The organism is Mesorhizobium sp. M7A.F.Ca.MR.176.00.0.0, assembly GCF_004023165.1.
Classification (GTDB): Bacteria; Pseudomonadota; Alphaproteobacteria; order Rhizobiales; family Rhizobiaceae; genus Mesorhizobium.
Map to the genome: position 1 here is coordinate 1 of NZ_RZTC01000006.1, position 47,841 is coordinate 47,841.

Annotated in this window: 51 protein-coding genes and 1 pseudogene; 31 read left to right on the top strand and 21 right to left on the bottom strand. The window is 63.4% G+C overall.

The features are described 5' to 3' along the window. Window positions 1–17: 17 nt before the first annotated feature. From EOB59_RS03635 to EOB59_RS03660, 6 genes are all read left to right on the top strand, one after another. Window positions 18–1,460, top strand: a complete 1,443-nt coding sequence (locus tag EOB59_RS03635; RefSeq protein ID WP_128287690.1) for a hypothetical protein — start codon at window positions 18–20, stop codon at window positions 1,458–1,460. Between the two features lie 128 nt (window positions 1,461–1,588). After that, window positions 1,589–2,893, top strand: coding sequence for an ABC transporter substrate-binding protein (locus tag EOB59_RS03640; protein WP_128287691.1), 1,305 nt, complete (start codon window positions 1,589–1,591; stop codon window positions 2,891–2,893). A gap of 38 nt (window positions 2,894–2,931) precedes the next feature. Beyond that, window positions 2,932–3,813, top strand: coding sequence for a branched-chain amino acid ABC transporter permease (locus tag EOB59_RS03645; RefSeq protein ID WP_128287692.1), 882 nt, complete (start codon window positions 2,932–2,934; stop codon window positions 3,811–3,813). Beyond that, the gene (locus tag EOB59_RS03650) at window positions 3,810–4,772 is read left to right on the top strand and encodes a branched-chain amino acid ABC transporter permease (protein ID WP_128287693.1); all 963 of its coding nucleotides are present in this window, start codon (window positions 3,810–3,812) and stop codon (window positions 4,770–4,772) included. The genes EOB59_RS03645 and EOB59_RS03650 overlap by 4 nt, the downstream gene beginning before the upstream one ends. Continuing rightward, window positions 4,769–5,497, top strand: a complete 729-nt coding sequence (locus tag EOB59_RS03655; protein ID WP_127321451.1) for an ABC transporter ATP-binding protein — start codon at window positions 4,769–4,771, stop codon at window positions 5,495–5,497. Before EOB59_RS03650 ends, EOB59_RS03655 begins: the two co-directional genes overlap by 4 nt. Then, window positions 5,494–6,213 carry an ABC transporter ATP-binding protein gene (locus EOB59_RS03660; RefSeq protein ID WP_128287694.1) on the top strand — a complete coding sequence of 240 codons (720 nt, stop codon included), beginning with the start codon at window positions 5,494–5,496 and terminating at the stop codon, window positions 6,211–6,213. Before EOB59_RS03655 ends, EOB59_RS03660 begins: the two co-directional genes overlap by 4 nt. Here the strand turns inward: EOB59_RS03660 and EOB59_RS03665 are convergent, their stop codons facing one another. Both EOB59_RS03665 and pncA read right to left on the bottom strand, forming a co-directional pair. Continuing rightward, window positions 6,214–7,608, bottom strand: a complete 1,395-nt coding sequence (locus EOB59_RS03665; protein ID WP_245482578.1) for a sodium:proton antiporter — start codon at window positions 7,606–7,608, stop codon at window positions 6,214–6,216. 244 nt (window positions 7,609–7,852) lie between these two features. Then, window positions 7,853–8,467: a bifunctional nicotinamidase/pyrazinamidase gene (gene pncA, locus EOB59_RS03670; protein WP_127395498.1), complete on the bottom strand. Its 615-nt coding sequence runs from the start codon at window positions 8,465–8,467 to the stop codon at window positions 7,853–7,855. Between the two features lie 245 nt (window positions 8,468–8,712). Between pncA and EOB59_RS03675 the strand changes: the two genes are divergently transcribed. From EOB59_RS03675 to EOB59_RS03705, 7 genes are all read left to right on the top strand, one after another. Then, window positions 8,713–9,573 carry a xanthine dehydrogenase family protein subunit M gene (locus EOB59_RS03675; RefSeq protein ID WP_128287695.1) on the top strand — a complete coding sequence of 287 codons (861 nt, stop codon included), beginning with the start codon at window positions 8,713–8,715 and terminating at the stop codon, window positions 9,571–9,573. Further along, a complete protein-coding gene (locus EOB59_RS03680; protein ID WP_128287696.1) occupies window positions 9,570–12,404 on the top strand; it encodes a molybdopterin-dependent oxidoreductase in 2,835 nt (944 codons plus the stop codon). The genes EOB59_RS03675 and EOB59_RS03680 overlap by 4 nt, the downstream gene beginning before the upstream one ends. Next, complete coding sequence (locus tag EOB59_RS03685) at window positions 12,401–13,942, top strand: 6-hydroxynicotinate reductase (RefSeq protein ID WP_127395501.1); 1,542 nt, start codon at window positions 12,401–12,403, stop codon at window positions 13,940–13,942. Before EOB59_RS03680 ends, EOB59_RS03685 begins: the two co-directional genes overlap by 4 nt. Then, complete coding sequence (locus tag EOB59_RS03690; protein ID WP_128287697.1) at window positions 13,942–14,826, top strand: UPF0280 family protein; 885 nt, start codon at window positions 13,942–13,944, stop codon at window positions 14,824–14,826. Before EOB59_RS03685 ends, EOB59_RS03690 begins: the two co-directional genes overlap by 1 nt. Continuing rightward, complete coding sequence (locus EOB59_RS03695; RefSeq protein WP_127395503.1) at window positions 14,819–15,403, top strand: amino acid synthesis family protein; 585 nt, start codon at window positions 14,819–14,821, stop codon at window positions 15,401–15,403. Before EOB59_RS03690 ends, EOB59_RS03695 begins: the two co-directional genes overlap by 8 nt. After that, entirely contained in the window at window positions 15,400–15,861 is a 462-nt protein-coding gene (locus EOB59_RS03700; RefSeq protein ID WP_127395504.1) for a MarR family transcriptional regulator, read from the top strand. Before EOB59_RS03695 ends, EOB59_RS03700 begins: the two co-directional genes overlap by 4 nt. A gap of 116 nt (window positions 15,862–15,977) precedes the next feature. After that, entirely contained in the window at window positions 15,978–16,829 is an 852-nt protein-coding gene (locus EOB59_RS03705; protein ID WP_127395505.1) for a three-Cys-motif partner protein TcmP, read from the top strand. Here the strand turns inward: EOB59_RS03705 and EOB59_RS03710 are convergent. The 4 genes from EOB59_RS03710 to EOB59_RS03725 all read right to left on the bottom strand — a co-directional run bounded on the left by EOB59_RS03710 (window position 16,826) and on the right by EOB59_RS03725 (window position 21,596). Next, on the bottom strand, window positions 16,826–17,578 hold the full coding sequence (locus EOB59_RS03710; protein ID WP_023810743.1) for a DUF5131 family protein: 753 nt from the start codon (window positions 17,576–17,578) through the stop codon (window positions 16,826–16,828). The genes EOB59_RS03705 and EOB59_RS03710 overlap by 4 nt on opposite strands. A gap of 156 nt (window positions 17,579–17,734) precedes the next feature. Then, window positions 17,735–18,703 (bottom strand): substrate-binding domain-containing protein, encoded by a 969-nt coding sequence (locus EOB59_RS03715; protein ID WP_128287698.1) that lies wholly within the window; start codon window positions 18,701–18,703, stop codon window positions 17,735–17,737. Further along, window positions 18,700–20,016 (bottom strand): ABC transporter permease, encoded by a 1,317-nt coding sequence (locus EOB59_RS03720; protein ID WP_127322601.1) that lies wholly within the window; start codon window positions 20,014–20,016, stop codon window positions 18,700–18,702. Before EOB59_RS03720 ends, EOB59_RS03715 begins: the two co-directional genes overlap by 4 nt. Then, window positions 20,013–21,596 (bottom strand): sugar ABC transporter ATP-binding protein, encoded by a 1,584-nt coding sequence (locus EOB59_RS03725; RefSeq protein WP_128287699.1) that lies wholly within the window; start codon window positions 21,594–21,596, stop codon window positions 20,013–20,015. Before EOB59_RS03725 ends, EOB59_RS03720 begins: the two co-directional genes overlap by 4 nt. A gap of 220 nt (window positions 21,597–21,816) precedes the next feature. On the opposite strand from EOB59_RS03725, the gene EOB59_RS03730 reads away from it, so the two are divergent. Continuing rightward, window positions 21,817–22,836, top strand: coding sequence for a LacI family DNA-binding transcriptional regulator (locus EOB59_RS03730; RefSeq protein ID WP_127267670.1), 1,020 nt, complete (start codon window positions 21,817–21,819; stop codon window positions 22,834–22,836). A 32-nt stretch (window positions 22,837–22,868) separates the two neighbouring features. Here the strand turns inward: EOB59_RS03730 and EOB59_RS03735 are convergent, their stop codons facing one another. From EOB59_RS03735 to EOB59_RS03745, 3 genes are all read right to left on the bottom strand, one after another. Continuing rightward, a complete protein-coding gene (locus tag EOB59_RS03735; protein WP_128287700.1) occupies window positions 22,869–23,870 on the bottom strand; it encodes an LLM class flavin-dependent oxidoreductase in 1,002 nt (333 codons plus the stop codon). Between the two features lie 68 nt (window positions 23,871–23,938). Further along, complete coding sequence (locus EOB59_RS03740) at window positions 23,939–25,108, bottom strand: AI-2E family transporter (RefSeq protein ID WP_127267668.1); 1,170 nt, start codon at window positions 25,106–25,108, stop codon at window positions 23,939–23,941. A 252-nt stretch (window positions 25,109–25,360) separates the two neighbouring features. Then, window positions 25,361–26,422: an LLM class flavin-dependent oxidoreductase gene (locus EOB59_RS03745; RefSeq protein ID WP_128287701.1), complete on the bottom strand. Its 1,062-nt coding sequence runs from the start codon at window positions 26,420–26,422 to the stop codon at window positions 25,361–25,363. 300 nt (window positions 26,423–26,722) lie between these two features. Between EOB59_RS03745 and EOB59_RS03750 the strand changes: the two genes are divergently transcribed. Beyond that, window positions 26,723–27,151 carry a DUF6481 family protein gene (locus EOB59_RS03750; RefSeq protein WP_023761392.1) on the top strand — a complete coding sequence of 143 codons (429 nt, stop codon included), beginning with the start codon at window positions 26,723–26,725 and terminating at the stop codon, window positions 27,149–27,151. 131 nt (window positions 27,152–27,282) lie between these two features. Here EOB59_RS03750 and sugE read toward each other — a convergent pair whose 3' ends face one another. Next, window positions 27,283–27,597 (bottom strand): quaternary ammonium compound efflux SMR transporter SugE, encoded by a 315-nt coding sequence (gene sugE, locus EOB59_RS03755; RefSeq protein ID WP_013528463.1) that lies wholly within the window; start codon window positions 27,595–27,597, stop codon window positions 27,283–27,285. 206 nt (window positions 27,598–27,803) lie between these two features. After that, on the bottom strand, window positions 27,804–27,929 hold the full coding sequence (locus EOB59_RS37140) for a hypothetical protein (protein WP_013528464.1): 126 nt from the start codon (window positions 27,927–27,929) through the stop codon (window positions 27,804–27,806). A gap of 210 nt (window positions 27,930–28,139) precedes the next feature. Between EOB59_RS37140 and EOB59_RS03765 the strand changes: the two genes are divergently transcribed. The 3 genes from EOB59_RS03765 (at window position 28,140) to EOB59_RS03775 (ending at window position 30,508) form a co-directional block, all read left to right on the top strand. Then, complete coding sequence (locus EOB59_RS03765) at window positions 28,140–28,949, top strand: transglutaminase family protein (RefSeq protein ID WP_027040094.1); 810 nt, start codon at window positions 28,140–28,142, stop codon at window positions 28,947–28,949. 127 nt (window positions 28,950–29,076) lie between these two features. Next, the gene (locus EOB59_RS03770; RefSeq protein WP_128287702.1) at window positions 29,077–30,042 is read left to right on the top strand and encodes a cation diffusion facilitator family transporter; all 966 of its coding nucleotides are present in this window, start codon (window positions 29,077–29,079) and stop codon (window positions 30,040–30,042) included. A gap of 61 nt (window positions 30,043–30,103) precedes the next feature. After that, a complete protein-coding gene (locus EOB59_RS03775; protein ID WP_128287703.1) occupies window positions 30,104–30,508 on the top strand; it encodes a GFA family protein in 405 nt (134 codons plus the stop codon). A gap of 20 nt (window positions 30,509–30,528) precedes the next feature. Here EOB59_RS03775 and EOB59_RS03780 read toward each other — a convergent pair whose 3' ends face one another. After that, on the bottom strand, window positions 30,529–31,800 hold the full coding sequence (locus EOB59_RS03780) for a DNA recombination protein RmuC (RefSeq protein ID WP_128287704.1): 1,272 nt from the start codon (window positions 31,798–31,800) through the stop codon (window positions 30,529–30,531). A gap of 103 nt (window positions 31,801–31,903) precedes the next feature. Here EOB59_RS03780 and def point away from each other — a divergent pair, with 103 nt between their 5' ends. Next, complete coding sequence (def, locus tag EOB59_RS03785; RefSeq protein WP_128287705.1) at window positions 31,904–32,434, top strand: peptide deformylase; 531 nt, start codon at window positions 31,904–31,906, stop codon at window positions 32,432–32,434. Between the two features lie 3 nt (window positions 32,435–32,437). On the opposite strand, the gene EOB59_RS03790 is transcribed toward def, so the two are convergent. Continuing rightward, window positions 32,438–32,704 (bottom strand): hypothetical protein, encoded by a 267-nt coding sequence (locus EOB59_RS03790; protein ID WP_128287706.1) that lies wholly within the window; start codon window positions 32,702–32,704, stop codon window positions 32,438–32,440. A 152-nt stretch (window positions 32,705–32,856) separates the two neighbouring features. Between EOB59_RS03790 and EOB59_RS03795 the strand changes: the two genes are divergently transcribed. Genes EOB59_RS03795 through truA form a run of 5 tightly spaced genes read left to right on the top strand, consistent with a single transcriptional unit; the run spans window position 32,857 to window position 35,861 of the window. Beyond that, window positions 32,857–33,144, top strand: a complete 288-nt coding sequence (locus EOB59_RS03795) for a plasmid stabilization protein (RefSeq protein WP_127328141.1) — start codon at window positions 32,857–32,859, stop codon at window positions 33,142–33,144. Then, window positions 33,141–33,566 (top strand): type II toxin-antitoxin system VapC family toxin, encoded by a 426-nt coding sequence (locus EOB59_RS03800; protein WP_127328140.1) that lies wholly within the window; start codon window positions 33,141–33,143, stop codon window positions 33,564–33,566. Before EOB59_RS03795 ends, EOB59_RS03800 begins: the two co-directional genes overlap by 4 nt. Before the next feature lie 44 nt (window positions 33,567–33,610). Next, a complete protein-coding gene (gene fmt / locus EOB59_RS03805; protein WP_128287707.1) occupies window positions 33,611–34,564 on the top strand; it encodes a methionyl-tRNA formyltransferase in 954 nt (317 codons plus the stop codon). Then, window positions 34,561–35,067 (top strand): N-acetyltransferase, encoded by a 507-nt coding sequence (locus EOB59_RS03810; protein WP_127398815.1) that lies wholly within the window; start codon window positions 34,561–34,563, stop codon window positions 35,065–35,067. The genes fmt and EOB59_RS03810 overlap by 4 nt, the downstream gene beginning before the upstream one ends. Window positions 35,068–35,090: 23 nt before the next feature. Next, window positions 35,091–35,861, top strand: a complete 771-nt coding sequence (gene truA, locus EOB59_RS03815) for a tRNA pseudouridine(38-40) synthase TruA (RefSeq protein WP_127318314.1) — start codon at window positions 35,091–35,093, stop codon at window positions 35,859–35,861. Here truA and EOB59_RS03820 read toward each other — a convergent pair. Both EOB59_RS03820 and dapE read right to left on the bottom strand, forming a co-directional pair. Then, entirely contained in the window at window positions 35,828–36,463 is a 636-nt protein-coding gene (locus EOB59_RS03820) for a transporter (protein ID WP_127808364.1), read from the bottom strand. The two genes, truA and EOB59_RS03820, sit on opposite strands and share 34 nt — an antisense overlap. Before the next feature lie 5 nt (window positions 36,464–36,468). Continuing rightward, entirely contained in the window at window positions 36,469–37,662 is a 1,194-nt protein-coding gene (gene dapE / locus EOB59_RS03825) for a succinyl-diaminopimelate desuccinylase (RefSeq protein ID WP_127273255.1), read from the bottom strand. 125 nt (window positions 37,663–37,787) lie between these two features. On the opposite strand from dapE, the gene EOB59_RS03830 reads away from it, so the two are divergent. Continuing rightward, on the top strand, window positions 37,788–38,828 hold the full coding sequence (locus tag EOB59_RS03830; protein WP_128287746.1) for a 2-dehydropantoate 2-reductase: 1,041 nt from the start codon (window positions 37,788–37,790) through the stop codon (window positions 38,826–38,828). Here EOB59_RS03830 and EOB59_RS03835 read toward each other — a convergent pair. From EOB59_RS03835 to dapD, 4 genes are all read right to left on the bottom strand, one after another. Then, a complete protein-coding gene (locus EOB59_RS03835) occupies window positions 38,731–39,504 on the bottom strand; it encodes a hypothetical protein (protein WP_127318320.1) in 774 nt (257 codons plus the stop codon). The two genes, EOB59_RS03830 and EOB59_RS03835, sit on opposite strands and share 98 nt — an antisense overlap. Before the next feature lie 13 nt (window positions 39,505–39,517). After that, complete coding sequence (locus EOB59_RS03840) at window positions 39,518–39,895, bottom strand: DUF805 domain-containing protein (protein ID WP_023810766.1); 378 nt, start codon at window positions 39,893–39,895, stop codon at window positions 39,518–39,520. After that, a complete protein-coding gene (locus EOB59_RS03845; RefSeq protein ID WP_127318322.1) occupies window positions 39,888–40,250 on the bottom strand; it encodes a DUF805 domain-containing protein in 363 nt (120 codons plus the stop codon). Before EOB59_RS03845 ends, EOB59_RS03840 begins: the two co-directional genes overlap by 8 nt. Window positions 40,251–40,322: 72 nt before the next feature. Beyond that, complete coding sequence (dapD, locus tag EOB59_RS03850; protein WP_127269742.1) at window positions 40,323–41,177, bottom strand: 2,3,4,5-tetrahydropyridine-2,6-dicarboxylate N-succinyltransferase; 855 nt, start codon at window positions 41,175–41,177, stop codon at window positions 40,323–40,325. 227 nt (window positions 41,178–41,404) lie between these two features. Here dapD and EOB59_RS03855 point away from each other — a divergent pair, with 227 nt between their 5' ends. Beyond that, a complete protein-coding gene (locus tag EOB59_RS03855; protein ID WP_023810769.1) occupies window positions 41,405–42,250 on the top strand; it encodes an LOG family protein in 846 nt (281 codons plus the stop codon). 105 nt (window positions 42,251–42,355) lie between these two features. Here the strand turns inward: EOB59_RS03855 and EOB59_RS03860 are convergent, their stop codons facing one another. Continuing rightward, window positions 42,356–43,072 carry a pyrimidine 5'-nucleotidase gene (locus EOB59_RS03860; RefSeq protein WP_127808367.1) on the bottom strand — a complete coding sequence of 239 codons (717 nt, stop codon included), beginning with the start codon at window positions 43,070–43,072 and terminating at the stop codon, window positions 42,356–42,358. 160 nt (window positions 43,073–43,232) lie between these two features. Between EOB59_RS03860 and EOB59_RS03865 the strand changes: the two genes are divergently transcribed. From EOB59_RS03865 to EOB59_RS03875, 3 genes are all read left to right on the top strand, one after another. Further along, window positions 43,233–43,994: a GGDEF domain-containing protein gene (locus EOB59_RS03865; protein ID WP_127269432.1), complete on the top strand. Its 762-nt coding sequence runs from the start codon at window positions 43,233–43,235 to the stop codon at window positions 43,992–43,994. Window positions 43,995–44,188: 194 nt separating this feature from the next. After that, entirely contained in the window at window positions 44,189–44,365 is a 177-nt protein-coding gene (locus tag EOB59_RS03870) for a hypothetical protein (RefSeq protein WP_127382831.1), read from the top strand. Beyond that, complete coding sequence (locus tag EOB59_RS03875; protein WP_128287708.1) at window positions 44,362–45,801, top strand: GMC family oxidoreductase; 1,440 nt, start codon at window positions 44,362–44,364, stop codon at window positions 45,799–45,801. Before EOB59_RS03870 ends, EOB59_RS03875 begins: the two co-directional genes overlap by 4 nt. A gap of 21 nt (window positions 45,802–45,822) precedes the next feature. Here EOB59_RS03875 and phhA read toward each other — a convergent pair whose 3' ends face one another. Continuing rightward, on the bottom strand, window positions 45,823–46,659 hold the full coding sequence (phhA, locus tag EOB59_RS03880) for a phenylalanine 4-monooxygenase (protein WP_128287709.1): 837 nt from the start codon (window positions 46,657–46,659) through the stop codon (window positions 45,823–45,825). 140 nt (window positions 46,660–46,799) lie between these two features. Between phhA and EOB59_RS03885 the strand changes: the two genes are divergently transcribed. Both EOB59_RS03885 and EOB59_RS35915 read left to right on the top strand, forming a co-directional pair. Next, entirely contained in the window at window positions 46,800–47,276 is a 477-nt protein-coding gene (locus tag EOB59_RS03885) for an Lrp/AsnC family transcriptional regulator (protein WP_027040109.1), read from the top strand. Between the two features lie 116 nt (window positions 47,277–47,392). Beyond that, window positions 47,393–47,841, top strand: a pseudogene (locus EOB59_RS35915) (cobalamin-dependent protein); the annotation flags it as partial.

Sequence of the window (47,841 nt, forward strand, 5' to 3'; positions counted from 1 at the left end):
CCCCACTTGAGGGGGAGATGTCCGGCAGGACAGAGGGGGGCGCCGTAGAGTGCTTCCTTTCGCAAATTCTGCCCATTTGGCTCGCCACTTCCTTGATCTCCCTCCCTACCCCCGCCTTCGCCCACGCCTCCGATCGCGGCCATGTCCTGCTCCTGCCGACCGGCTACTATCTGATCGGCGGCGCCTTCGCCGTTGCCGTAAGCTTCCTCGTCCTGGCGCTGCTGCCTGCGGATTTGCTGGACCGTTTCTGGCGCCGGCGCCTGCCGTTGTTTGCCCTCAGCAACGCCGCCCGCACCGTCATCAGCCTGCTCTCCTTTGCCGGCTTTGTAATCCTCATAGCCGCCGGCCTTTTCGGCAGCCGCGACCCGCTTTCCAATCCTCTGCCACTGGTGATCTGGACACTGTTGTGGGCCGGCGTCACGCTGCTGCAGGGTGTCTTCGGCGACCTCTGGTCATGGCTGAACCCCTGGTATGGAGCATGGCGTCTCGCCTCGCGCCTGTTCGGGACCCGGGATCACGGAGCATGGCGCCTGCCCGGATGGGTCGGCTGCTGGCCCGCTGTCATCCTGTTCTTCGCTTTCGCCTGGTTCGAACTCATCGATCCGGCGCCCGACGATCCGGCGCGGCTGGCCTTGGCCGCCGGCCTCTACTGGCTGTTGTCTTTCCTCGCCATGCTGGCGTTCGGCTATCGCGGCTGGAGCCGCAGCGGTGAATTCCTGACGGTTTTCTTCTCGATGGTGGCGCGCTTCGCCGTGGCCGAACGAAACCAAGACGGCCGGCTTGGCTTGTGCTGGCCCGGCGCCAAGCTGCTGACGGCGCAGCCCCTGCCGGCAAGCGGCATCGCCTTCCTGCTGCTGGCCCTGTCGTCGGTGTCCTTCGACGGCCTGTCGAAGACCTTCTTCTGGCTCGGCCTGTTCGGCATCAACCCGCTCGAATTTCCTGGCCGCACCGCGCTGATCGGCAGCGGCACTTGCGGGCTGATCCTGACATTCGCGCTGCTGGCGGCGGTGTTCCTGCTTGCCGTCCGGCTCGGCCAGCGTCTTGCCGGCAGCGATCACACGCTCGGCCAGGCCGCAGGCCTGCTGGTGTGGTCGATCGTGCCGATTGCGCTTGCCTATCACGTTGCGCATTATCTGACGGCGCTGCTCGTGGACGGCCAGTATGCGCTTGCGGCACTGTCCGATCCGTTGGCGCTGGGCTGGAACCTGTTCGGCACCGCCGACATGCAGATCGAGGCCGGCATCGTTGCGGGGGCGGACTCTGCGTGGTGGCTGTGGAATATCCAGGCCGGCGCCATCATCCTGGGCCATGTGCTCGCCGTCCTCGTCGCTCACGGCTTCGCCTGGCGCCTGCACCCACAGCCCTCCCGCGCGGCACTCAGCCAGTTCCCGCTTACACTGCTGATGATCGCCTACACCGTCTTCGGCCTCTGGTTGCTTGCCACGCCGACTGTCGGATGAGAAAAGGCGACCAGCATGCCTTCGGGGAAAGCCCGCTTGCCACGTCGGGGCTTTGGTGATTTAGTTTGTACACATGCGATTTTTTGCCTCGTTACAGCCAGTCAAAACTCAAAAACAGGGGAACTGCCGTGACTGACAAGAATGGGTTTTTCGATCTCTCCAGATCCACGCTCACCCGCCGCACGGCGCTGAAGGGTCTGGTCGCCGGCGCCGGCCTGGGCCTGGCCCCCGGCTACGTCCGCTATTCCCAGGCGCAGAGTTCGGCGCCGATCAAGATCGGCTTCCAGTCGCACCGCACCGGCATCGGCGCCGCCTATGGCCGCTGGTACGAGAAGACCACGGCTGCCGCGGTCAATGCGATCAACGCCGCCGGCGGCATCAACGGCCGTCAGGTCGAGGTGATCATCGAGGATGACGGCACCGATCCCGGCCGTGGCGCCGAGGTGGTCGGCAAGTTCGCCACCCAGCACAAGACCGACATCGTCTTCGGCACGCTGTTCTCGCATGTCGTCATTGGCTCTGCGCCCGCCGCCGGCGAAAACAAGATGCCCTATTTCGTCGTCAGCGAAGGCCATCACGTCGCCTCGACAAAGCTGAACCGCTATGTCTTCCAGCCCGGCATCACCGACGTGAAGAGCCAGATCCAGTCGATGGCGCCGTGGATCGCGGCCAATGCCGGCAAGAAGGTGACGCAGATCTTCCCCGATTTCGCTTTCGGTTACGACCATCGCGACTACCTGCCGCCGGCACTGAAGGCGCAAGGCGGCGAGGTCATCGCGCAGATCGCCATCCCGCCGACGGAATCGTCCTTCACCAAATACTTCCCGCAGATCCCGGCCGAGACCGAGGTGATCTACCACGTCATGGTCGGCCCGGCCGTGCTGACCTTCGTCAAGGAGCTCGGCGAGTTCTATGGCTCCAACCGGCCGCAACTGTTCGGCTTCATCGATTCGCTCGAAGCCACCGACATCAACAGTCCCGGCCTCGAATTCCTCGACGGCAGCCATTTCTGGGAAGGCTCGCCGCGTTATGCGCAGGCCAACGATTCCGAAGCGCAGAAGGCCTACCGCACCGCTGTCGGCATCGATGACAATGGCGCTGCCGTCGGCGATCCCAAGGATGTCTCCACCGCAGCCCACATGTTCGGCTGCTGGGAGACGCTCTATGTCGTCAAGAAGGCAATGGAAGACGCCGGCTACAAGGGTCCGGAAGACCGCGCCAAGCTGGTCGAGGCGACCGAGGCACTGACCGAGTTCGCCGAAGGCCCGCAGCATCCGCAGGGGCCAAAAACCTTCAACGGCAAGATCCACCAGTGCTTTGGTATCCAGAACATCTCCAAGGTCGAGGGCGGCAAGCTCAAGGTCGTGCACAAGACCAAGATCGAGGACGGGCTTTACGAGGCCGAGGGAGATTATACGACGCAGGCGCTGTGAGTTTGGCATTCCAGCAAGCGCCTGCCAGCGTGTAACCGATGCACTTTGGTCCCCACCTCCTCCTCGCTGCCCTCGAAGGCCTCGTCACATCAGCGGTGCTGGCGCTGACGGCGCTTGGGCTGTCCCTGGTGTTCGGTGTCATGCGCGTGGTCAATGTCGCGCATGGCGAGTTCTTCATGCTGGGCGCGGTGCTCGCCTGGGCGATCACCACGGCCATCGGCGGTCACCCTGCGCTCGGCTTCCTGGCGGCGCTGGTGATTGCCCCGCTGATCGTCGGCGCCATTGCGCTGGTCGCCGAACGGCTGGTGCTGCGCCGGCTCAATTACAATCCGGAATCCACCATCGTCGCCACCATCGGCATGCTCTACATCATCCAGCAGCTGGCGCTGACCTTCTATGGCCCGGAGGCTCGGCCGGTCGAGCCGCCGTTCAGCTACCGCATCCTTTTGCCGTGGTTCGGCTATTCCGGCTACAAACTGTCTGTTATCGCCGCTTCCGCGCTGCTGCTCACCGCGACATGGCTGGTGCTGACGCGCACCAGGATCGGCCTCGTCATGCGCGCCACGCAGTATGACAGCGAAACCGCACAGGCCTTCGGCATCCCTGTCGGCCGTGTCTATGGCGGTGTCTTCGCCCTCGGTGCCATGCTGGCGGCCATTGCCGCGGTGCTGATCGTGCCGATCAGCCAGGCGCACTATCTGATGGGACAGGATCCGCTGCTGCTCTCCTTCATCGTTGTCATCATCGGCGGCCTCGGCTCACTGCGCGGAACGGTCGTCGCCGCCGTGCTGATCGGCCTCTCCGACGGCATCATATCGATGTTCTTCTCGCCGACGCTGGCCAAGATCATTGCCACGCTGCTCGTCGCCATGGTGCTGGTGTTCCGCCCGCAAGGCCTGTTCGGGACGGCATCGCGATGACCGAAGCTTCGCCGGCAAAAGCCTATGCCCTGCATCTCGGCGTCATCGCCCTGCTCTTCGTGCTGAGCTTCCTGCTGCCGGACTACTATCACGGCCTGCTTGCCCGCATCATGGTGCTGGCGGTCTTTGCCATGGGCTACAACATGCTGTTCGGCTATGTCGGCCTGCTCAGCCTCGGCCATGCGATGTTCTTCGCCGCCGGGCTCTATGGCGCCGGCCTTGCCGTCATCCAGCTCGGCTGGAGCGTACCAGCGGCATTCGCCTCGGGCCTCGGCTGTGGTGTTGTTGTTTCACTCGTGATCGGCCTGCTGGCGTTGCGCACCACGGGCGTCGCCTTCATGATCGTCACCATGATGTTCGCTCAAGTGTTCTACCTCCTCATCCTCTACTTCGCGACTTGGACCGGCGGCGACCAAGGCATGGTCGTGCCGCAGCCGGCGCGGGTGCTCAGCTTTGGCGCTACATCGCTCGAACTCACCAATCCGACGGTGCGCTACATGACAGCGCTGGCGCTGTTTTCCATCGTGCTGCTCGTCACATTGGCCATCGTCCGCTCCCGCTATGGCCGCGTGCTGGTCGCCATCCGCGAGAATGAGGAGCGCACGAAGATGCTCGGCTACGATACGTTTTCGAACAAGCTCGCCGCCGTCGTCATCTCCGGCATCATCTGCGCGGCCTCGGGGGCCGCCTATGCGCTGCTGTTCGGCTATGTCGGATCGAGCTTCGCGTCGGTGCAGTATTCGATCCTGCCGCTGCTGTGGGTGCTGCTGGGGGGTGCCGCGACGACGCTCGGACCGCTGATCGGCACGCTGTTCATGTACTATGTCATTGATATCACCAGCGGCTACACCTCCGCCTATCTGCTGATCGTCGGCATCGCGCTGATCCTGCTGGTGCTGTTTTTCCCGAAAGGCATTCTGGGCAGCATCCGCCAGCGCTGGCTCGGGTGGCTGCCATGATGCCGCTTTTGACCACCAAGGGCCTGTCGCGCAATTTCGGTGGTCTGCGCGCCGTCGACAATGTCGATTTCGCGCTGATGCCGGGCGAGATCCGCGCCGTGATCGGCCCCAACGGGGCGGGGAAGACCACCTTCGTCAGCCTGGTCAGCGGCCGCATCCAGCCGTCTGCCGGCATGATCGTGTTCGACGGCGCCGACATCACCAATCTGCCTGCCTATGTCAGGGTGCGCAGGGGCATCGCCTACACCTTCCAGCTCACCAGCGTCTATGCCAACCTGTCCGTTTACGCCAACGTCGCGCTGCCCGCGCAACTGACGCAGCGGCATGGCAGTCATTCCAAGAGCGCGATACAGGCCGCTGTCATGACCGCACTGGAACGCACCGGCCTGGCCGATCGTGCCCACATGCCGGCCGGCCAATTGTCCTACGGCCATCAGCGCCTGCTGGAAGTGGCGATGGGCCTGGCGCTGAAGCCGCGCCTGCTGATCCTCGACGAGCCGACGCAAGGACTGGCCGACAGCGAGATCGACAATTTCATCACCCTGGTGCGCGAGATCGCCAAGAACGCCACCGTGCTTCTGATCGAGCACAACATGCCTGTCGTCATGCAACTCGCCGACCGCATCACCGTCTTCAATGCCGGCAAGATCCTCGCCGAAGGCACCCCCGAAGCGATCCGCGAGAACGCGGCGGTGCAGGAAGCCTATCTGGGGACCGCCCCATGACCGAGGCAAAGTCCGAGGCGCTGACCATCTCTGGACTGGACTGCTACTATGGCGAGGTCCAGGTGCTCTATGGCCTCGACCTGGTGCTGAACAAGGGCGAGGTGCTGTGCCTGTTCGGCCGCAATGGCGCCGGCAAGACGATGACGCTGAAAGCCATCATGGGACTGGTTCCCTCAAGCGCCGGCTCGATCAAACTGGCTGGCCAAGAGTTGACTGGTCTGCCGGCGCATGAAGTGCCCAAGGCCGGCGTCGCCTATGTGCCGCAGGGAAGGCGGCTGTTCGCCGAAATGACGGTGGCCGAGAACATCGAGATCGGCCTGATGGCGCGCGGCAAGGGCAAGGCGACGCGTGAAAACGTGCTCGACCTCTTTCCATTGCTGCGCCAGCGGCTGCGGCAGCGTTCCGGCACATTGTCCGGCGGCGAACAGCAGATGCTGGCCATGGCGCGCGCGCTCTGTCTCGAACCGCAAGTGCTGCTGCTCGACGAGCCAACCGAAGGGCTGATGCCGTCGATGATCGCCAAGATCCGCGAGACGGTGTCGAAGCTGCGCGACATGGGCGTCTCGACCATCCTGGTCGAGCAGCGTGTCGATGCCGTGCTTTCGGTCGCCGACCACGTTGCCTTCATCGAAAACGGCCGCAACCGCGAGACGGTCGACGTCGAGGAGTTGCGCGCCGACCCGTCGGCGGTGCGCCGCTATGTCGGCGTCGGGTGATCAGCCGAAGAACAGAAAGCCCGCGACCAAAAATGTCGGGATCAGCACCAGCCCAGACCACAGCATGTAGCCGAAGAAGCCCGGCATCTTCACGCCGCGATGGCGGGCGATGGCGTAGACCATGAAGTTCGGTGCATTGCCGATATAGGTGTTGGCGCCCATGAACACGGCTCCGGCCGAGATCGCGGCAAGCGTCGAAGCGAACTCCGTCATCAGGTGCCTTGGGTCGCCACCGGCAAGCTCGAAAAACACCAGATAGGTCGGCGCATTGTCGAGGAAGGACGACAATGCCCCTGTCAGCCAGAAATAGGCGAGATCGTTGGGCGCACCCGAGGGTGAACTGACAAGCGACACCAGCGGCGCCAGTGCCCCCTCATGGCTCGCCCTGAGGATGGCGATGACCGGCACGATGCAGACGAAGATGCCGGCAAACAATTTGGCCACCTCCGCTATCGGACCCCAGTTGAAGCCGTTCGCCTCGCGGTGGCTCTTGTAGGAGAGCGGAAGCGACAGCAGGGCGAGCGCCAGGATGATGGCATCGCGCACCAGGTTCTGCAGTTCCAGGCTGACCCCGAACACGGAGAAGCTGACGCCCGGCTTCCAGGCCGCCGACAGCAGGATGGCGCCGATCACACCTGCCAGCAGCGGAAGGTTGGCCAGGCCGCGCAGACGCACCGTCGTGTCCGGCGTCGGATCCTTGATCTTCGGCGCGCCAGCCTCGCGCCGATGCAGGATGATGTCGATGCCCAGGAAGACGGCCAGCACGGCACCGCCGACGAACAGGGTCTCGCGCCAGAGATTGGCGGTCGTCCAGAAGAAGTCGACACCTCTGAGGAAGCCGACGAACAGCGGCGGATCGCCAAGCGGCGTCAGCGAGCCGCCGATGTTGGACACCAGGAAGATGAAGAAGATGACGACATGGGCGTTGAACGGCCTGTTATCGTTGGCGCGGATGATCGGCCGGATCAGGATCATCGAGGCACCGGTCGTGCCTATCACCGAGGCCAGCAGCGCGCCGACCAGCAGCAGGCTTGCATTCACCAGCGGCGTGCCGTGAATGTTGCCGGCAAGGAGAATGCCGCCCGAAATGGTGAACAGCGCAAACAGCAGGATGATGAACGACATGTATTCCGTGAGCAACGCATGCAGCACCGCTTCGGTCGCTGTGGGACCACCGAAGGCAGCCGCCAGCGGCACGATCACCAGTGCGGCCCAAAGGGCCGATATCTTGCCGTAGTGATGTTCCCAGACATGAGGAAACAGCAGCGGACCGGTGGCGATCGACAATAGCAGCCCGGCAAAGGGCAGCGCCCACCACAGCGACATCGAAGCACCGGGCAGGCCGTGGTCTTCGGCGGCGAATGCCTGTGCCGGAAACAGCATCGCGGCAATCATTGCAGCGCATGCTGCCAACAAGGGGATCAAATATAAAAAAGGCCCCCTCATCCGGCCGCTACGCGGCCACCTATGCCGGGGCGAGTCACGGGCCTCGCCCGTCCTTCGGACCCCCGCTGGGGAGAAGAGACGAGCTTCGGCGCCGGCAGCCTCCTCTCCCCTCGGGGAGAGGTCGGATTGCCCCGAATTGCCCTTCGCAATTCGGCTGGCAATCCGGGTGAGGGGGTGCTTGCCCAACGGCCGTTCAATCCGACAAAGGGTCTTCGAGCGTCACGCCGGCGTCGCGCATGCGCTGCAGCATTGTATCGAGCGAAGCGTTGAGATCGATGCCGCGGCAGGCATCGAGCCGCACTGTGGTTTTGAAGCCCTGGCTGACGGCGTCCAGCGCCGAAAAGCCGACGCAGAAATCGGTCGCCAGCCCGACCAGGGTCAGCGTGTCGATGCCGCGCTCCCGGAGGTAGCCGGCAAGGCCGGTCTGGGTCGTGCGGTCGTTCTCGAAGAAAGCCGAATAGCTGTCGATATCAGGCCGAAATCCCTTGCGAATGACGAGCTCGGCCTTGGTCCAGGCGAGGCCGGAATGGAAATCCGAGCCCAGGCTGCCCTGGATGCAGTGGTCCGGCCACAGCGTCTGCTGACCATAGGGCATTTCGATCATCGTGAAAGGCTGCGCGCCCGGATGGCTGGAGGCAAAGCTGGAATGACCGGCGGGATGCCAGTCCTGCGTCAGCACGACGTGGTCGGTTCGCCGGATCAGGTCGTTGACCAGCGGCACGATCTCATCGCCGCCGGCAACCGCCAGCGCGCCGCCGGGACAAAAATCGTTCTGCAGGTCGATGACAACAAGCGCTTCGTCGGCCATGGGCTTTCCTCTTCCGTATGCAGGCTCCAGTGGAAAATGCCGCTGACGCGACCGGACGCAGAAACTTGACCAGATGGCCGGCGGCGTCAACCTCTCGTGACATAACAAATGCGTGCCGGCCGGGCCGCCGCAAACTCGGGCTTTGACAAATCCTGCGGGCTTGATATCATTTGCATACGAATGAGTTTCTCGGCTCGAACGCCGGAAATACCGGATTCGGAAAGTTCCTTTCTGGAAGGCAAAGCGTGATCCGTTACGCGAAACCCACCTCGGTCGACGAAGCGCTCGCTTTGCTTGGCGAGGGCGCCTGGCGCATCCTTGCCGGCGGCACCGATTTTTATCCGGCACAGGGCAGCAAACCCTTCCGCGACAATGTTCTCGACGTTAACGGCCTGGCTTCGCTGCGCGGCATTGCCGAGACGAGCGATCATTTCGTCATCGGCGCGCGCACGACCTGGACCGACATCGTCCGCCATCCCTTGCCGCCGGCCTTCGATGCGCTGAAACAGGCGGCGCGTGAGGTTGGCTCGGTGCAGATCCAGAACGTCGCCTCGGTCGCCGGCAATCTCTGCAACGCATCGCCTGCCGCAGACGGCGTGCCGGCCCTGCTCGTCCTCGACGCGGAGGTCGAGCTGCGCTCAGTTGCCGCGACGCGGCACCTGCCGCTGCAGGACTTCATTCTCGGCAATCGCCACACGGCTCTGCTGCCCGGTGAGATGGTTACGGCGATCCGCGTGCCGAGAACCGCCGCTGCGGGCATGTCGGCTTTCGTCAAGCTCGGCGCGCGCCGTTATCTCGTCATTTCCATCGCCATGGTGGCGGCGCGTCTGGTCGTCCAGGATGGCCTTGTCCGGCAAGCGGCGGTCGCCGCCGGCTCCTGTTCGGTGGTGGCCAAGCGGCTGGCCGGCGTCGAAGCCGCGCTGCACGGTCTGCCGGTGGACGGCGGACTCGCCGACGCGGTCCTGGCCGCGCCGATGGCAGAACTGTCGCCGATCGCCGATGTGCGCGGCAGCGCCGAATACCGGCTCGATGCGGTGCGCGAGATTGTTGCCCGCACGGTGCTCGCGGCTATGGGGCTTACGACTGGCGAAGAGGTGGCGGCATGAGCCAAATTCAGCCTGACGCGCGTGAAGCCCTGCCCGATCCGGGCAGGGCCCAGCCAGGCTTCGGCGCTTTGCGCGCCGATATCGCCTTCGAGGTCAACGGCGCCGCCATCTCGGTCAATGTGCCGCCCCTGCGCCGCCTGTCCCTGGTGCTGCGCGATGAATTGCTGTTGACCGGCACGAAGGTCGGCTGCGACGCCGGCGACTGCGGCGCCTGTACGGTGCTGGTCGACGGCGATCCCGTCTGCGCCTGCCTGATGTCGGCGGCTTCCGCCGCCGGGACGGCGGTAACATCCGTCGAAGGCCTCGCCAATGGCCGGCTGTCGGCGCTGCAGGCCTCGTTCCTTGCCCATGGCGCGGCGCAGTGCGGCATCTGCACGCCGGCGCTGCTGGTCGCGGCAACGGCGTTGCTGGACAAACAGCCAAGCCCGACCGAGGCCGAGGTGCAGGATGCGCTGGGCGGTATTCTCTGCCGCTGCACCGGCTACCGGAAGATCATCGCGGCGGTGATGGATGCGTCCCTGCAGGGCGCAAGCCTCGATTTCCGCTTGCCTCGATCAGGCCATGCGATCGGCTCCTCGCCCGTCCGGCTCGACGGCCTGCCGAAGGTCACCGGGGCTGAGAAATTCGGCGGCGATTCCTTCCCCGCCGATGCGCTGGCCGTGCTGGTGGTCCGCTCGCCGCATTATCACGCCAGCTTCGCCTTCGGCGATCTGGACGGCTGGGAGAAGGCACATCCCGGCGTTGCCGGTGTCTTCACCGCCGCTGACATTCCGGGAAAAAACTGTTTCGGCGTCATCGGCCCGTTCGCCGACCAGCCGGCGCTGGCAGAAAGGTTTGCCCGCCTTCGCGGTGAGGCTGTGGCGCTGGTCGCCGGCGAGCGCGAGGCGATGCTCGATCTCGACCTCTCGGACTTTCCGATCCGCTGGACCGAATTACCGCATGTTCTCCAATCCTGCGAAGCGCGCGCCGAGGGTGCCAAGCTCATTCATGAGAACAGGCCGGCAAACTTGCTGACCTCCGGCTTCGTCGAACGCGGCGATCCGGAAGCAGCGCTTGCCGGCGCGGCTTTCACCGTCTCTGGCGCCATCGACACCTCCTATGTCGAGCACGCCTATATCGAACCGGAAGCCGGCTATGCCTATCTGGACGGCGACACGCTGGTCGTCGTCGCCTGCACCCAGGCGCCCTATATGGACCGCGACGAGACGGCGAAGGTGCTCGGCCTAGCCGTCGACAAGGTGCGCATCGTGCCGACCGCGACCGGCGGCGGTTTCGGCTCCAAACTCGACGTTTCGCTGCAGCCGCTGATTGGCCTTGTGGCGATAAAGACGGGGCGGCCGGCGGCACTTGCCTACACCCGCAACGAATCGATGGTGTCGACCACCAAGCGCCATCCGGCCGAGATGAAGGCGACCATCGGCGCCGATGCCGACGGCATTGTCACCAGCATGATCTTCGAAGGTGACTTCAACACCGGCGCGTATGCAAGCTGGGGCCCTACCGTGGCCAACCGCGTGCCGGTGCACGCCTCCGGACCCTATGCGACGCCGAATTACCGCGCCGAAGGCCGCGCCATCCACACGCATGGGCCGATCTCCGGCGCCTTCCGCGGCTTCGGCGTGCCGCAAGCGACGATCATGCAGGAGACGCTGTATGACGAGCTAGCCGGCAAGCTCGGCATGGACCGGCTCGATTTTCGCTTGAAGAACTGCCTTCGTAACGGATCCGAAACGGTTACCGGGCAGCTTCTGGAGTCCGGCGTCGGCATTGCCGAATGCCTCGAATCGCTGCAGCCGCACTGGGTGCGCGCAACGGCCGATGCGGATGCGTTCAACCGTGCCAGCAGGGATAGAAAGCGCGGCGTTGGCGTCGCGTCCTGCTGGTATGGCTGCGGCAACACCTCGCTGCCCAATCCGTCGACCATCCGGGTCGGCATCGCGGCTGACGGCACGGTCATCCTGCACCAGGGCGCCGTCGATATCGGCCAGGGATCGAACACGGTCATCGCCCAGATATGCGCCGACGCGCTCGGCCTGCCGCTTGAGAAATTCCAGTTGAAGAGCGCCGATACAGCCATCACCCCCGACGCCGGCAAGACCTCGGCCTCGCGCCAGACCTTCGTCACCGGCAAGGCGGCCGAAAAGGCTGGCCGCGCCTTGCGCGAAAAGATCCTGCGCTTCGCCAATGTTTCGGAAAAAGCCGCTCTGCAACTGGACGGTTCGGTGATCGTCATCCGCGAGGGAGAAGCCACCCGCCGCATCGATCTCGCTACATTGGACGTGGATGCCGAAGGCTTCGTCTTTCGCGCCGAGGAGACCTACGACCCGCCGACGCTGCCCCTCGACGCCAAGGGCCAGGGCAAACCCTACGCCGTCTACGGCTATGGCGCGCAGATCGCCGAATTGGAGGTCGACCTCAAGCTCGGCACGGTGAAGCTGCTGAAAATCACCGCCGCGCATGATGTCGGCAAGGCGATCAACCCGCTGCTGGCCGAGGGCCAGATCGAAGGCGGCATTGCGCAAGGCATCGGCATGGCGCTGATGGAAGAGTATATCCCCGGCCGCACCGAGAATCTGCACGATTATCTCATCCCGACCATTGGCGACGTGCCGCCGATCGAGACCATCCTGATAGAAGTTCCGGATCCGGAAGGACCCTTTGGTGCCAAGGGTTTGGGCGAGCACGTGCTGATCCCGACGGCGCCGGCGATCCTCAACGCCATCCGCCACGCCACCGGTGTGCTGGTCACCAAGATTCCGGCGACGCCGACGCGTATCCGCGCTGGCATCCGCGAAAAAGATGGCATCCGCGAAAAGGAGGCACGCCGATGAGCGAGCTTGCCGAGCGCTTCGAAACCCATGATCCCGGCGAGAAGCTGGTGGCGGAGAAGATCCGCTGCGATGCCTGTCCGGTGATGTGCTACATCGCTGACGGGCGCACCGGAGCATGCGACCGCTACGGCAATGTCGGCGGCAGGATCGTGCGGACGGACCCGCTGACCATCCTCGACCATGCGGCCGAGACCGGCGCGGCAATCGTACCGTTCGTCGCCGAGGGCGAGGCATGGGACGGCGAACTGGTCAACACCGGCCGCCGCTTCGTCACCGCAATAGGCGCCGGCACCACCTATCCCGACTACAAGCCGGCCCCGTTCATCGTCAGCCAGGAAGTCGAGGGCGTCGATCTCGTCACCGTCGTCACCGAAGGCATTTTTTCGTACTGCGGCGTCAAGGTGAAGATCGATACCGACCGGCATATCGGACCCGAGACGGCAATAGTCCGCGCAGCCGGCGAAGCGATCGGCCATGTCACCACAGGCGAATATGGCTCGCAGATGCTGTCGCTGGGCGGTGTCCATCACCTCACCGGCGGCTCCAAGGCCGAGGGTCGCGCCACCTGTGACGCGCTGCTCAATCTGTGCAACCGCAAGCCGGTGGAACTGGCCATCGATGGCGGCGCCACCATCATAGTCGAAGCCGGCAAAGCACCAGTCATCGACGGCAAGCAGGAACACCGCATGCGTGTCGGCTGCGGCTCGGCCACCATCGGCATGTTCGCCACGCAATGGCGCGGCCTTGTCGACGAGGTGGTGGTGGTCGACGACCACATCACCGGCGTCGTTTCCGAGCATCAGGCCGGCAAGGTGCTGGGCTGGCAGGATACAGGTATAAAAATAGTCGGCCGCCGTTCGACGCCGGGCCGCTATTTCAAGGTCTCCGAACCCGGGCTGGGCTGGGGCGGCACCAGCATTTCAGACCCGCTGTCGATCCTCGGCGAATGGAATGCCAAGAAAGGCGCGCGGCCGGGCCTTTCGCTGCTGATGGTGTCGACCACCGGGGAACAGTTCGCCTATTACGAACTCGACGACGAACTGAAACCGGTGCAAAAACCTTTCCCCGAACGGCTGCAGAAGTCGGTCGGGCTGATCGAGGACAATTGCGAGCCAGCTTTGTGCACAGTGCTGTTCATCGGCGGCGCCGGCGGCTCGCTGCGGGCCGGCGTCACCGAAAACCCGGTCAATCTCACCCGCTCGGTTCAGGGCCTGACCACCTATGTCACGGTCGGCGGCGCGCCGGTCTATGTCTGGCCGGGCGGCGGCATCACGCTGATGGTCGATGTCACCAGAGTGCCTGAGGGTGCCTTCGGCTATGTGCCGACGCCGGCGCTGGTGGCGCCTATCGAATTCACGCTGCGCCGCGACGACTATGTCAGGCTCGGCGGGTACGAGGCCGAGATCCGCAGCGTCGAGGATATTGTCGCAAAAGGCGGTGAGTACCTGAATCCGCGCCGCGGCACAGGCGCCGAAGCCACCAATCCATGGCCGCCACTCGCGCAGCTGCGCCGTGCCGGCTCGAACGGGGCCGGGTGATGCAAGGCCCGCAAGCCAACTGGCTGCAGGACGGCAAGCGGCTCCATCTCAACCACGGGCCGATCGACCTGATCGTCGAGGTTTTTGGTGAGGCGGATGAATGCCGCCGAGCCTATGAACAGGCGGTAGCGCGGTTCCAGACGATCCTGATGGAGCTGGTCGAGGAGCTCCCCGAATTGCGACTACCGGCGTTTTTCCTGGCGCCGCGCACCTTCGCCGGCCCGACGGCGCGCCGCATGGAAGCAGCCGTCATGCCCCTGGCGGAATGCTTCATAACACCGATGGCCGCCGTCGCGGGATCGGTAGCCGACGAAATGCTCGCCGCATTGCTTGCCGGCCGCAAGCTCGATCGCGCCTATGTCAACAATGGTGGCGACTGCGCAATCCATATCGGCAGGGGACAGTCGATGGGATTGGCGGTCGCCGGCACCGGTAACGGCATGGCGGACCGGATCACGATCCGCGCGGAAGATCGCGTTCGCGGCGTTGCCACCAGCGGCTGGCGCGGCCGCTCCTTCTCGCTTGGCATTGCCGACGCCGTCACCGTGCTCGCGCGGACCGGCGCCGAGGCCGATGCGGCGGCGACCCTCATTGCCAACGCGGTGGACCTGCCCGGCAATCCAGCCATCAAGCGCATTCCCGCGCACGAACTGTCGCCCGACAGCGATCTCGGCGCGCGGCTGGTGACACATGGTGTCGGCACGCTTGGCCTTGGCGAAGTGGCGCGGGCGCTGGACAATGGCCTTGCCGTCGCCGAAGATTTTCGCCGGCGCGGCCTGATTGCCGGATCGGCGCTGTTTCTTGGCGGTGAGATCCGCATCAGTGGCTCGGTCGCGCTTGCAGCGCCCAACAAAAGTTCGAGGGAGGAAGTTGCCCATGCCTGAGTTTTCGATCCGCAAAATCGCGGTGCTGACCGAAGAGATTTTTCACGAGGGCGGGCCGGTGGCCCAGGTGCCGCGCCGCCGCGCCGCCGCCATGGCCCTGGTGAAAAACCCGTTCGCCGGGCGCTATGTCGAAGACTTGCAGAGCGCCATGGACGATCTGAAGCCGCTCGGCCTGTTGCTCGCCGATCGGCTGATCGCGGCGCTCGGCGGCGACGTCAAGCAGATCGACGGCTACGGCAAGGGCGCCATTGTCGGCACGGCGGGCGAGTTGGAGCACGGTGCGCTGTGGCATGTGCCCGGCGGCTACGCCATGCGCGAACGGCTCGGCGACGCCAAGGCGATCGTGCCGTCGGCCAAGAAGGTCGGCGCGTTCGGTTCAAAGCTCGATGTACCGCTCGGCCACATCAACGCCGCCTATGTGCGCAGCCATTTCGACGCCATGGAAGTCGGCATCAGCGATGGTCCGCGCCCGGACGAAATCCTGTTCTGCCTCGCCATGACCTGTGGCCCGCGCATCCACGATCGCATGGGTGGTCTCGCGGCCGATGACATCAAAGCCTGGGATGGCTTGCGGTGAGCGCCGAGGACAATCTGCTCAAGCTGGTCGAGGTCGAGGCGCCGGACGACCAGGATTACCTCCTGCAGGAGCAGGTCGGCTTCATCCTGCGCAAGGCGCATCAGCGCCATGTGGCGATCTTTGCCGCGCATATCGGCGATCTGACGCCGCCGCAATTCGCGGCGTTGGCCAAGCTGCGTGACGTCGGCGAGACCTCGCAGAACCAGCTCGGCACGCTGATCGCGATGGATGCGGCGACGGTGAAGGGCGTCATCGACCGGCTGAAGGCGCGCGGCCTGGTTGAGCTTTCCAGGCACGAGGTCGACAAGAGACGGCTGCTGGTCAATCTGACCGCGGCAGGCCGCGATGCCATCGACCGCCTGATCCCGCTGGCGCGCGAGATCACCCAGGAAACGCTGGCGCCGCTCTCCGCCAAGGAGATCGCCACCTTCATGAAGCTGCTGGTGAAGCTGGCTTAGAGCGGCGCTGCCGCGAGAATGGGCCGACTAGCAAGGCCTTATGTAATATAGCTGTCGGAGAAGAGTTCGCCTCAGGCGAATGCGGTTAGCTCGTTGCTTGTCGATTGACACCAAAGATGATTGGATCGATCAAAACGGGGGCGTTTGTGGGGCAGCTTGTTCAAGGCGACGACGGATCGCCCGTAGAGGAGGTCGGCGCCTGGGCCAAAACTAAGCACGAGTATCTATGTCGTTATGTCGACATCAGCCGTGGCGTCCGATCAAAATGGCTCGATCACGGAAAGGCTGGAGCAACTCTGATTGATCCGTTCTGTGGACCGGGCAGATGCAGGATTCGCGGCACCAATGAGTTCATTGATGGCGGTGTGGTTGCTGCCTGGAAGAAGAGTGCGGACAGCAGAACGCCATTCTCTGCGGTATATATCGGAGATATCGAACCCGGGCGGGTTGAGGCTTGCAAGAAACGGCTACAAGCGCTGAACGCTCCGGTCGTGGCTTTCACGGGTAATGCTGTTGCCACCATCAAGACGGTCGTCGGCGTTGTGAACCCTCATAGCTTGAATTTCGCATACCTGGATCCTTACAACCTGGAGACGCTCAACTTCGAGATGATCAGGACGCTGTCAGACCTTCGGTACGTCGACATGCTTGTACATGTCAGCCAAATGGACCTGCAGCGGAACCTCGACAAATACTCGTCGGGCGACTCGACGGTGTTCGATGCCTTCATTCCTGGCTGGCGTGACGCCATCAAAGCGGGAAACGCCAAGGCAACACGCCAGGCAATTTTGCGTTATTGGTCGGAACTTGTTGGACGACTCGGCGTATGGCCCTCCCCCGAACCCAAGCTAGTAACCGGACCCGGCAACCAGCCGCTATATTGGCTTCTGCTAGCCGCCAAGCATGAACTCGCTCTGGCGTTTTGGAAGGTCGCTGCCAACAACCAAAGACAGGGCAACCTTTTCTAGGCGGTAGCTGACGGCATCTCATCGTAGATACGACCATTGAGCATACGACCGGCGGCTTTCTTATTATTGCCTCCCCACTGCTTGAAGAAGAATGCCGTGCCCGCGCGTCGGCACATCGTTTCGATCTCGTCGACCCAGTGAGGATTCATATCCCGTGCCCCTGGCCCGCTTTCACCGCCAACGATTGCCCATTGAATACCGGTGAGATTGGCACCGGCCACAGATCCAATCAACGGCTCTAGAGAAACGAACCGGATTGCTGCTGGCACTCGGCGAAGGTCATCGAGTCTGCCCAGCACTCGATGGTCTTCAACGCTGGTCCCGAGCCAGACATTCGGCAGAACGGGAAAGTCGCCACGCGTCAGAACCTTGGCCATGACTTCCGGGCGCTTCGTTAGAATCTGATAAGTATGCCGTGGCGTCTCTTCCATCACAGCCCATACCTGCCGAATGAAATCGGCTGGCACATCGACATGAAAGAGATCGGACATCGAGTTCACGAAGACGCGGCGTGGTTTTGACCAAGTTGCGGGGATCGACAGCGATTTCGGATCGGTGATGACTTTGCCGGTCCACTTCGCCCGGCCACCCGTCTTCCGTGTTAAGCCCTGGTACTTGTTCATGCCCATGGCATCTAGTCGTGCCGCCATGCGCATCGCGTAGCAGTTCGTACAACCGGCGGTCAGGATCGTGCAGCCGGCCACCGGGTTCCACGTCGCGTCGGTCCATTCGATCGAAGTCTCAGCCATAGGAAGATTCTCCTTCACGTTGATGGTTAATTCAAGGTGATGAAGCTTCCGTTATCGAGTTCGACGGGTGAAGAGGTTCCGGCCATAGCCCACCAAAGAGCGGGAGAGCTATGGCCGAATTCTAAACACCGGAGCTACCTTCTCCGGCAATAGCATTCAGAGGCCGTTGTCCTTCAGCACCTGGGCGGCGTTTTCCTTGGTGATCTTCTCGGTCGGCAGAGTGATGGTCTTTTCGACCTTCTCGCCGTTGAGGAACTTGATCGCCTGGCGCAGGCCTTCGGCACCGGGAGTGACATAGGTGAAGGTCGCCGTCAGCTCGCCCTTGTTGACCATCTGCACGCCTTCGTTGGGCAGGCCGTCAATGCCGATGAACTTGATGTCCTTTTCGCGGCCGACATCCTTGGCGGCGAGATAGGCACCATAGGCCATCGGGTCGTTGTGGCCGTAAACGAGATCGATCTTCTCGTTGCTCTTCAGCGCGTTGGCCATCAGATTGTAGGCCTGATCCTGCTTCCAGTCGCCCGACTGCTGGTCGAGCAGATATTTGATGCCCGGCTCCTTGTCGGTGAATTCGTGGAAGCCGTCGTGGCGGTCATGCGCCGGCTGGGTGCCCATGCCGCCCCAGATCTCGACGACGTTGCCTGCAGCCTTGCCCTTGCCGCCAAGCAGTTCGACGGCATATTCGCCGGCCGCGCGGCCGATCAGCGCGTTGTCGCCACCGACGAACTGCGTATAGTCCTTGGTCTCGACATTGCGGTCGAGCACGAAGACCGGGATCTTGGCATCGATCGCCTGCTGCACGACGCCGGTCAGGCCGGCCGATTCCTTCGGTGACACCAGCATCGCATCGACTTCCTGGCGGATCAGGTTCTCGACATCGGCGACCTGCTTTTCGGTCTTGTCCTCGCCGTCGGTGATGATCAGTTCGACCTCGGGATGCTTGGCGGCTTCGGCCAGAATGTCCTTGTTGAACTGCGCGCGCCAGGGCTCGATGGTCGTCACCTGCGAGAAGCCGATCTTCCACTTCTTGTCCTGGGCGAAGGCATTGCCGGTGGTCAGCAGCGCGGTGGTGGTCAGCAGTGCCGCGGTCACGGCGGCAAGCTTCAACATGTCACGTCGTTTCATTTTTTGTTTCCTCCGAGATTGAGAGACGGTGTCTCTTGCGACGGCCGCTTTGCCGCGGCCGTTTCCTTGTGCGCCGATTGCCCGCCGGGCAGGCGCAGATAGGCCAGGAGATCACCGGCATTGCGCTCCTGCACGAGCACGGTGCCGATGATGATCATCCCCTTCAGCACCAGCTGAAGGTTCGAATTGATGTTGTGGAGCTGCAGGATGTTGGAGAGCAGACCGAAGATCAGCACGCCGCAGAACGTGCCGGTGAGGCTGCCGCGCCCGCCCATCAGGCTGGTGCCGCCGATGACCACGGCGGCGATGGCGTCGAGCTCCAGCCCGGCGCCGGCATCCGGCTTGCCTTGCCGGTACTGTGCGACATAGAGCACGGCGGCGATCCCGGCGAGCAGCCCCGAGACGGCATAGGTTGCGATCTTGACGCGGCCGGCGGCGATGCCGGAGAGGCGCGCCGCCTCCTCGTTGCCGCCGATGGCGTAGACGTAACGGCCGAACGGCGTGAAGCGCAGCACCGCGCCATAGATCAGGATGGCGCCGAGGAAGAACAGGCCCGGCATCGGGATGATGCCGAACACCAGCGAGCGCAGTATCTCGAAATCGGCGGTCGCGTTGGAGCCGGTATAGACCGGCAGCACCGCATTGTTCTGGCCGGCGGTCAACCGTGCGATGCCGAGCGCCGTCACCATCATCGCCAGGGTGACGATGAAGGGCTGCAGGCGCCCGGCAACGATGATGAAGCCGTTGAGCGCGCCGAACAGCAAACCAACGCACGGCGCCACCAGCAGCACGCCGAGCACACCGAATTTCGGCTCGATCTGCGGCAGCAGAAACCACAGCGACAGGCAGCACAGGACCACGCCGACGACGGCGGGCGTGACCAGGCCGCGAATCCCGTCCAGCTTGATCTCACGGAGGAGGTCGGCGCCGGCACGGGATTTTGCCAGGTTCTGGAAAATGAAACGGGTGACGACGAAACCGAGGCAAAGCGCCACCAGGGCGACGGTTGGCACGCCCAGCACGACGCCCGGCGTCACGCCTGGAACCGTCAGCAGCATGGCGCAGACCACCGAGCAGATGGCCATCAGCGAGCCGACGGAGAGATCGATGCCGCCGGTGATAATGACAGCCGTCATGCCAGTGGCGATCAGGCCGGTGGTCGACACCTGGCGCAGCACATCGAGCAGATTGCCGTAGGAGAGGAAGATGTTGTTGCCCTTCGAGCTCATCGGCGAGCCCAGGACACCGATCAGGAAGATGGCGATCAGGCCCCAATAGAGCTTGGTCCGGGACAGGAGTTTCAAAACGGTCATGCGGCTGGTCTCGATATGGTCCGGCGCGGGGCGGCGAGGCGCATGATGGCCTCCTCACTGGCCGCGTCGCGGGAAAGAATGCCTGTCTGGCGGCCATCGGCCATCACCAGGATGCGGTCGGAGAGGTGCAGCAGCTCCGGCAGTTCGGAGCTGATGACGGCGATGGCGAGACCGTCGCGCGCCAGCTTGAAGATCAGGTCGTAGATCTCGCGTTTGGCGCCGACATCGATGCCGCGCGTCGGCTCGTCGAGCAACAGCACCCTCGGCTTCGTCGCCAGCCATTTGCCGATGACAACCTTCTGCTGGTTGCCGCCCGACAGCGTACCGGCGGGCTGGTCGATGTCCCGGCAGCGGATGCCGAGGGCCTTGACCGCCTGCCGCGCCAGCCCCTGCTCGCCGGCCAGCGAGCGGATGCCGAAGCGGGCCAGCGAGCCGACCAGCGGCAGCGCGACATTGTCCGCGATCGAAGCCTGCAGATGCAGCCCTTGCGTCTTGCGGTCCTCGGTCACCAGCGCAATGCCCAGCCGCCTCGCATCGCGCGGCGAACGGATGTCCACGGGATGGCCGTCAATACGGATTTCGCCGCCGGTGCGGCCATCGCTCGAGCCGAAGATCGCTTCCAGGATCTCGGTGCGACCCGAACCCAGTAGCCCGCCAATGCCGAGGATTTCTCCGGCGGCAAGATCGAAGCGGACGCCGTCGATCACCGTGCGCCAGCCATGGGCATCGGGCTTCGACAGCGACAGGTTTTCGACCGAAAGCACGATATTGCCACCGGAATGGCGCTCTTCCTGGGAGGAAGCGAGCAGGTTGCGGCCGACCATCGCCGAAATGATCGCATCTTCGTCGAGCCTGGCCATCGGCTCGGTCAGCATATGGCGTCCGTCGCGAAACACGGTGACGCGGCCGGCCAGGTGCATGACCTCGTCGATGCGGTGCGAGATGTAGACGATGGCGACGCCGCTGTCGGCAAGCTGGCGGATGATGCGGAACAGCCGCTGGCATTCGGCCGGCGAAAGCGCCGAGGTCGGCTCGTCCATGATCAGGATGCGTGCCGACATCGACAGAGCCTTGGCGATCTCGACCAGTTGCTGCTCGCCGACGCGCAGGGCGCCGACGCGGGCTTGCGGATCGAGTTCGATGCCGAGCCGCTGCAACAAAGCACCTGCCGCGCGGCTGCTCGCCTTGCGGTCGACGATCAGCCCGGCGATCAGCTTCTCGCGGCCGAGGAAGATGTTGTCGGCGACGCTGAGTTCGGGCACCAGGTTGAGCTCCTGATGAATGATGGCGATGCCGGCATCCTCGGCGTCGCGCACGCCGGCGAAGCTGACGGGGCGGCCATCGACGCTGACCGTGCCTTCATAGCCGGTATAGACGCCGGAGAGGATTTTCATCAGCGTCGACTTGCCGGCGCCGTTCTCGCCCATCAAGGCATGAACCTCGCCGCGACGCAGCTCAAAGCCGACATCGACAAGCGCGGCGATGCCGCCGAAGCTCTTGGAAATGCGCTCGGCACTCAGAACGATGTGCGACCGATCGGCCGCACCGTGCTCCGGTGAAAGGGAATTGCTCTCTTGCATGACAATGGCGGCCTCCCTTCCGTCGTCGTCAACTTCCCGCAAACGCTAATCTAAACGTTTCGATCATGTCAAGCCGATATAAGGTGCCGGGCGTTTGATGCAATTCGATTCTTGCTTAAAAGGACAGGATTCCGTACGTATTGGCCAGCAAGGGTGGCGAAACGTTTCGAAAATGACAGCGTCAGGGCAAAAAAGACACCGCAAATCCACCGCGCCCACCATGCTTCATGTGGCTGAAGCGGCGCGTGTTTCTGTCGCCACCGTTTCGGCGCTGATCAATGGCACGGCGACGGTCAGCCCGGAGCTTAGCCAGCGCATCGAGCAGGCAATCCGCGATATCGGCTACAAGCGCAACGCGATCGCCCGCAGCCTGAAGATGGGCACGACCCGCACCATCGGACTGACCGTGCCGCACATCACCAACCCGTTCTTCACCGATGTCGTCTCGGTCATCCAGCAGGCCTTCGACCGGGCCGGCTATGCCGTCATGCTGTGCTGCACGGACGAGGATTTGAACACCCAGGACGACCAGATCAGGCTGCTGCTCGACCGCATGGTCGACGGGCTGATCGTGGCGCGCGTCGGCGACGGCGCGATCCTCAAGCGAATCGTCGACGACGCCAACGTGCCGGTCGTGCTGCTCGATCGTATCTGCAAAGGCATCGACACCGATGCCGTGGTGCTGGACAACCAGCGCGCGGTGTTCGACGCCATCACCTATCTGATCAATCTCGGCCACCGGCGCATCGGTTACATCACCGGCACCTCGGACATCTCGCCGATGCATGACCGCATGGCGGGATATCGCGAGGCGCTTCACGCCGCCGGCCTGCCGATCGCCGAGGAGTTGATCCGCTTCGGCAATTTCCACGAGATCGACGGCTATAACGAAACCATGCAGATGCTTTCCTCGCATGATCGGCCAAGCGCGATCTTCTCGGCGAACAATCCGATGGTGATCGGCACCATGAAGGCGATCCGCGACATCGGCCTGTCCTGCCCGGAAGATATTTCGGTCGCCTGCTTCGACGACTTTCCATGGTCCGACGTGTTCCAGCCGCAGTTGACCACGGTGGCCCAGCCCGTGCAGGCGATCGGCGAACAGGCGGCCAATCTGCTTCTCGATCGTCTCGCCGGCAACAGGGACGCGCCGCCGCGCAAGCTTTTGCTCAAGGGCAGGCTGATGATCCGCAATTCATGCCGTCCGCTCGGCGCGATTGCGCAGAGCGTGAGCGCGTAGCCTTCCCCCGGCGTAAGTCGTACCAGGATTTGTCAGGCCGCCTGCGACAGGGATTTGTGCGCGTCGGCCAGGATCTCGAACGATCGCACCCGTGCCGCATGATCAAAAATCTGCGCGGTGACCATCAGCTCGTCGGCACCGGTGCGGCGCACGAAGGCATCGAGGCCTTGCCGCACGGTTTCCGGAGAGCCGACGACGGCGCAGGACAATGCCTGGCCGAGCATTGTCTTTGCCATCGGATCGAGATCGCGGTCATAGTTCTCGACAGGTGGCGGCAGCCGGCCGGCCCGACCGGTGCGCAGATTGACGAAAGCCTGCTGCAGCGAGGTGAACAACAAACGGGCCTCCGCATCGGTGGGCGCGGCGAAGACATTGAGGCCAAGCATGACATGCGGCTTGTCGAGCTGCTCGGACGGCTGAAAGCGCGAGCGGTAGACATCCAGCGCGTGATCCAGCTCCGCCGGCGCGAAATGCGAAGCGAAGGCGTAGGGCAGGCCGAGCATGGCGGCGAGCTGCGCGCCGTAGAGGCTGGAGCCGAGGATCCAGACCGGCACGTTCTGGCCTTCGCCGGGCACGGCGCGAATTCGCTGGCCTTCCTCGCCCGGCTGGAAATAGCCCATCAGCTCGACGACATCCTGAGGGAAATTGTCGACCCCGGCCTCGAGATTGCGGCGCAAGGCACGGGCGGTGCCCATGTCGGTGCCGGGCGCCCGGCCGATGCCGAGATCGATGCGGCCCGGATGCAAGGCGGCCAGCGTGCCGAACTGCTCGGCAATCACCAGCGGCGAATGGTTGGGCAGCATGATGCCGCCGGCGCCGACGCGAATGGTCTTGGTACCGCCGGCGACATGGGCAATGACGACGGCTGTGGCCGCGCTGGCGATACCCGGCATGTTGTGATGCTCGGCCAGCCAGAAACGCTTGTAGCCCAGGCGCTCGGCATGGCGGGCAAGATCGAGCGAGTTGGCCAGCGACTGCGAGGCATCGCTGCCTTCGACGATCGGCGACAGGTCGAGAACGGAAAGAGCGGTCATGGATGGGATCCTGTGTCAGGACCGCATGTAGGAAGCATCCGGCGGCGCCGCAAATTCAAAAATATTGATCAGCCTTTGATAGCTTCGGGGTCGGCGATGTCGTCCTCCTCGACGACAACCGCGTGCTGCGCGGCGAGAAAATTGCCGACATGGCTGAGCCCGTCGAAATGATCGCAGAATACCTTGATGACGACCAGCAGCGGCACCGCCATCAGGGCGCCGACGAAGCCCCACAACCATGACCAGAAGGCGATGGCGATCAAGATTGCCACGGCGTTGATCTCCAGGCGCCGGCCGACCACCATCGGCGTCACGAACTGGCCTTCGACGATGTCGCACAAGATCACGAAGGCCGGCGCCAGAAGCGCGTAGAAGATGGTATCGAAGCTGATCAACGCCATGACCGTGACAAGCACGATGGTGATCAGCGCTCCGACATAGGGCAAGAAGTTGAGCAACGCCGCGGCGGCTCCCCAGACCAGCGGATTGGGCATGCCGAGCGCCCACAGACCAAGAGCGATGACCGTGCCGAGGCCGGCATTGATGATGGTGACGGTGAGCAGATAGTGCGAGATTTCGCGCTCGACGTCATAGACGACGCGCAGCGCCCGTTTCTTTTCGCTGAGGCTGGCGAAGGACTGGATGATCTTTTCATAAAACATCGTGCCGGAGGCGAGCAGGAACAGCGACAGCACGAAGATGATGGTCAGGCCTGTCCCGGCCGACAGGATGTTGCTGGCGGCCGCCGACAGGATGCCGGACTGCGCCATCGCCACCCTCTGGATGCCCGGCTCCTGCGACGTCTGGGTCAGCTGTTCGATCTGATGCGAAATCTGCATGATCTTCTCGAGTGGGCGGCGCAATTGCGCCAGCCGTTCGGCAAGTTGCTGGCCTATCGAAGAGGTGTTGTTGATGAGGTCGATGATCGGTCCGCTGAGCAGGTAGCCTACGCTGGCAAAGATGCAGATCGACAACAGCACCAGAAGGGTCGCCGAAACCACTTCGGAGATGCCGTGCCTGCGCAGGAGCCTAACGATCGGCGTCAGCGTCAGCGCCAGCAGGAAAGCCAGAATGACCGGCATGAAGAAAGCGCGAGCGAAGTAGAGCGCATAGATGGCCATGAACAGGAAAATGCCGACGAGCAGCGAGCGCATCAGATGCGTGTCGGCGCGGGCCGCAACGCGCGAATCCGACTCGTCGGCGATGGCGCGGCCCAAGGCAGCGGGTTCGGTTTTCATGCTCACCCTCGAGCCGGCGCCCTCGGCGATCGGCTATTGCTTGCATGAACGCAGAGTTATGGGCGCAGGTTCCATGAGCCGGCTTCCGGAATGAGGCCCGTTTGCACGGGTCCGGAAATCAGAGCGCGCCGCAGCATCCAGGCCTGCACTCACGGCATTGGAAGAGAGATTTGGCTTTCTTCCGAATGTCGTGGCGACGCGGACGAAAAATCCGGCCTTCTCAATTGCAGCAGCCAGCAGCCGACATTTCCGTCAGGCTGCCGGCGCGGTGACGGCTGTGCCAGCCCTGGCTGTTTCCTTGCGCACGATCGGCGCCACCCTGGTGCCGTAGAGTTCGATCGCCTTCATGATCTTGGCATGCGGCATGGTGCCGATCGCCATTTGCAGCAGGAAGCGGTCATTGCCGAAGATCTTGTGCTGGGCGACGATTTTTTCGGCCACTTGCTCGGGACCGCCGACGAACAACGCGCCGTTCGGGCCGCGCGACTGGTCGAAATGCGCTTGGGATGTCGGACCCCAGCCGCGCTCGCGGCCGATGCGGTTCATCACCTCCGCCTGCGGGCCGTAAAAATCGTCGGCCGCCTGCTCGGTCGTCTCGGCGATGAAGCCGTGCACGTTGATGCTGGTGGCAAGGCCCGCCGGGTCACCGCCGGCGCGCTTGGCGGCCTCACGGTAGAGATCGAACAGCGGCGCGAAGCGCGCCGGCTCGCCGCCGATGATGGCGAGCGCCAGCGGCAGGCCGAGCGCACCCGCGCGGGCGGCAGACTGCGGCGTGCCGCCAATGGCGATCCAGACCGGTAGCCTGTCCTGGAACGGCCGGGGATAAACGCCGCGATCGTTGATCGGCGCGCGCAGATTGCCGGACCAGGTAACCTTCACGCTGTCGCGGATGGCAAGCAGCAGATCGAGCTTTTCGGCGAACAGTTCGTCATAGTCCTCGAGGTTGTAACCGAACAGCGGGAAGGATTCGATGAACGAGCCGCGCCCGGCCATGATCTCGGCGCGGCCGCCCGACAGAAGGTCGAGCGTGGCGAACTGCTGAAAAACGCGCACCGGGTCATCGGAAGACAGAACGGTGACGGCACTGGTCAGCTTGATGCGCTTCGAGCGCTCGGCGGCCGCGGCCAGGGCCACGACCGGTGCGGAGGCGGCATAGTCGGGCCGGTGATGCTCGCCGAGGCCGAAGACGTCGAGGCCGACCTGATCGGCCAACTCGACCTCCTCGATCAGGTTGCGCAGCCGCTCATGCGGGCCGATGGCGCCGGGGCCCGGCTGCGGGCTGACGTCGGCGAAGGTGTAGAGACCGAGTTCCATCTAATGTGATCCTGGTGTTGGAATTTGCCGCTAGACGTAGCCATCCGCCAACCTCGCCGCCAGAGGCGCGACGGTGAACAGTGCATGTCGTGTTCGGTTCAATCTCTTCGTCGCAATTCCCAAGGGAAAGCGCTGCGCGCTTTTCCCGGAAAACCATTTCACACTTTCCCTGAAATTGCTCCAAAGGCGTCTCCCGAGTGCAACAGCCGACAATTTCATGGCTGCCATGCCGTTTTGGCGCTTGAACTCTCGGTTTTCGCGCGTATGTAAGCGTCGCGAATTGACTTCAGGGAAGTGGACTTGGCTATCTACAGGGAAAAAGACGTTTTCGAGCGGCGCAATGCCGCAAACGAGGCAAAGAAGGCGCTCCTCGAGCGCTTCAAGGCAAAGCCGGCGGCGGATGATCCCGCTGTGCTGGCGCGGCAGGCTGAACGCAAGGCGATTCTTGCGGCCCGCGAAATCCGCGAGGCTGAAAAGGCTCGGCTGAAGCAGGAGAAGCTGGCACGCGAAGCGGTCGAGAAGGCCGAGCGCGAGGCAGCAGCCGAAGCGGCACGTATCGCCGCCGAGGAAGCTGCACAGGCTGAGGCCAAGATTCGGGAATCCGAAGAGAACGAGCGCATCGCCCGTTTTCTGGCCGACGAAGCCGAACGCAAGGCCAAGCGTGACGCGCGTTATGCGGCACGCAAGCAGCGCACCGGCAGGACGCCGCCGGGCTTCTCCGCCCGCTAGCCTCAGGATTACCGAAGCAGCCAGCTTCGACAATCAGGGTCGCCTCACAGCGGCCCTGAAGGTGTTTGTCCCATGTCGCCCAAATATTGGTCCCGGTTCTGGGAGAACGACATGCGCAAACCAAAAGACCGTCAGGCGGCGAACTTCAGCCCCATGATGCCGCAGACGATGAGCGCGATGCAGGCCAGCCTGATCGCGGTGGCTGGTTCGCCGAGCAGCCAGATGCCGAGCAGTGCCGTACCGACGGTGCCGATGCCGGTCCACACCGCATAGGCGGTGCCGACGGGCAGCGCCTTCAGCGCCAGGCCGAGCAGAGTGAGGCTGACGACCATAGAGGCAACGGTCAGCACGGTCGGCACCAGCTTCGAGAAGCCATCTGTGTATTTGAGGCCGATTGCCCAGCCGATCTCGAACAGGCCGGCGAAAAAGAGAAGAATCCACGACATCGACAACGCTCCATCAGAGCATCGGACCGAAAAGCGATTTTCGGCGTCCGACGATAGTCAAACAATGGCGGGTCGTCCCGTCCGGATTTTGGGGAAGCGCGAGGTCGTCCCCGCCATGCCAATATAGGAATTTCGAGCGCTCGATCAACAGCGGCCGGCAACAGTGTCGCCGGCCGTAACCCTTATTGCGAAGTGGATCGCCGGACCTACTTGTCCTTGAGCTTCATCGCCTTGACCGGCGGCGCCTTCAGCGCGGGAGCCGGAGCGGGCTTCTTGGCGTCCTTCTTCGGCTTGCGGGCTTCCTTGCCTGCCTTCATCGCACCTTTAGCCATGATTCGTTCCTCCTGATGTGGGACGCCAAGTGAAACAAGAGAACCGCCCGACCGCAAGGGGTTAGCGACCGTTGCCGGCGTCGCCGGATCGCTTTCAACCGGTTTCTAATTTGCTCGTAAACCATGACGGTCCGTGCGATGGTCATTTTCGCACTGCAGCATCGACCCGAGCTTCGCCGGGTGATCGTCAGGCAGGCCGTCAGGACGACAATGCGAATCCACATCGGCTGCGAGATGAGCTTCGACTTTCCGCAGGAAACGCCGCTCATCGCGATGCTGAATGTGCATTATTCGCGTGCCTCCGATCTCGAGCGGCCGGATTTCCTGATTTCCAACCCGCCGGTGCCGATCGAAAGCTATCGCGACAGTTTCGGCAATTGGTGCAACCGGTTCGTCGCGCCGCCCGGGCGTTTCACCTTCGGCACCGACGCGGTGATCCGCGATCCCGGCACTTTCGAGATGGGCGATCTGATGGCCTGGCAGCACGAGGTTCGCGACCTGCCGGCGGACACGCTGCTGTTCCTGCTGCCCAGCCGTTTTTGCGAAAGCGACCTTCTGGCTGATGAAGCGTGGCGGCTGTTCGGCAACACGCCGCTGGGCATTCCGCGCGTGCAGGCGGTCTGCGACTTCGTCCACAACCACATCGTCTTCAACTACGGCAATGCTCGGCCGACACGCACCGCTGCGGAAGCGTATCGCGAACAGAGCGGCGTGTGCCGAGACTACGCGCATCTCGCCGTCACCTTCTGCCGGGCGCTCAACATCCCAACGCGCTACTGCACCGGCTACATCAGCGACATCGGTATGCCGAAACCATGGGCGAGCATGGATTTCTGCGCCTGGATGGAAGTCTATCTCGGCGGCCGCTGGCATGTCTTCGACCCGCGCAACAATGCACCGCGCATCGGCCGCATCCTGATCGCCTCCGGCCGCGACGCCGCCGACGTGCCGCTGACCCATATATTCGGCCCGGGAACGCTTGCCGGCTTCAAGGTGTGGACCAGCGAGATCGTCGAGTAGTCGCCGTTTTCCATAGGCCGATCTCTCATGACCGCTGGCTTGGACGACCCGACATTCGCGCGGTGTGATGCCTGTGGAGCTTTAGCGGCCTGGCCGCTAGACTGCGCCTTGAATGGGAACAAATGCCATGGCCGGGCACGGCGGCTCAAAAAAGGTGATCTACGCGGCGCTCGCCGGCAATTTCGCCATCGCGCTGACCAAGTTCGCCGCCGCCGCCTTCACCGGCAGTTCGGCGATGCTGTCGGAGGGCGTGCATTCGCTGGTCGATACCGGCAATGGCGGCCTGCTGCTCTACGGCATGCACCGCGCCGCCCGCCCGGCCGATCGCACGCATCCGCTCGGTCATGGCCGCGAACTCTACTTCTGGAGCTTCATCGTCGCGCTCCTCGTCTTCGCGCTGGGCGCCGGCGTGTCGTTCTACGAAGGCGTGATCCATATGATGGCGCCGGAGCCGGTCGCCAACGCCGAGGTGACCTACGTCGTGCTCGGCCTTTCCTTCCTGTTCGAAGGCAGTTCGTGGTGGGTGGCGCTGAAGGAGTTCCGCCAGCAGAAGGGCAAGCAGGGCTGGCTGCGGGCGGTGCAGTCGAGCAAGGATCCGAGCGTCTACACCGTGCTGTTCGAGGACAGTGCAGCACTTCTCGGCCTGATCGTCGCGTTCGCCGGCATCCTGGCGGCGGAAGTTCTGGAGATGCCGGAACTCGACGGCGCCGCCTCGATCGGCATTGGGCTGATCCTGGGTGCGACGGCAATCTTCCTGGCCCGCGAAAGCAAGGGACTGCTGATCGGCGAGCCGGCATCGCCCGAGGTGCAGATGAAGGTGCTGGCGATCGCCCAGCAGGATCAGGCGGTGCAGCGGGCGAACGGCGTCCTGACCGTCCATATGGGGCCGGCAGAGATCGTCGCCGGCCTGAGCATCGAGTTCGAGGACCATTTGACGGCGCCCGAGATCGAAGCTTGCGTCGAGCGCCTGGAGGCGCAGCTGAAGAAGGAAATGCCGGAGATCACGCGGCTGTTCGTCAAGCCACAGACGGCAGGCACCTGGGAGAAGCGGCGCAAGCTGATCGACACCGCATCCGATCCGGCTCTGGACTAGCGCCGCGCCATTGCCTGGCTGCCTTGACCCGCTAGATTGAAGGGACTTTGGAGGAACGAAGATGAGAATAGACGGCGGCTGTCATTGTGGCGCCATCACTTACGAGGCCGAGGTCGATCCGGAAAAGACCACGATCTGCCACTGCACGGATTGCCAGCAACTGACCGGCACGGCTTTTCGCCTGACCGTTCCGGCGCCGGAAAGCAACTACCGTATCACCAAGGGCACGCCGAAGATCTACATCAAGATCGTGGCGAGCGGCGCCAAGCGTGTCCAGGCCTTTTGCGCCGACTGCGGTTCGCACCTTTACGCCACGTCTGTCGGAGATGGTCCGAAGGTCTATGGAATTCGCGTGGGGACCGCGCGGCAGCGCCAGGATTTGATCCCGACACAGCAGAAATGGCACCGCTCGGCGCTGCACTGGCTGCCTGAATTTCAGGGCATGACCACGTTGGAGGAGCAGTAGCGCCGGTCCGGCACCGCGCCTCAATCGTCGCCTTCGACGACCCTCAGCCTGAGCTGCCCGGTTTTCGAATCGGCAACGCGCGCGCCAGTATCGACCTTCGCGGCGGGAGCCCGTGACGCTGCGTCCGCGGCGGCATCGCCGTCGGGCTGCGCGCCGAATTCCAGTGCCTCGATCTTCTGGCCGCGCTTGGTGACCTTCGACGTCGAAACCAGGATGTCGTCGATGTCCTTGGCTGACTGACCGAAATGCACCTGCAGCTTGCGCACCCGCTCGTCGACGCGCGCGACATCCTCCATCAGCCGGATGACTTCGCCCTGGATAAGGTGCGCCTGTTCGCGCATGCGGGCATCCTTGAGGATCGCCTGGATGACCTGGATCGACAGCATCAGCAATGACGGCGAGACGATGACGATTCGGGCGCGGTGCGCCTTGTGGATGATCGCCTCGAAATTCTCGTGAATCTCGGCGAACACCGATTCCGAGGGCACGAACATGAAGGCGGTGTCCTGCGTCTCGCCCTGGATCAGGTATTTTTCCGAGATATCGCGGACATGGATCTCGATGTCGCGGCGGAAGGCCTGCGAGGCGGCCTTCTGCAGGTCGGCGCCGTCGGCGGCGCGGATGGCGTTCCAGGCTTCGAGCGGAAACTTGGCGTCGATGGCCAGCGACGGTGCGCCGTTCGGCATCTTCACCAGGCAGTCAGGACGGCTGCCGTTCGACAGCGTCGCCTGGAATTCATAGGCGCCGTGCGGCAGGCCGTCGGCAACGATCGCCTCCATGCGAGACTGACCGAAGGCGCCGCGCGTCTGCTTATTGGAGAGGATCGCCTGCAGCTGCACCACTTGGCCGGCGAGCGACTGGATGTTGCCCTGCGCGACATCGATGATGGCCAGCCGCTCCTGCAATCTGGCCAGGCTCTCATGCGTGGATTTGGTCTGCTCGGTCATGGTCTGCCCAAGCCGGCCGGTCATGGCGTCGAGGCGCTGACCGATCGATTGCGTCAGCTCCGCCTGCCGTGCGCCGAACACTTCGGCGATGGCGCCCATACGACCCTGCATTTCGGCCTGGCTTTGCAGAATGCCGGCCATCCGCACTTCCGCATCGCGGGCATGATCGGCGGCTTCCGCAGCCGCGACGGCGCGCGCCTTCGCCGACCGCCACAGCGCAATGACCAGCGCCACGAACAGGGCCAGAAACAGCAAAGCGCCGAAGGCCAGCGCATGGCCGAGCGTGACGGTTGTGGCGCCAAGCCGGGCGACAGGTTCGGAAAGGATGGTGCTCAAATCATTCATGTGGACAGCATAAACGATTCGCGCTGCCGGCACAGATCAAAACGTGAACGAGCCTCCAGCCTACCGGTTGACGCTTTTCTCTGGAGGTCTTAGGTGGAACGCCATGCCGATCAAGCCGCTCATCATTCTTCCCGACCCCATCCTGCGCCAGGTTTCCAAGCCCGTGGCGCGTGTCGACGCGCCTTTGCGCAGATTAGCCGACGACATGCTGGCGACCATGTATGACGCACCGGGTATCGGGCTGGCGGCAATCCAGATCGGCGAGCCGCTGCGATTGCTGGTCATCGATCTGGCCAAGGAAGACGAGACGCCGGGGCCGCATGTCTTCATCAATCCGGAAATCCTGGAGAGCGCAGATGCGCGCTCCGTCTACGAGGAAGGCTGCCTGTCGATCCCGGATTATTACGCCGAGGTCGAACGCCCGGCCGCCGTGCGGGTCAAGTATCTCGACCGCGACGGCAAATTGCAGGAGATGGAGGCCGAAGGCCTGATGGCGACCTGCCTGCAACACGAGATCGACCACCTCAATGGCGTCCTGTTCATCGACCACATCTCGAAGCTGAAGCGCGACATGGTGGTGAAGAAATTCAAGAAGCTCGCCAGGGACAAGGCGCCGGGCAAGCTGGCGGGATAGGAATCATTCGAGCACGCCACGCAAAACCCAATCCCTGCCAAGCTCGAACGCTTTTGCACCGATCTCTAATGCAAGCGCGCGAGATTCTGGCGAGATGATCAGCACCAGAGAGACAACCACGGCTAACACCATCAGTAGCAGGGTGTTATAAATGGCGAAATCGCTCTCTCTTCGCCTCGACAATTCGCCTTTCTCGTAACGTTCTTCGACCGATTTGTATTCAGCTATTGGCTTCCTGCGTTTCCCAAAGGGATTTTGAGCGCGCTGCATATGAAGCTCCCAGGACAGATCCGCGAAGCATAGGCCTGAACAGTTGGTGTAGACTTAACGGACCGTTTTGAGTGGCTGGGTGAAGGGGCGGAACTCTTGTTGATCAATGACTCCGGGGATGATATCAATGATATCAAATCTTGGAGGCATCCATGGGCGATATGTTGATTAGAGATATTCCCGAACCCTTGAAGCGCGAAATCGAACACGCGGCGCGCAAGGGCGGCCAAAGTCTGTCGGGCAAGGCGATCGATCTCTTGCGTAAAGGCATGGTCGCGGAGAAAGAAGCCAAACCGGAGCCGGGACTTTCCGCGTGGGATGCCATTCGTTCGGCGTTCGCTGCTGAAAATGCAATAGGCGATGAATTTTCCGAGATAATGGACCAAATCGAAGCGGACGGAAAACGCGACTTCGGCCATCCAGTCGAGGATTTCGAGTGATTATCCTCGATACCAATGTTGTTTCCGAAGCCAGCAAGCCGGCGCCCGACTTGAATGTCTCCGCCTGGTTCCGCAAACAGGATCTTCTCGCACTCTACATGTGTGGGCCAGTCATCATGGAGCAGTCTTTCGGGGCCGAACGGTTTTTGAACAAGACGGGATCAGACCGTTATATTCGCGTGCTCGATCAGCTGATTTCGCAGCAGTTCGCCGGCCGTATCGTGGACTTTTCCGGTTCGATCCCCCGACTTGCCGGCAAGCTGCGGGCGACGCGGGAAAGAATTGGCCGTCCGATCAGTCTTTCCGACGCCATGATTGCCGCGATCTGCCTCGCCCATGATGCGACGCTTGCCACGCGCAACGTTCGCGACTTCGACGGGCTTGACCTGAAGCGCGTAAACCCGTTTGAAGCGGATGCTTGAGCCGGCACACGGCGCGAGCAAGAAGACAGGATACCGGAAGAAAAATGCCCCTTCGCGTCATCTTCATGGGCACGCCGGAGTTTTCGGTGCCGACTTTGCGCGCGATCGCCGAGGCTGGCCATGAGATATCGGCCGTCTATACCCAGCCGCCACGCGCCGCAGGGCGGCGCGGGCTGGAGTTGACGCCATCGCCGGTGCAGCGCGAGGCAGTGCGGCTGGGCATCGAGACCCGTACACCTGTCTCGCTCAAAGGCGAGGCCGAGCAGGCCGCTTTCCGTGCCTTGCAGGCCGACGTCGCCGTGGTCGTCGCCTATGGCTTGCTGCTGCCGAAGGCGGTTCTGGAGGCGACCCGGCTCGGCTGCATCAACGGCCATGCCTCGCTTCTGCCGCGCTGGCGCGGTGCCGCGCCGATCCAGCGCGCCATCATGGCCGGCGACCTGGAAAGCGGCATGATGGTGATGCGCATGGAAGAGGGGCTGGACACCGGCCCGGTCGGGCTGGTTGAAAAATGCGCCATCGAACCCGATATGACAGCCGGCGATCTGCATGATCGGTTGATGAGTGTCGGTGCTGCCTTGATGGTGGAAGCGCTGGCGCGACTGGAAAGGAATACCCTGACATTCACCACACAAGCTGTGGATGGGGTGACCTACGCCAAGAAAATCGATAAATCCGAGACTCGCGTGGACTGGACTCGCTCAGCAAGTGAGGTCCACAATCATATTCGCGGCCTGTCGCCCTTTCCCGGCGCGTGGTCGGAGATAGGAATTGGCGGCCGTCAGGAGCGGCTGAAACTGCTTCGCTCGACGCTGTCGCAAGGCCTGTCGCTTTGGGAAGAGTTGGGCGAGTCGGGAGGAATTCTCGATGACCGGCTGACGGTCGCCTGTGGGGCAGGCGCGATCAGGCTGGTCGAAGTTCAACGCGCGGGCGGAAAGCCCGCTGCCGCGTCGGAGTTCCTGCGCGGGGCCAAGATCGAAAAAGGACTGAAATTCTCATGAGCATGATGTCGATACGCGCGGCAACGCCGCGGGATCGCGAGGCCATCCGCCTCGTCGAGGAACACGCTTTCGGCCAGCAGGCGGAGGCCGGTCTGGTCGACGCGCTGGTGACCGGCGGCGACGCTGTTGCCGAACTGGTGGCGGAAGAGGACGGCCAGGTGGTCGGCCACATCCTGTTTTCGCGGCTGTTCGTCCAGAATGGCGGCAAGACTTTCGCGGCCGTGGCGCTGGCACCGCTGGCGGTGGAGCCCTCGTTCCATGGCAGCGGCATCGGCGGCGCGCTGATCCGCGAGGCGCATATCCGCCTCAGGGATGCCGGCGAAACGCTGGCCGTGGTGCTCGGCGACCCCATCTATTACGGGCGTTTCGGATATAGCCACACGCGTGCCGAGAACTTCGAGAGCGAGTACCAGGGCGAAGCGCTGCAGGCGCTGGCCTGGGGTGACGCACCAGAAGCAGGCAGGCTAGTCTACGCCTCTGCCTTCACCGCTCTCGCCGCCTAGGCGAGAGCGTATAGCCGCCCGGCATGCCGCGTTTTCGCCTCGACATCGAATATGATGGCAGTCTGTTTGCCGGCTGGCAGCACCAGGCGGATCAGCCTTCGGTGCAACAGGCGATCGAGCGGGCGATCGAAAAATTCTGCGGCGAAGCGATCCGGCTGCGCGCCGCCGGCCGCACCGATGCCGGCGTCCATGCGACCGCGCAGGTGGCGCATGCCGACCTCGCCAAGGCGTGGCCGGGCGACAAGGTGCGCGATGCCGTCAACGCCCATCTGCAGGCGGGCGGGGCGCGCATCGCCATCCTGAAAGCGACAGTCGTCTCCGACAGCTTCGACGCCCGCTTCTCGGCCATCGGCCGCCACTATCTCTACCGCATCCTGAACCGCCGTGCCCCGGCCGCGCTCGACAAGGGCAAGGTATGGTGGGTGCCGAAGCGGCTCGACGCCGGCGCCATGCACGAAGCGGCGAAAGTCCTGCTCGGACGGCATGATTTCACCACCTTCCGCTCGACCCAGTGCCAGGCCAACAGCCCGATCAGGACGCTGGAACGGCTCGATGTGAGCCGACAGGGCGACATGATCGAGGTCAGGGCTTCGGCGCGCTCATTCCTGCACAATCAGGTACGTTCGATGGTCGGCTCGCTCAAGCGCGTCGGCGACGGCGGCTGGACCGCGGCCGACCTGAAAACGGCGCTCGAGGCGCACGACCGCGCCGCCTGTGGCCAGGTGGCGCCGCCCGACGGGCTGTTTCTCACCGGTGTCGATTATCCAGTCGAGACGAGCCCGGACAGGCTCTGAACTCCGACATCCTCCGGCACGGTGATGCCGAGCAGCGCCTGCAGGCCGAACAGCACCAGCAGCGAGGCGATGAACATGCCGACGAAAACGGCGGTGCCGACCGATGCGCCCCTGCCGATCGTGGCGTTGGTCATGCGCCAGATCAGCACCATCGACAGGGCAAACAGGAACAGCGACACAAGGCTCGCAGCCTGGCTTGCGGACGACAGGAAAAGCCGGATCAGCGCCGAGGGCAGCATCAGCCATGCGGTGATGGCCGAAGCCCAGTTGCTGGCGACGACGTAGTGGACGAAGCGGCCGCCGATGCCGGCGCGCGGTGCGATCAGGGCGAGCGCAACCAGCGGCAGCACCCAGGAGCCGATGTCGACCGTCGCCAGGCGGACCAGCATGCTGAAGCGGCCCGCGAAGGCGTCGGGATCGCCGATTTCGTTGGCGATGCCGACCCAGCCGACGATCAGCGCCGGTGCTGCAACGACAATGGCGAAGAAGGAATTCCAGAAGCCGTCGGCCGACAGGTCGAGCAGGCGCAGACCGTCGGCCTTGCCGAGCATCAATCGCCAGGCGCCCGTCAGCGAAGCTTGGGTTTCGTCCGCTGAAAGCATGCTGTTCAGCCCTGTCCGAACCAGTCTTCTATGAAGCGCTGGTAGATTTGCGTCAGCGTTTCCAAATCGGCAATGGCGACACGCTCGTCCACCATATGCATTGTCTTGCCGACCAGCCCGAACTCGACCACCGGACAATAGTCCTTGATGAAACGCGCGTCGGACGTTCCCCCGGAGGTGGACAGCGTCGGCTCCTTGCCGACCGCCGACTTGATCGAGCCGCGCAGCGTTTCGATAAGCCTGTCGTCGCGGGTCAGGAAGACATGGCTCGGCCGGTCGCGCCAGACGAGCTCGTAGTCGACCGGCGTCTTCTTGCCCTGCCGGTACTTCCTGCGCCTGGCCGCCTGGTCGAGCCGGTTGTGGATCTCGGCCTGCAGGGTCTCGTCCGTCCAGGTGTCGTTGAAGCGGATGTTGAAGGTCGCGGTCGCTTTGGCCGCAATGACATTGGTGGCGGGGTTGCCGACATCGATGGAGGTGATCTCCAGATTGGTCGGCTGGAAATCCCTGGTCCCCTTGTCGAAAACCGGATGCAGCAAGGCGTCGACCAGGCTCATCAGCCCGCGCACCGGATTGTCGGCAAGCAGGGGATAGGCGACATGGCCCTGGCGGCCATTGACGGTGACCGCGCCGGACATCGAGCCGCGGCGGCCGATCTTGATCATGTCGCCGAGAGCGTCCGGATTGGTCGGCTCGCCGACGACAGAGGCATCCCATTTCTCGCCCCGCGAAGCCGCCCATTCGAGCAGCTTCACCGTGCCGTTGATGGCCGGGCCTTCCTCGTCGCCGGTGATCAGCAGCGAGACCGACCCTTTCGGACCGCCATTGGCCTCGACATGGCGCGCCACGGCGGCGATGAAACAGGCAATGCCGCCCTTCATGTCGACGGCGCCGCGGCCATACATCTCGCCATTGGCGATCTCGGCGGCGAAAGGCGGATGCGTCCAGGCGGCTTCGTCGCCGACAGGCACCACGTCGGTGTGTCCGGCGAACATCAGATGCGGGCCATTGCCGGAGCGCCTTGCATAGAGGTTTTCGATATCGGGCGTGCCGTCTTCGGAAAACACCGGCCGATCGACCAGGAAGCCGAGCGGTTTGAGCATCGTCTCCAGCGCGGTCAGCGCGCCGCCCTCAGCGGGCGTCACCGAAGCGCAACGGATAAGGGCGGCGAGGTTTTCGGCGGGATCGGTCGGCAGCGTCATGGCAAAAGCGATAGTCGAAAGCGCAGGGCCTGTCACGGCCAGACATAGGGGCCAGCGTCATGGCTGGCGATGCCGCCGATATTATGGTTTTCATGTCGTATAGCTCCGACCCGGCGCGGGACAGGATGGCAGACAAGGACAGAAGGATCGTCATAGCCGGTGCCGGCAGCATCGGCTGCTATGCCGGCGGCTGCCTGGCGCTGGCCAACCGAGAGGTCATTCTGCTGGCTCGGCCGCGCATCGAGGCAGCGTTGCGGCAGGATGGATTGCGGGTCAGCGACCTCCAGGGCCGCGATCGCTCGATCAAGCCCGAGGCGCTTGTCGTCACAGCCGATCCCGCCGTCGCCTTGCCGCAGGCGGACGTGATCCTGGTCACGGTCAAGAGCGGCGCCACCCAGGACATGGCAGATCTTATCAAAGCCCATGCCCGGCCCGACGCCGTGGTGATCAGCCTGCAGAACGGTGTCGACAATGCCGACAAGCTGCGCGCTGAACTTGCCGGACGTACGGTACTGGCCGGCATGGTGCCGTTCAATGTGGTGCAGTCGCCGGATGGCGAGCTGCCGCTGCGCGTGCACCGCGCCAGCGACGGCACGGTAATGGTCGAGGATGGCGCCGCCGGCCTGGTCGGCCTGCTTGGCGTCGAAGGGTTTGCGGTCGAAGCCCATGGCGACATGAAAGCCGTGCTGTGGGGCAAGCTGCTGATGAATTTGAACAACGCGCTGGTGGCGCTTTCCGGCCTGCCGCTGGCGACCGAACTGGCCGATCGGCGCTGGCGGCTGATCCTGGCCAGCCAGATCGACGAGGCCCTGAGAGCGATGAGAGCGTCCGGCATCGAGCCGGCGCGGATCGCCGGCCTGCCGCCGGCCTTGCTGCCGAAGGTGCTCAGGCTGCCGGACTGGCTGTTCAAGCTGCTGGCGCGGCGCTTGCTGGCGATCGACCTGCAGGCGCGCTCGTCGATGTGGGACGATCTTCAGCGCGGCCGGCCGACAGAGATCGACGACCTGCAAGGCGCCATCTTGCAGCTGGCGGGGAAGGCCGGCACGCCCGTGCCGACGGTTCAGCGGGTCACCGCTTTGGTGCGCGCGGCGGAAGCGGAGCGGCTTGGCTCGCCGGGCCTGGCGCCGGAGCGGGTTGTTGCACCGGCCGGCCGTCGATCAACGTGATCTTCTGCCAGATTTTCCGCGACAGGTTGGATGCCAGGTTCTCGATGTCGTTGACGCCGTCGATGACCACGTCGTCATTGACCGACTGTGCGAACAATGCGGCGATCTTGCCCGTGATCGACAGCATTTCGGAGCAATAGTCGAGGTAACGCGCCAGGTCGGCGGCATTGGTGATGCGGGCCGGCGAGTGCGCCGTCGGCTTGAAATCGGCCGAAAGGGCTGCCGGATCCTTGGTCAGCTGGTGCATGTCGATGACATGGATCAGCGAACGCAGGCCGTGCAGCTGGCGAAACACCCTTTTGCGCTTGATGCGCTCCTCGGTGCGGATCAGAGCAAGCAAGCCCAACACAGCGAGTATGACGGTGTTGATCGAAGCCTCTATGCCTTGCACCGACTGCAGGGCATCGTGGGTTCCCGAAATGCGGTCGATCGGCAAGATGGTACCGACGAACAGGAACACCAGCACACCCGTGACGAAGGCGGCGACGATGAGCCCGCGCAGCCACCAGATCGGTGCTTCGAGCACCTTGGCCGCCTTGGCCAGATCGCGCGACAGCGAGACCAGTTCGGCGGCGACGCCACGCAGTCCCGCTTCGGGGAAACGGTCGGCGATCCGCTCTTCCAGCCGCTCGGCGGTTTCGACGATCAGTTTCGGATCAAGCGTGCGGTAGCGCATGTCCGATCGGCCCTCAGGATTGTTCCGGCTCGTTGGTGCGCCGGCCATAGCGGTTGGGTCCAGGCTGCCCCGGAAACAGGCACAACACAAGGAAGGCGACGATCGAGACCACCGGCACGAACAGGATCAGCGCGGCAATGCCCGGCTTGTCCAAATCGTGCAGCCGCTTCACCGCCAGCGCGATGTTCGACCACAGCGAGGCGATGAAGGCGACGAAGAAGATGAACGACCACATGTTGCTCTCGGCCGAACCTTCCGGCACCAGCGTGAAGCGGTAGAGCGGGAAGGCCTGGATGATGGCGACGAGCAACCCGCCAAGAAAATAGGCCGCGCGACTGACGCGGCCCGAGGTTTTGAAGAAAAGCCAGGTGAGATCTGATCTGTCAGGCAAGCGGGTCCGGTCCATATTGATTGGCGCCTCTGGCGCCTTCGAGAATGCCGCACTCCACCAGAAACCAGATCGGGCCGATGAGCGGCACCAGCATGATCAGGCTCCACCAGCCCGACTTGCCGCGATCATGCCAGCGCTTGGCGTAGACTGCGAGCGCGAAATAGATCGAGGCCAGAGCGATGAGAATGCCGATGATGCCGATCTGGGCGCCACTGGCGGTGGTGAGACGTGTACCGAGGATCGCATCGAGAATGAAGGCAACGATACCAATGACGATGAAAACGCCAATCGCGGCCCAGAACTTGCCACGGTTGATGCGACCATCAAAACTTGTGAGCAGATACTTCCAGTCCATGTCACCCCTCCATCTTGAACCAGCGCGACCGATTGTCGCGCCGGCGGAGGGTGCGCTCGCTTTGCGCAAAGATCAATCGCGCAGCAATTCGTTGATCGAGGTTTTGGAGCGGGTCTTGGCGTCGACACGCTTGACGATGACGGCGCAGTAGAGGTTGGGACCCGGCTCGCCGTTCGGAAAGGGCTTGCCCGGCATCGTTCCGGCGACGACGACGGAATTGGGCGGCACTTCGCCATAGAAGATCTCGCCGGTGGCGCGGTCGACGATCTTGGTCGACTGGCCGATGAAGACGCCCATGCCGAGCACCGAGCCTTCGCGCACGATGCAGCCCTCGACCACCTCCGAACGCGCGCCGATAAAACAATTGTCCTCGATGATGGTCGGGCCGGCCTGCATCGGCTCCAGCACGCCGCCGATGCCGACGCCGCCGGACAGATGCACGTTTTTACCGATCTGGGCGCAGGAGCCGACCGAGGCCCAGGTGTCGACCATGGTGCCGCTGTCGACATACGCGCCGACATTGACGAAGGACGGCATCAGCACGGCGCCCGGTGCGACATAGGCCGAACGGCGCACGACCGACGACGGCACGGCTCGGAAGCCCGCCTTTTCGAAATCGACGGCACTCCAGCCGTCGAACTTCGACGGCACCTTGTCCCACCACACCGCCTCGCCGGGCCCCCCCTTGATGATCTCCATCGGGTTGAGCCGGAACGACAACAGCACGGCCTTCTTCAGCCACTGGTTGACATGCCACTTGCCGTCGGCCTGCCGCTCGGCGACGCGGACGGCGCCGCGGTCGAGCAGATCGAGCGCCGACTGGATGGCGTCGCGCGTTTCGCCGCGCGTTGCCGTCGAAATCGCGTCGCGTTCCTCGAAGGCCTTCTCGATGGTCTTTTCGAGGCTCGCCAGATCGGGCTTCGACATGAATTCGCTCCATTACCAAGCTGTTAAGGGGCAACGCCTTAACCTGTTTTGAAAGTCGCGCGGACCCCTTGGCAGGCTTTGCCTGTCTGGATCTTTGCATGTAGCAGGTTCTTGTCACAAAACCGCGGGACACTTTTGCGGAACCTGCTTATGTGAAGCCTTGGTGAGGGTCAATCGCGGCTGCGTCATGGGGCGGCGCAAGTGAAGAATTTGGACGGGTAGAGCATATGACACCTATGGAAAAGGCGGGCTGGACGCCACTGCCGCATTCGGACGAGGATCTGGAGCGGTCGAAGAGTGTGCCGGATACGCCGCAGACGCGTGCCGAAACCTACCGACTCGCCTGGAACGATCCCGACTTCATGACGCGGCGCGAGTTGCGCGCGGTCCGGCTGCAGCTTGAACTCCTGAAACCGGAAATGATCCTGGCCGAACGCGGCATCCGTTCGACGGTGATCCTGTTCGGCGGCGCGCGCCTGCCGGAACCCGGCGGCGAGGCCTGGGCGGCCAAGAACGAGACGCAGAAGAAGAACCTCGAGGAGAACAGCAAATACTACGAGGAAGCGCGCAAATTCGCCCGCCTCTGCTCGCAGCAGTCGGCTACCTCCTATTACCGCGAATATGTCGTGGTGACCGGTGGCGGGCCCGGCGTGATGGAAGCGGGAAACCGCGGCGCCGACGATGTCGGCGCGCCGTCGATCGGCCTCAACATCGTCCTGCCGCACGAGCAGGCGCCGAACATCTATGTGACGCCGGAGCTCTGCTTCAACTTCCATTATTTTGCTATCCGCAAGATGCATTTCGTCATGCGCGCCAAGGCGGTCGCGGTGTTTCCGGGCGGCTTCGGCACGATGGACGAATTCTTCGAGACGCTGACCCTGATCCAGACAGGGCGCATGGAGCGCGTGCCGGTGATCCTGTTCGGCAAATCCTTCTGGAAGCGGGCGATCAATCTCGATTTTCTCGCCGAGCAGGGCACGATCAGCCCCGGCGATCAGGACATCATCGACTTCGTCGACACCGCCGACGAAGCCTGGGGGATCATCAGCCGGTTCTACAAGTTAGGGGAGTAGGGGAGTGGGGAATTGAAGAGCTGACGAATTGAAGAATTGGGGAACTGGGGAACTGGGGGAATTGATCCGTAGAGACCGTCCTTCATTCTTCAATTCTTCAATTCTTCAATTCCCCTCTTCCTCCCCCTCCACAATCGCCGTCAGAAACCCCGCCAGATCGTCGGTGACGAAATCGACGTCGTCCTCGTTGGCCGGGTCGCGCTCCCAAATCTCGGAAAAGGTCGGCTCGAAATTGCGCGGCACGATAAGCACCGTGGTCATGCCGAGCGACTTCGGCACCGACAGGTTGCGGGCAAGGTCTTCGAACATCACCGCATTGTGGCCGGTGACGGCGTGGAGTTCGGCGAACTTCTCGTAGGTCTGGCGCGCCGGCTTGGGATTGAGCCCGGCGGCGACGATGTCGAAGATGTCGTCGAAATGGTCGAGGATGCCGAGTTGGCGCGCGGTGCGCTCGGCGTGCCTGCGGTCGCCATTGGTGAAGATGAACTTGCGGCCCGGAAGCTGGCGGATGGCGGTGCCGAGAACGGGGTCTGGCACCAGCCATGAATAGTCGATGTCGTGGACCTTCTCGAGGAAATCATCGGGGTCGATGCCATGACGTGTCATCAGGCCGTTCAGCGTCGTGCCATATTCGCGGTAGAGTTCCTTCTGCAACTTGCGCGCATCGTCGCGCGGCAATGCCAGCAGCTCGCCGACATAGGCGGTCATCTTGACGTCGATCTGCGAGAACAGATTCGAATGATGCGGATAGAGCGTGTTGTCGAGATCGAAGACCCAGTCGGTGACATGGGCGAAGCGGGCGGGGTCAGGGAGCGTGGTCATGGGCTCCTTATGGCATGAAACGCGCATTCCGGAAGCGACTTTATCCACAACTTCTGCTCGTTGAGGTTGCGTAAATCGCCTCACGATTCAAATTTTAGGCATCTGGGAAAGGTGGCCTTTAGGGCTTGCTGGCAGAGAGGCAGTCTTGTGGGAGCAAGCGATGAACAGCATAATTCTGAGATCCGCCGCCGTTGCTTTCGCCTCAGTCGCGGCCTCTCTCCTGCTGACCCTGATCATCGTTCCGGCCATGGGATTTCCGGTCAACCGCACGATCTGGCTGACCTCCACCCTCTGTCCGCTGGTGCTGGCGTGGGCTGCCAGCGCAAGCACTTTCTGGCAAAGCGACAGGCTGAAAAACGCGCATCGCGATCTCGCCCGCGCTCATGCCCAGCTCGCCGCCGCGCATCGCCGCCTGGCGGAAAAGGCGAGCCGCGACGACATGACCGGCATGCTCAACCGGGAAAGTTTCTTTGCCGCGCTCGACGGTTCGCGCCGCAAGTCCGATCGCGGCGCGCTGCTGATCATCGATGCCGACCACTTCAAGACCATTAACGACAATTTTGGCCACCTGACAGGTGATGACGCGCTGCTTTTGATCGCCAGCGCGATCCAGCGCGGCGTGCGCAGCGGCGATGTGCTCGGCCGCATCGGCGGCGAGGAGTTCGGCGCCTTCCTGATCGGCGCCACCGAACAGGAGGCCAAGCGCGTCGCCGAACGAATTCGCCGCGAAGTGGAGCTGATCCGCTTCCGGCCCGTCGACGAGCGGACCATCCCGCTCACGGTCAGCATCGGCGGCACCGTCTGCGGCGAGGAAGCCAGTGTGTCGGAGCTGATGCGCGCCGCCGACCGGCGCCTCTACCAGGCGAAGCACCAGGGCCGTAACCTGACGATCATCGACACCGGCATTTCCGAGGCGGCGTGATCCGATCTGCCGCAACCGGCCTGTTAAGAAAATTCTAACCCTGTTTGCACTCGGTTGTACCGCTTAGCCGGGTTTTCACTGCTTTGCGGCCAGACTTGGCACGATACTGGCTTCCACGGTGATGCATGTGTCGTTCCGGGAATTGCCGTTCTGGGAACGCCATGCAGTGCCGAAGCCCAGCCGAGAGACGAGCCATGAGTTTCATCATCAAGAAAATGTCACGCCGCGCGCTCGTGCAGGCGTTGATCGCATTGCCTGCCCTGTCTTTGTTCCGCAAGCTGCCTAATGCCGATGTCGCCGGTCCAAAGCCCGACCCGAACGAGATCGTCGAGGTCAATGGCTGGATTCTGAGGCGGGGCGACCTGGCATGATCTTCGACAGCTACGAGGCGTATCGCGCCGCGAACTTCACCCCAAAAGTGTGCATCCTAGGCTCCGGTCCGGCCGGCACGACCATTGCCCGCAAGCTTGGCGCGGCCGGCATTCCGGTGGTGGTGATGGAGGCCGGTCCGCGCGAATTCAGCGACGAGTCGCAGGACTTTTACCGTGGCAGCACGGTCGGCGATTTCTATTTCGATCTCGACATAACCCGGCTGCGGTTGATGGGCGGCAGTTCCAACCACTGGGCCGGCTGGTGCCGCGTGCTCGACAAGCAGGATTTCGAGCCGAAGGCCTGGGTACCCGATACGGGCTGGCCGATCCGCCGCACCGACATCGAACCCTATCTGCCGGAAGTGCGCGACATTCTCGACCTTCCGGCCCTCCGGCCAGATGTGCCGATCTCGGACGACATTCACTGGGTGCAGCTGATCAAGAGCCCGGCCGTGCGCTTCGCCGAGAAGTTCGGCGATGAACTCGACAAGGCCAAGAACATCGCGGTGGTGCTCAACACTTGTGCCACCGAACTTTCCGGCGACGGCAAACGTGTGACGGGCGCCAGACTGTGGTCGAACGGGCAGGATGCCGGCTCCTTCAGCGCCGACTATTTCATCGTCTGCACCGGCGGGCTGGAGAATTCGCGGCTGCTTCTGTGGTCGAACCAGCGTTCGAACGGCGGCGTCGTGCCGAATGCGACGGCGCTTGGCCGCTACTGGATGGAGCATCCGACCTTCGAGGGCGGCAACGCGATCCTGACCGACTACAACGCGTTCGAGGTCGACGCCGTCAATGAGGCCTTCTTCTCGCCGACCCTTGCCGCCATGGAGCGGCTGCAGATCATGAATTTCGGCATCCGGCTGATCGAGACGCCGTATCCCGGCGTCAAGAGCCTTATCGCCGACCTCGCCTGCACGGCACCCGACATGGCCGAGTGGATGTCCTCCAAGCTCAGTCAGAGACTGCGCTGCGCCGCCCAGCTCTACGTCGCCTGGGAACAGGCGCCGCTGGCCTCCAACCAGATCGAGTTGTCGAAGACCGATGTCGACCATGCCGGCGTGCCACGCATCGAATTGCACTGGAAGAAATCGGAAATGGAGCGCCGCACCCTGCTCGAAGGGCTCAGACTGTTCGGCATGACGCTGATCGAGAAGAATCTCGGCCGCGTGCGTATTGCCGACTGGATCAGCAATGGTCAGGATTATCCGACCAACGACGAGACGGCGGGCCATCATCACATGGGCGGCACGCGCATGGGCACCGACGTCAGCAAGAGCGTGGTCGACGCCAACTGCAAGGTGCACGGCATGGACAATCTCTATGTCGGCGGCTCCTCGGTGTTCTGCACGTCGGGCCAATGCAACCCGACGACGACGATCACCGCGCTGGCCTGCCGGCTGGGCGACCATCTGAGCAAGGTGGTCACCGCCTGACGGCTGCAGGGCAACTGCTGCCTAGAGCGTCGCCGGATCGAGGGCCGGCTGGTCCTTGCGGCGGGCGACGATTGCCGCGAAATCGGCGGTCTGGAAGGCATCGCGCAAGGCGTCGAAGGACGGCAGCACGAAATAGGCGCGCTGGAACTTGTCGATCTCGTAGCCGGTGCGCATCACCGTTTCCAGGTCGAAGGGCACGTGGTGGGCGTCATTGCCTTCGACCGCGAACTGCAGCTCGGTAAACGACGACATCAGGCCGGCGCCAAAGGCCTTTAGCGGCTGGCCGGCCTCCTGCATCAGGCCGTATTCGGCCGTGTACCAATAGAGCCGGGAAATCATCTCGTCGCCGCCCAGCGCGATGATGTCGCCGGCCTTCTCGCCATACATCTGCATGAAATCGGCGAACACCGGTTGCGACAGCGCCGGCACGTGGCCGAAGAAGTCATGGAACATGTCGGGCTCGACAATGTAGTCGAGCTCCTGCCTCGTCCGCAGCCAGTTGGTGACCGGGAAGCGGCGATCGGCGAGATGATCGAAAAACGGGGCCGCGGGAATGAGACCGGGCACCGCGACGATCTCCCAGCCGGTCAATTTGCGCAGCTTGGCGCTGACCTCGTCGAAATCGGGAATACGGTTGAGCAGGCCGAGTTTTTCGACGCCGTCGAGATAGGAGTGGTGGGCGAGCCTGCGCGTCAATTTGGTCTGGCGGTCGCACAGCGTGCGCCACACCGCCTGCTCTTCTTCGCTGTAATCGTAGCCCTGCGACACGGTGAAATCGGCGCGGCAGACCGAATAGTCGCCGCGCAATCCTTGCGCCGCGCAGTCGCGGGCATATTCGGCAACGCTCATCGTCGTCATGGTTTTTCTCCTCGCAAATCATCAATGGCTGACGTGCCGAAAAGGCTACCCCGATCTGCGGAGGCAAATCGGTTTTGATGATGGCTCGAACGGAATATTTGGGATAACATCCACTCAAAAAACCCTCTATCGGAGTGAAAATGCCTCAATTCGACGATTTCGAGATCAAGATGCTCGATGTCCTGCAGCGCGACGGGCGCAAGCCGGTTTCCGAACTGGCGCAAGAGATCGGCCTGTCGACGACGCCGTGCGCGCGGCGCTTCGAGGCGCTGCAGGAGGCCGGCATCATCAAGGGATTTGCCGCGGTGATCAGCCGCCGCGCGGTCGGCCTGATGGTCGAGGTGTTCATCCAGGTGCGCCTGGTCAGCCACAGCGACGGCTCGCCCGAAAGCTTCATCGCCGCCGTGCAGCGCATGGACGAGGTGTCCTCGTGCTGGACGATGACCGGCGACCACGACTTTCTGCTGCATGTCATGGTGCCGTCGGTCGACGAGCTCAACGCCTTCGTCATGCACCGGCTGATGCGGCTCGACGGCGTGCGCGACGTCCACACGCAGTTGGTGCTGCAGAACATCAAGGGGCCGGGCCATGTCCCGCTCGGGCATCTCAGGCGATGACAATGCCTCCCTTCGCACTCCTTGGGGAAAAGCTGCACGCAAACTGCTGAAACGGGCCAAGCGCGCGTCGATATCGCCGGCCAGCTTGCGCGGACCAACTGCCCAAGAGGTCCGCCATGAAAATCGTCCTGATCAATCCGCCGCACACCGCCATCGGCAGCCGCGTGCCTGACGATCATTTGCCGCCGCTCGGTCTGCTGGCGATCGGCGGACCGCTGATCGATGCCGGCCATCAGGTGCGGCTCGTCGACGCCGAGTTTGGGCCGATGCCGCTCGATGACGTCGTACGCAACGCACTGGAGGACCACCCCGACTTCGTCCTGATCGGCCATTCCGGCTCGACCTCGGCGCACCCGACCGCCTTGCTGATCGCTGAGCAGATCAAGCAGCGGGAGCCGGCGACCATCATCGTCTATGGCGGCGTTTTCCCGACCTATCATTGGCGCGACATCCTGGCCGCTACCGATGCTTTCGACTTCATCGTGCGCGGCGAGGGCGAGGCGACCGTCGTGGCGCTGGTCGAGGCGCTGGAAATGCACCAGCCGCCGGCGAGCGTGGCCGGCAT

Excerpts from the sequence above, each read along its gene's own strand:
- EOB59_RS03635 (WP_128287690.1), top strand. The coding sequence starts at position 18 with ATGTCCGGCAGGACAGAGGGGGGCGCCGTAGAGTGCTTCCTTTCGCAA.
- EOB59_RS03645 (WP_128287692.1), top strand. The coding sequence starts at position 2,932 with ATGCACTTTGGTCCCCACCTCCTCCTCGCTGCCCTCGAAGGCCTCGTC.
- EOB59_RS03650 (WP_128287693.1), top strand. The coding sequence starts at position 3,810 with ATGACCGAAGCTTCGCCGGCAAAAGCCTATGCCCTGCATCTCGGCGTC.
- EOB59_RS03655 (WP_127321451.1), top strand. The coding sequence starts at position 4,769 with ATGATGCCGCTTTTGACCACCAAGGGCCTGTCGCGCAATTTCGGTGGT.
- EOB59_RS03660 (WP_128287694.1), top strand. The coding sequence starts at position 5,494 with ATGACCGAGGCAAAGTCCGAGGCGCTGACCATCTCTGGACTGGACTGC.
- EOB59_RS03665 (WP_245482578.1), bottom strand. The coding sequence starts at position 7,608 with ATGATTGCCGCGATGCTGTTTCCGGCACAGGCATTCGCCGCCGAAGAC.
- pncA (WP_127395498.1), bottom strand. The coding sequence starts at position 8,467 with ATGGCCGACGAAGCGCTTGTTGTCATCGACCTGCAGAACGATTTTTGT.
- EOB59_RS03680 (WP_128287696.1), top strand. The coding sequence starts at position 9,570 with ATGAGCCAAATTCAGCCTGACGCGCGTGAAGCCCTGCCCGATCCGGGC.
- EOB59_RS03685 (WP_127395501.1), top strand. The coding sequence starts at position 12,401 with ATGAGCGAGCTTGCCGAGCGCTTCGAAACCCATGATCCCGGCGAGAAG.
- EOB59_RS03690 (WP_128287697.1), top strand. The coding sequence starts at position 13,942 with ATGCAAGGCCCGCAAGCCAACTGGCTGCAGGACGGCAAGCGGCTCCAT.
- EOB59_RS03695 (WP_127395503.1), top strand. The coding sequence starts at position 14,819 with ATGCCTGAGTTTTCGATCCGCAAAATCGCGGTGCTGACCGAAGAGATT.
- EOB59_RS03705 (WP_127395505.1), top strand. The coding sequence starts at position 15,978 with ATGATTGGATCGATCAAAACGGGGGCGTTTGTGGGGCAGCTTGTTCAA.
- EOB59_RS03710 (WP_023810743.1), bottom strand. The coding sequence starts at position 17,578 with ATGGCTGAGACTTCGATCGAATGGACCGACGCGACGTGGAACCCGGTG.
- EOB59_RS03715 (WP_128287698.1), bottom strand. The coding sequence starts at position 18,703 with ATGAAACGACGTGACATGTTGAAGCTTGCCGCCGTGACCGCGGCACTG.
- EOB59_RS03720 (WP_127322601.1), bottom strand. The coding sequence starts at position 20,016 with ATGACCGTTTTGAAACTCCTGTCCCGGACCAAGCTCTATTGGGGCCTG.
- EOB59_RS03725 (WP_128287699.1), bottom strand. The coding sequence starts at position 21,596 with ATGCAAGAGAGCAATTCCCTTTCACCGGAGCACGGTGCGGCCGATCGG.
- EOB59_RS03730 (WP_127267670.1), top strand. The coding sequence starts at position 21,817 with ATGCTTCATGTGGCTGAAGCGGCGCGTGTTTCTGTCGCCACCGTTTCG.
- EOB59_RS03735 (WP_128287700.1), bottom strand. The coding sequence starts at position 23,870 with ATGACCGCTCTTTCCGTTCTCGACCTGTCGCCGATCGTCGAAGGCAGC.
- EOB59_RS03740 (WP_127267668.1), bottom strand. The coding sequence starts at position 25,108 with ATGAAAACCGAACCCGCTGCCTTGGGCCGCGCCATCGCCGACGAGTCG.
- EOB59_RS03745 (WP_128287701.1), bottom strand. The coding sequence starts at position 26,422 with ATGGAACTCGGTCTCTACACCTTCGCCGACGTCAGCCCGCAGCCGGGC.
- sugE (WP_013528463.1), bottom strand. The coding sequence starts at position 27,597 with ATGTCGTGGATTCTTCTCTTTTTCGCCGGCCTGTTCGAGATCGGCTGG.
- EOB59_RS37140 (WP_013528464.1), bottom strand. The coding sequence starts at position 27,929 with ATGGCTAAAGGTGCGATGAAGGCAGGCAAGGAAGCCCGCAAGCCGAAG.
- EOB59_RS03765 (WP_027040094.1), top strand. The coding sequence starts at position 28,140 with ATGCGAATCCACATCGGCTGCGAGATGAGCTTCGACTTTCCGCAGGAA.
- EOB59_RS03770 (WP_128287702.1), top strand. The coding sequence starts at position 29,077 with ATGGCCGGGCACGGCGGCTCAAAAAAGGTGATCTACGCGGCGCTCGCC.
- EOB59_RS03775 (WP_128287703.1), top strand. The coding sequence starts at position 30,104 with ATGAGAATAGACGGCGGCTGTCATTGTGGCGCCATCACTTACGAGGCC.
- EOB59_RS03780 (WP_128287704.1), bottom strand. The coding sequence starts at position 31,800 with ATGAATGATTTGAGCACCATCCTTTCCGAACCTGTCGCCCGGCTTGGC.
- def (WP_128287705.1), top strand. The coding sequence starts at position 31,904 with ATGCCGATCAAGCCGCTCATCATTCTTCCCGACCCCATCCTGCGCCAG.
- EOB59_RS03790 (WP_128287706.1), bottom strand. The coding sequence starts at position 32,704 with ATGCAGCGCGCTCAAAATCCCTTTGGGAAACGCAGGAAGCCAATAGCT.
- EOB59_RS03795 (WP_127328141.1), top strand. The coding sequence starts at position 32,857 with ATGGGCGATATGTTGATTAGAGATATTCCCGAACCCTTGAAGCGCGAA.
- fmt (WP_128287707.1), top strand. The coding sequence starts at position 33,611 with ATGCCCCTTCGCGTCATCTTCATGGGCACGCCGGAGTTTTCGGTGCCG.
- EOB59_RS03810 (WP_127398815.1), top strand. The coding sequence starts at position 34,561 with ATGAGCATGATGTCGATACGCGCGGCAACGCCGCGGGATCGCGAGGCC.
- truA (WP_127318314.1), top strand. The coding sequence starts at position 35,091 with ATGCCGCGTTTTCGCCTCGACATCGAATATGATGGCAGTCTGTTTGCC.
- EOB59_RS03820 (WP_127808364.1), bottom strand. The coding sequence starts at position 36,463 with ATGCTTTCAGCGGACGAAACCCAAGCTTCGCTGACGGGCGCCTGGCGA.
- dapE (WP_127273255.1), bottom strand. The coding sequence starts at position 37,662 with ATGACGCTGCCGACCGATCCCGCCGAAAACCTCGCCGCCCTTATCCGT.
- EOB59_RS03830 (WP_128287746.1), top strand. The coding sequence starts at position 37,788 with ATGGCAGACAAGGACAGAAGGATCGTCATAGCCGGTGCCGGCAGCATC.
- EOB59_RS03835 (WP_127318320.1), bottom strand. The coding sequence starts at position 39,504 with ATGCGCTACCGCACGCTTGATCCGAAACTGATCGTCGAAACCGCCGAG.
- EOB59_RS03845 (WP_127318322.1), bottom strand. The coding sequence starts at position 40,250 with ATGGACTGGAAGTATCTGCTCACAAGTTTTGATGGTCGCATCAACCGT.
- dapD (WP_127269742.1), bottom strand. The coding sequence starts at position 41,177 with ATGTCGAAGCCCGATCTGGCGAGCCTCGAAAAGACCATCGAGAAGGCC.
- EOB59_RS03855 (WP_023810769.1), top strand. The coding sequence starts at position 41,405 with ATGACACCTATGGAAAAGGCGGGCTGGACGCCACTGCCGCATTCGGAC.
- EOB59_RS03860 (WP_127808367.1), bottom strand. The coding sequence starts at position 43,072 with ATGACCACGCTCCCTGACCCCGCCCGCTTCGCCCATGTCACCGACTGG.
- EOB59_RS03865 (WP_127269432.1), top strand. The coding sequence starts at position 43,233 with ATGAACAGCATAATTCTGAGATCCGCCGCCGTTGCTTTCGCCTCAGTC.
- EOB59_RS03870 (WP_127382831.1), top strand. The coding sequence starts at position 44,189 with ATGAGTTTCATCATCAAGAAAATGTCACGCCGCGCGCTCGTGCAGGCG.
- EOB59_RS03875 (WP_128287708.1), top strand. The coding sequence starts at position 44,362 with ATGATCTTCGACAGCTACGAGGCGTATCGCGCCGCGAACTTCACCCCA.
- phhA (WP_128287709.1), bottom strand. The coding sequence starts at position 46,659 with ATGACGACGATGAGCGTTGCCGAATATGCCCGCGACTGCGCGGCGCAA.
- EOB59_RS03885 (WP_027040109.1), top strand. The coding sequence starts at position 46,800 with ATGCCTCAATTCGACGATTTCGAGATCAAGATGCTCGATGTCCTGCAG.